Origin of the sequence: Paenibacillus dokdonensis, assembly GCF_004916975.1 — a bacterium.
In the GTDB taxonomy this organism is placed as follows: Bacteria; Bacillota; Bacilli; order Paenibacillales; family Paenibacillaceae; genus Paenibacillus_AQ; species Paenibacillus_AQ dokdonensis.
In genome coordinates this window covers 1838420-1896090 of the sequence record NZ_STGQ01000001.1, presented here as the reverse complement: position 1 = coordinate 1896090, position 57671 = coordinate 1838420, and the positions used below count along the sequence as shown (strand labels likewise).

General features: G+C 46.7%; 51 protein-coding genes and 3 pseudogenes (2 of these 54 running past the window's edge). 4 read left to right on the top strand and 50 right to left on the bottom strand.

The features are described 5' to 3' along the window. Nucleotides 1-469 carry the 5' portion of an LTA synthase family protein gene (locus E6W40_RS08840; RefSeq protein WP_136605145.1) on the bottom strand. It extends 1340 nt beyond the left edge of the window, so 469 of the gene's 1809 nt are visible here — the first part of the coding sequence; its start codon is at nucleotides 467-469; its stop codon lies beyond the left edge, outside the window. Between the two features lie 199 nt (nucleotides 470-668). Here E6W40_RS08840 and E6W40_RS08835 point away from each other — a divergent pair, with 199 nt between their 5' ends. Further along, nucleotides 669-2432: a methyl-accepting chemotaxis protein gene (locus E6W40_RS08835; RefSeq protein ID WP_136605144.1), complete on the top strand. Its 1764-nt coding sequence runs from the start codon at nucleotides 669-671 to the stop codon at nucleotides 2430-2432. Between the two features lie 355 nt (nucleotides 2433-2787). Here E6W40_RS08835 and E6W40_RS08830 read toward each other — a convergent pair whose 3' ends face one another. The 14 genes from E6W40_RS08830 to E6W40_RS08765 all read right to left on the bottom strand — a co-directional run bounded on the left by E6W40_RS08830 (nucleotide 2788) and on the right by E6W40_RS08765 (nucleotide 20846). Further along, entirely contained in the window at nucleotides 2788-5097 is a 2310-nt protein-coding gene (locus tag E6W40_RS08830; RefSeq protein WP_136605143.1) for an AraC family transcriptional regulator, read from the bottom strand. A gap of 147 nt (nucleotides 5098-5244) precedes the next feature. Beyond that, complete coding sequence (locus tag E6W40_RS08825) at nucleotides 5245-10830, bottom strand: discoidin domain-containing protein (RefSeq protein ID WP_136605142.1); 5586 nt, start codon at nucleotides 10828-10830, stop codon at nucleotides 5245-5247. Between the two features lie 61 nt (nucleotides 10831-10891). Beyond that, nucleotides 10892-12436, bottom strand: coding sequence for an ABC transporter substrate-binding protein (locus tag E6W40_RS08820; protein WP_136605141.1), 1545 nt, complete (start codon nucleotides 12434-12436; stop codon nucleotides 10892-10894). Nucleotides 12437-12498: 62 nt separating this feature from the next. Further along, a complete protein-coding gene (locus E6W40_RS08815) occupies nucleotides 12499-13377 on the bottom strand; it encodes a carbohydrate ABC transporter permease (protein ID WP_136605140.1) in 879 nt (292 codons plus the stop codon). Between the two features lie 15 nt (nucleotides 13378-13392). Next, nucleotides 13393-14307, bottom strand: a complete 915-nt coding sequence (locus E6W40_RS08810) for an ABC transporter permease (RefSeq protein WP_136605139.1) — start codon at nucleotides 14305-14307, stop codon at nucleotides 13393-13395. A gap of 327 nt (nucleotides 14308-14634) precedes the next feature. Beyond that, on the bottom strand, nucleotides 14635-15309 hold the full coding sequence (locus E6W40_RS08805) for an S-layer homology domain-containing protein (RefSeq protein ID WP_136605138.1): 675 nt from the start codon (nucleotides 15307-15309) through the stop codon (nucleotides 14635-14637). A gap of 128 nt (nucleotides 15310-15437) precedes the next feature. Continuing rightward, the gene (locus E6W40_RS08800; RefSeq protein WP_136605137.1) at nucleotides 15438-16121 is read right to left on the bottom strand and encodes a DNA alkylation repair protein; all 684 of its coding nucleotides are present in this window, start codon (nucleotides 16119-16121) and stop codon (nucleotides 15438-15440) included. A gap of 41 nt (nucleotides 16122-16162) precedes the next feature. Then, complete coding sequence (locus E6W40_RS08795; protein WP_136605136.1) at nucleotides 16163-16777, bottom strand: DNA-3-methyladenine glycosylase family protein; 615 nt, start codon at nucleotides 16775-16777, stop codon at nucleotides 16163-16165. 40 nt (nucleotides 16778-16817) lie between these two features. Continuing rightward, nucleotides 16818-17636 (bottom strand): SPL family radical SAM protein, encoded by an 819-nt coding sequence (locus E6W40_RS08790; protein WP_136605135.1) that lies wholly within the window; start codon nucleotides 17634-17636, stop codon nucleotides 16818-16820. A 32-nt stretch (nucleotides 17637-17668) separates the two neighbouring features. Further along, nucleotides 17669-18382 (bottom strand): 2OG-Fe(II) oxygenase, encoded by a 714-nt coding sequence (locus E6W40_RS08785; RefSeq protein WP_136605134.1) that lies wholly within the window; start codon nucleotides 18380-18382, stop codon nucleotides 17669-17671. Beyond that, entirely contained in the window at nucleotides 18375-18923 is a 549-nt protein-coding gene (locus E6W40_RS08780; protein ID WP_136605133.1) for a methylated-DNA--[protein]-cysteine S-methyltransferase, read from the bottom strand. The genes E6W40_RS08785 and E6W40_RS08780 overlap by 8 nt, the downstream gene beginning before the upstream one ends. A 34-nt stretch (nucleotides 18924-18957) precedes the next feature. Next, on the bottom strand, nucleotides 18958-19524 hold the full coding sequence (locus E6W40_RS08775; protein ID WP_136605132.1) for a bifunctional transcriptional activator/DNA repair enzyme AdaA: 567 nt from the start codon (nucleotides 19522-19524) through the stop codon (nucleotides 18958-18960). A gap of 191 nt (nucleotides 19525-19715) precedes the next feature. Next, nucleotides 19716-20231: a DinB family protein gene (locus E6W40_RS08770; RefSeq protein WP_136605131.1), complete on the bottom strand. Its 516-nt coding sequence runs from the start codon at nucleotides 20229-20231 to the stop codon at nucleotides 19716-19718. 75 nt (nucleotides 20232-20306) lie between these two features. After that, entirely contained in the window at nucleotides 20307-20846 is a 540-nt protein-coding gene (locus E6W40_RS08765; RefSeq protein ID WP_136605130.1) for a cysteine hydrolase family protein, read from the bottom strand. Between the two features lie 180 nt (nucleotides 20847-21026). Here E6W40_RS08765 and E6W40_RS08760 point away from each other — a divergent pair, with 180 nt between their 5' ends. Together E6W40_RS08760 and E6W40_RS08755 are read left to right on the top strand one after the other, a co-directional pair. Beyond that, a complete protein-coding gene (locus E6W40_RS08760) occupies nucleotides 21027-21305 on the top strand; it encodes a hypothetical protein (RefSeq protein WP_136605129.1) in 279 nt (92 codons plus the stop codon). Between the two features lie 15 nt (nucleotides 21306-21320). After that, the gene (locus E6W40_RS08755; RefSeq protein ID WP_168928861.1) at nucleotides 21321-21560 is read left to right on the top strand and encodes a hypothetical protein; all 240 of its coding nucleotides are present in this window, start codon (nucleotides 21321-21323) and stop codon (nucleotides 21558-21560) included. Between the two features lie 144 nt (nucleotides 21561-21704). Here the strand turns inward: E6W40_RS08755 and E6W40_RS29415 are convergent, their stop codons facing one another. The 17 genes and pseudogenes from E6W40_RS29415 to E6W40_RS08680 form a co-directional block, all read right to left on the bottom strand. Further along, nucleotides 21705-21881: a hypothetical protein gene (locus E6W40_RS29415; RefSeq protein WP_168928860.1), complete on the bottom strand. Its 177-nt coding sequence runs from the start codon at nucleotides 21879-21881 to the stop codon at nucleotides 21705-21707. A gap of 27 nt (nucleotides 21882-21908) precedes the next feature. Then, entirely contained in the window at nucleotides 21909-22847 is a 939-nt protein-coding gene (locus E6W40_RS08750) for an alkaline phosphatase family protein (protein WP_136605127.1), read from the bottom strand. 4 nt (nucleotides 22848-22851) lie between these two features. Beyond that, nucleotides 22852-23478: an undecaprenyl-diphosphatase gene (locus tag E6W40_RS08745; protein WP_136605126.1), complete on the bottom strand. Its 627-nt coding sequence runs from the start codon at nucleotides 23476-23478 to the stop codon at nucleotides 22852-22854. A gap of 105 nt (nucleotides 23479-23583) precedes the next feature. Then, nucleotides 23584-24996, bottom strand: a complete 1413-nt coding sequence (locus E6W40_RS08740) for a HAMP domain-containing sensor histidine kinase (RefSeq protein WP_136605125.1) — start codon at nucleotides 24994-24996, stop codon at nucleotides 23584-23586. Next, a complete protein-coding gene (locus E6W40_RS08735) occupies nucleotides 24993-25667 on the bottom strand; it encodes a response regulator transcription factor (RefSeq protein ID WP_136605124.1) in 675 nt (224 codons plus the stop codon). The genes E6W40_RS08740 and E6W40_RS08735 overlap by 4 nt, the downstream gene beginning before the upstream one ends. Before the next feature lie 247 nt (nucleotides 25668-25914). Continuing rightward, nucleotides 25915-26805 carry a DMT family transporter gene (locus E6W40_RS08730; RefSeq protein WP_136605123.1) on the bottom strand — a complete coding sequence of 297 codons (891 nt, stop codon included), beginning with the start codon at nucleotides 26803-26805 and terminating at the stop codon, nucleotides 25915-25917. Nucleotides 26806-26910: 105 nt separating this feature from the next. After that, nucleotides 26911-27729 (bottom strand): carbohydrate ABC transporter permease, encoded by an 819-nt coding sequence (locus E6W40_RS08725; RefSeq protein ID WP_136606908.1) that lies wholly within the window; start codon nucleotides 27727-27729, stop codon nucleotides 26911-26913. Between the two features lie 118 nt (nucleotides 27730-27847). After that, entirely contained in the window at nucleotides 27848-28720 is an 873-nt protein-coding gene (locus E6W40_RS08720) for a carbohydrate ABC transporter permease (protein WP_136605122.1), read from the bottom strand. Continuing rightward, nucleotides 28717-29790 (bottom strand): annotated as a pseudogene (locus tag E6W40_RS08715) (ABC transporter ATP-binding protein). The gene E6W40_RS08720 and the pseudogene E6W40_RS08715 overlap by 4 nt, the downstream one beginning before the upstream one ends. After that, nucleotides 29750-30646: an HAD family hydrolase gene (locus tag E6W40_RS08710; RefSeq protein ID WP_136605121.1), complete on the bottom strand. Its 897-nt coding sequence runs from the start codon at nucleotides 30644-30646 to the stop codon at nucleotides 29750-29752. Before E6W40_RS08710 ends, E6W40_RS08715 begins: the two are co-directional and overlap by 41 nt. A 14-nt stretch (nucleotides 30647-30660) precedes the next feature. After that, nucleotides 30661-31713, bottom strand: a pseudogene (locus E6W40_RS08705) (ABC transporter substrate-binding protein); the annotation flags it as partial. A 15-nt stretch (nucleotides 31714-31728) separates the two neighbouring features. Next, the gene (locus E6W40_RS29960; RefSeq protein ID WP_246072925.1) at nucleotides 31729-31977 is read right to left on the bottom strand and encodes a hypothetical protein; all 249 of its coding nucleotides are present in this window, start codon (nucleotides 31975-31977) and stop codon (nucleotides 31729-31731) included. A 190-nt stretch (nucleotides 31978-32167) separates the two neighbouring features. Next, on the bottom strand, nucleotides 32168-32773 hold the full coding sequence (locus E6W40_RS08700; protein WP_136605120.1) for a glycerol-3-phosphate responsive antiterminator: 606 nt from the start codon (nucleotides 32771-32773) through the stop codon (nucleotides 32168-32170). Nucleotides 32774-32802: 29 nt separating this feature from the next. Further along, nucleotides 32803-33642, bottom strand: a complete 840-nt coding sequence (locus E6W40_RS08695; RefSeq protein ID WP_136605119.1) for a metallophosphoesterase family protein — start codon at nucleotides 33640-33642, stop codon at nucleotides 32803-32805. 163 nt (nucleotides 33643-33805) lie between these two features. Next, nucleotides 33806-34852, bottom strand: a complete 1047-nt coding sequence (locus tag E6W40_RS08690) for an acyl-CoA dehydrogenase family protein (protein WP_136605118.1) — start codon at nucleotides 34850-34852, stop codon at nucleotides 33806-33808. Between the two features lie 79 nt (nucleotides 34853-34931). Beyond that, nucleotides 34932-35588 carry a nitrite/sulfite reductase domain-containing protein gene (locus tag E6W40_RS08685; RefSeq protein WP_136605117.1) on the bottom strand — a complete coding sequence of 219 codons (657 nt, stop codon included), beginning with the start codon at nucleotides 35586-35588 and terminating at the stop codon, nucleotides 34932-34934. 63 nt (nucleotides 35589-35651) lie between these two features. After that, nucleotides 35652-38087 carry a heavy metal translocating P-type ATPase gene (locus E6W40_RS08680; RefSeq protein ID WP_281281444.1) on the bottom strand — a complete coding sequence of 812 codons (2436 nt, stop codon included), beginning with the start codon at nucleotides 38085-38087 and terminating at the stop codon, nucleotides 35652-35654. Between the two features lie 285 nt (nucleotides 38088-38372). On the opposite strand from E6W40_RS08680, the gene E6W40_RS08675 reads away from it, so the two are divergent. Continuing rightward, complete coding sequence (locus E6W40_RS08675) at nucleotides 38373-39224, top strand: class I SAM-dependent methyltransferase (RefSeq protein ID WP_136605116.1); 852 nt, start codon at nucleotides 38373-38375, stop codon at nucleotides 39222-39224. Between the two features lie 49 nt (nucleotides 39225-39273). Here the strand turns inward: E6W40_RS08675 and E6W40_RS08670 are convergent, their stop codons facing one another. The 18 genes and pseudogenes from E6W40_RS08670 to E6W40_RS08585 form a co-directional block, all read right to left on the bottom strand. After that, the gene (locus tag E6W40_RS08670) at nucleotides 39274-39603 is read right to left on the bottom strand and encodes a metal-sensitive transcriptional regulator (RefSeq protein ID WP_136606906.1); all 330 of its coding nucleotides are present in this window, start codon (nucleotides 39601-39603) and stop codon (nucleotides 39274-39276) included. Between the two features lie 108 nt (nucleotides 39604-39711). Beyond that, complete coding sequence (locus tag E6W40_RS08665) at nucleotides 39712-40545, bottom strand: sugar phosphate isomerase/epimerase family protein (RefSeq protein ID WP_246072924.1); 834 nt, start codon at nucleotides 40543-40545, stop codon at nucleotides 39712-39714. Nucleotides 40546-40578: 33 nt separating this feature from the next. Further along, the gene (locus E6W40_RS08660; RefSeq protein ID WP_246073062.1) at nucleotides 40579-41616 is read right to left on the bottom strand and encodes a Gfo/Idh/MocA family protein; all 1038 of its coding nucleotides are present in this window, start codon (nucleotides 41614-41616) and stop codon (nucleotides 40579-40581) included. 146 nt (nucleotides 41617-41762) lie between these two features. Then, a pseudogene (locus E6W40_RS08655) lies at nucleotides 41763-42577 on the bottom strand (VanW family protein). A gap of 245 nt (nucleotides 42578-42822) precedes the next feature. Further along, nucleotides 42823-43671 carry a YitT family protein gene (locus E6W40_RS08650; protein ID WP_246072923.1) on the bottom strand — a complete coding sequence of 283 codons (849 nt, stop codon included), beginning with the start codon at nucleotides 43669-43671 and terminating at the stop codon, nucleotides 42823-42825. Nucleotides 43672-43780: 109 nt separating this feature from the next. Further along, nucleotides 43781-45001 (bottom strand): cation:proton antiporter, encoded by a 1221-nt coding sequence (locus E6W40_RS08645; RefSeq protein WP_136605114.1) that lies wholly within the window; start codon nucleotides 44999-45001, stop codon nucleotides 43781-43783. 4 nt (nucleotides 45002-45005) lie between these two features. After that, nucleotides 45006-45500 (bottom strand): cation:proton antiporter regulatory subunit, encoded by a 495-nt coding sequence (locus E6W40_RS08640; RefSeq protein WP_136605113.1) that lies wholly within the window; start codon nucleotides 45498-45500, stop codon nucleotides 45006-45008. Between the two features lie 168 nt (nucleotides 45501-45668). Continuing rightward, nucleotides 45669-46022, bottom strand: a complete 354-nt coding sequence (locus E6W40_RS08635; RefSeq protein WP_136605112.1) for a hypothetical protein — start codon at nucleotides 46020-46022, stop codon at nucleotides 45669-45671. Nucleotides 46023-46163: 141 nt separating this feature from the next. Next, nucleotides 46164-47888 carry an assimilatory sulfite reductase (NADPH) hemoprotein subunit gene (gene cysI / locus E6W40_RS08630; protein ID WP_136605111.1) on the bottom strand — a complete coding sequence of 575 codons (1725 nt, stop codon included), beginning with the start codon at nucleotides 47886-47888 and terminating at the stop codon, nucleotides 46164-46166. Nucleotides 47889-47927: 39 nt separating this feature from the next. Continuing rightward, entirely contained in the window at nucleotides 47928-49751 is a 1824-nt protein-coding gene (locus E6W40_RS08625) for an assimilatory sulfite reductase (NADPH) flavoprotein subunit (protein WP_136605110.1), read from the bottom strand. 372 nt (nucleotides 49752-50123) lie between these two features. Beyond that, nucleotides 50124-50663 (bottom strand): superoxide dismutase family protein, encoded by a 540-nt coding sequence (locus E6W40_RS08620; RefSeq protein WP_136605109.1) that lies wholly within the window; start codon nucleotides 50661-50663, stop codon nucleotides 50124-50126. A 108-nt stretch (nucleotides 50664-50771) separates the two neighbouring features. Then, nucleotides 50772-52037, bottom strand: coding sequence for an MDR family MFS transporter (locus tag E6W40_RS08615; protein WP_136605108.1), 1266 nt, complete (start codon nucleotides 52035-52037; stop codon nucleotides 50772-50774). 205 nt (nucleotides 52038-52242) lie between these two features. Beyond that, entirely contained in the window at nucleotides 52243-52728 is a 486-nt protein-coding gene (locus E6W40_RS08610; protein WP_136605107.1) for a GNAT family N-acetyltransferase, read from the bottom strand. Between the two features lie 220 nt (nucleotides 52729-52948). Next, nucleotides 52949-54037 (bottom strand): Gfo/Idh/MocA family protein, encoded by a 1089-nt coding sequence (locus E6W40_RS08605; RefSeq protein ID WP_136605106.1) that lies wholly within the window; start codon nucleotides 54035-54037, stop codon nucleotides 52949-52951. 15 nt (nucleotides 54038-54052) lie between these two features. Further along, on the bottom strand, nucleotides 54053-55000 hold the full coding sequence (locus tag E6W40_RS08600; RefSeq protein WP_136605105.1) for a helix-turn-helix transcriptional regulator: 948 nt from the start codon (nucleotides 54998-55000) through the stop codon (nucleotides 54053-54055). A gap of 43 nt (nucleotides 55001-55043) precedes the next feature. Continuing rightward, nucleotides 55044-56045, bottom strand: a complete 1002-nt coding sequence (locus E6W40_RS08595) for a Gfo/Idh/MocA family protein (RefSeq protein ID WP_136605104.1) — start codon at nucleotides 56043-56045, stop codon at nucleotides 55044-55046. Nucleotides 56046-56226: 181 nt separating this feature from the next. Then, complete coding sequence (locus tag E6W40_RS08590; RefSeq protein WP_136605103.1) at nucleotides 56227-57321, bottom strand: Gfo/Idh/MocA family protein; 1095 nt, start codon at nucleotides 57319-57321, stop codon at nucleotides 56227-56229. A 28-nt stretch (nucleotides 57322-57349) separates the two neighbouring features. Next, nucleotides 57350-57671, bottom strand: partial view of a sugar phosphate isomerase/epimerase family protein gene (locus E6W40_RS08585; protein ID WP_168928859.1) — the 3' portion only. Its footprint extends 425 nt past the window's final position; the window shows 322 of its 747 coding nt (coding positions 426-747); its start codon lies beyond the right edge, outside the window; it ends in the stop codon at nucleotides 57350-57352.

The window sequence follows — 57671 nt, the reverse complement described above, 5'->3', positions numbered from 1 at the left end:
ATCTTAGCGGCAGTTGAATTTTGACTTTGGGCAGCTTAAAAATCAGATACACGAGTAGGGCTATCAGAACAATAGCCGCGATCACCGCATACGGCGAGATCATTCCTTTCGTAATTTTGCTCATCTCCTGGGCATTTTTGATCTGATTCAAGTCCCATGGAAAAAGCGGCTCACCTGTCGTTCCCAATTTCTTATAATTGGCAACAGCAATAATAAAACAGACCACGAATGCAATCAATGCACCCGAATAAACATTGGGAAGAATTACACTAAAAACAAGCAAAACGAAAAAGAAAAAAAGACTTCCGGATATATAAAGCCAGTAATATTGTGAAATCCAGTTAAGCGCACTCCCCATATTCCTCAACGAAGCGGCTTGCATGATGAAATTAAGAGTAAATCCGCCCAGCAGCAGCAAGAACAGCACGGCTCCCATCCGCTTTGAAGGCAAAAAAAACTTACGCACCATTATCCTCCCCCATCTCTTCTAGGCGAATAGTATACGACAATTATCTTAAAAACAAATTAAAAATTCAATAATACTTTCACTTAACCAGCAAGTTTTGAACCTTTAAATCATGAAAAGAAGGAATTATGTGAATATTGTCGAAAAATATGATCTTACATATTGACAGCTATATATTGGCAAAAGGAGCTCGATTCTACAGATGAAGTGGTTAATGCGAATTCAAACAAAGCTGGCATTACGGATTGCTATTGTGGTTATGGTAATCATACTTTTATTGTCAGCAGGCTACATCCAGCTACAAATCAGAAATACAAAAACTGCGGCGAATGATGCGATTACAAGCTATGGCATCCGGATTGCCGAAAGTTATACCAAACTGCTGAACACAGCCACGCTGGAACAATTTTTAAGTCAACCGAAAGAAAATGATCATTATTGGGCGATCCGGGAAGAATTGAACCAATTCCGTACAGGTATTGGAGCCCTTTATGTATACATTGTAAGGATTGACGACAAACAGCAACCTCTGATTATGATCGACGGACAGCCCAAGGGTTCTGACATGGCTTCACCCATCAATGAAGTAACCGATATTCCTGCAGATGCTATTTCAGATCTGATGAATGGGCAATCGGCAAGCTCTAAGCTTATTGATAACCCACAGTATGGTAAATACATATCCTCCTATGCTCCCATAAAACGACCCGATGGTTCCATCATTGGCGTGTTGGGCATTGATACACAGGCCGATGTAACGGACAGTATCTCCGCAAGTATGATACAGAAGAGCATCCCATTTTACATCCTGATGGTCATCTTCACTTTAGCTGCGATTACACTTATTTTTTGGCTGTTAATCCGCGCGATCCGTCCGCTGAAGTGGATTGCTGCAGGCGCTGAAAATGTTGCTTCGGGTGAGTTCGCTTCTGCAAACAGGCTTCTTCTATCGCATCCCGTTAAATCCAAGGATGAGGTTGGATCAATGTACCGTGCCATGGTAACCATGTCCAGTAGTTTGAATGCCATCGTCGGCGGAATTGTCTCGGACATTGCAGGTATGTCCGAGCAGCTTGTCGCTTCGTCCGATCGTTTTGCCTATGAATCAAAAGAGCTGCTTGATATGAATACCCGTGTAAGTGAGACAGCACATCATGTGGCCGGTGGTGCGAGAACACAACGCATCAGTTCCGAAGAAGGAGCACGTTCAATGGAAGAGATCTCAGATACACTTCAGCGTATTTCCGAAGCTTCCGTAAGCGTATCGAATGCATCCGTCAGAGCACTTGAGAATGCAGATCTCGGCAGAGACAAAATTGGACTTATGAATCGACAGATCATGTCCATCTCATCTGCGACCGAAGAAACGGTGAGAAGAGTAGCTATTCTGCAGAAGTATTCCTTGCAGATTGAAGGTGCTCTTACCGCAATCTCTGGTGTTGCCAATCAGACCAAGCTCCTTGCGCTTAATGCTTCGATTGAAGCTGCACATGCCGGTGAACACGGCACTGGTTTTGCTGTTGTTGCAAGCGAAGTCAGAAAACTGGCGGAAGAAGCTGCATATTCAACGCAAGAAATTGCATCCCTTCTGCGAAATATCCAGAATGAGACGGTATTGATTAGTGAGGCGATGGAGAAGGGTTCACTTGAGGTCATCACAGGCACTGGTTTATCAGAAGAAGCAAATGCTTCATTTTCCGATGTAGTTCACTTGTTTAGCGTGGTGAATGAACAAATTCATGATATCTCGGTTTCCACTGAGCAAATGACTGCGAGATCTGAGGAAGTCTCTGCCACTGTCATTGAGATGGCTGGAATAGCAAACAGCACTTCCGAGCAAATATCCCATATTGGCCATCTAACCGGCAAACAGCTAGATATTGTTCGATACTTCGCGGATTCCGCGGGGGAACTGAGTGAGATGACTCACCGATTACGAGAATCCATTAAACAAATCAGGATTTAACTTCTATTGGAAACATACAAAAAGGCTGATCTTCAATATTGAAGAATCAGCCTTTTTACACTGCAATCCGAATTTCAACCTACATGTAGCGTTACTAAACTAGTATACTCCCCGACCAAAGCATCCAGCAGCAAGAATGATAACCAGCAAAATAAAAAGTACCAAGATCCCGCCAGGATTATGAAAAGCTCCACCTACCTCAGACATCGCCATGCACCTCCTATCAACGATCTCAAGTTATTCTATGAGAGCATTCAATAAGATGCTTGGTCAAATATACTCGGTTAATCATCCAAATTACGCAGATTCATATAACATGCATTTGCCTCTACAGTCCATTTGTCTAATCCGAAGATCATTCGGCCTTTTTCAATTGACGGAACTGGTTCGGCGAAGCTCCGCATTTCTTCTTGAATACCGTAATAAAATAGGAGCTGTTCTGGAAGCCAATACGTTCTCCGATTTCTTTCACATTCAACGTTGTCGCCAGCAGCAGGTTCTCAGCTTCATTCAACCGTAACTCGGTAACGTATTGGGTAAACGAGACACCCATGGCTTCATTGAACAGTTTACTGAAATAAGGTACAGATATGTTTAGCACTGCAGCTACAGAATCGGCAGAGAGACCACTGTTCTTGTAATGCGACTGGATATATTCACAAGCTTGGTTCACGATAACGCCACTCTCTCTGTGCCGCTTCATTTTCAATTGTTCGATTGTAAAATCCGCAAGCTCCGAATAAAACGCCTCTATCCGTTCCAGTGTTGGGAGAGCGCTTACAACACCTTCAAGCGAATGTCTGTCATAAACCGAAATGAGCCGAGTGAAATCCACCATGGTGCCAAGCTCGCTCTCGATTGTGATGGCTGACTGGCGTAAAGCAGCACGTATGTCGGATACCGTATACCCTCTAAGCTCATTGAACCATTCGTCAACGATCCGCTTAGCCCCTCGCTTGTCGTTCAGCTTCAGGGACTCAAACAAAGTTCTTTCAAGTTTGACTGGGTAGCGAAACGGTGTCTTTAACTGAGCCTGGATGGTATCGTAATCATAGATGATCCGGCGGCTATCCACAAACCTGTAAGCGAGCGCTTCCCTTGCCGTTCCGAGAGATTGTGACAGCTCCGGTATGGTCTCCCCGCGGCTTCCGACACCTACCATAAGTCGAAGACCCGTTACTTTTTCAACCTGATGTATAAAAACATTTAATCTTTCTATTAGGCCATGATCCGGCGGTTCATTCATGATAAGAACGAAAGAATGGTGACCCATATCCACCTTTTCCATCTCGTCTCGTTCGTGGAATACGTGAAGCGCCAGTTCAAATACCGTATCCTTAACCAGATTTATCCCATTGTCCTGGGAAGCTTCTTCCCTTTGCTCGATGCCCTCCAGAATGACTGCTAACACTCTCATGGGCTCGCGGTTAAACTTCAGGCCATGATGCTCGAACAGGTGGTCATAATCTATATCTCTGGCATTCCCTTCACTCAGGAGGATATCTTTCAACAGACTTTCTTTCAGTTTCTTCCTATCTCTGACCGCTGAATCTTCCAATGAAGTGACTCTACCGATTAAATTTTTGAACACATCGCTCAAGTACGCGGCTTCATCGCCAGCTCCTCCGGAGGCCTGCAGCGGATCATTTCCTCTGACCATCCGAATCACATTTCCCATCGGTCCATAGATTCTTCGATTCATCAAGATGGTTGCGATTAAACAGATCAGCAGGATCAGCAGCGAGACAATGATAATATTACGCTGAAGGATGAAGCTTTCCTTGGTCAAATAGGCATAGCGGGTCGTATTTACCAGATACCACTCGAGCTTGTCGTTGTAAACATACGTGACCAGTGATTTCGAACCGTTCATTGTATCGACGAAGCTATCCGATTTACGGTCGGATTTAATCACCTTATCCATAAATTCAAACCGCGACGCGGCATCCAGAAACGAATCCGGCCGGTCGCTGCGAGTAATCAGAATGCCATTCTTGTTCGTGATCAAGAAGGTAGAATCCGGGGGATTTCCCATTTTATCAATTAATTCCTGCAAGGAAGACAATTTCAAATTAATGAAAATGGCATACTCCGATCTCGCATCCGACGGGTTGAAAATAAGAGAGAGGATGGGGTTATCGTACTTCTTGTTTGAATATACATATTGCTGTTTATGAGGCAGAAAAATCATTTTGGCCAGACCGTTTCGGACCTGAACCAAATGACGGGCCTCCGGATCAATATCCACGATATTGACATCTTGCGGAATCGAATGGATGAACCTCCCCGTCGCTCCATTGTACAGATAAACGGAATTAATGAAATCGTTAGCGTTTACAATATCATGCAGCTTCCGGTCCAATACAAGTGAATCGACCGGATCGATGCGGGTGGAATACAGACTCTTGATCACATCCTTGTCGTTTAGAAGCTGTTCTCCGATCTGGAACACTCTTTCGTACAACGTTTCAATATTGGCATCGGTTTGATTTAGCAGCTTCCGGTGCGTCTCCGATATTTGCTTCTCGCTGATCATATTGGTAAACGTGTAATTGACGATCGAGAGAATAAGCAGGCTGAGCACGAAAACCACCGTATTCGCTGCGATCAACCTAAACAAAAAGCTGCCTGTCGGTAAAGGCAGCTTCAATTTAAATGGGTTCATCGCACGATCACATCCCTGTCACACATTGATTCCTACTATATTTGATATCAAACGGCATAATTCCTTCTTATCCCACGGCAGCAAAGAATGAAGCATGCCAGGCCCTCCTCTATACAGAAGAAGGCCTACATGCTTGCCAAGTTATCCTTATTTGCGCGAATTCAGCAGTTTGGCATCTGCCCAATCAGCATGATCGTTCGTATTTCCATCTCCGGCATCCATAACTACGAGCTTCAGCTCCCTCTTGCCGGAAATGTTGACATCCACCGGAATGGAAGGTGTCTTGTTGTTCATTGTTCCGCTGTCGAACAGCTTGGTGCCATCGGCCCAAACTTGAAATAAGACGCTTCCGCCTCCACTTTCTTGATCAATCCCAACAGTTGCAGTGAATCGCTTATACCCTTTGCTTCCTATGGCATAGCGGATTTCCGATGAGGCTTGTGTCCCGATTCCTTTGCCATAGGAGCGGCTTCCCTTTCCGTCATACAGCGTTAGCACATTTCCTCCGACGCTCCAGTCCTTCTTCACCTTACCCCAGCCGGTCGTCGCGTCAATCCATTCCATGTCACTCAAATACTGAGCTCCATCTTCGTATTCAAAGTCGAAGGAGTCTTGATCTGTCAGCTTCATGCGCACCGTCCCCGTATACCCCGAACTTACCACGATCGGTTTCTGAACGGGATTAGCTTCCACCCAGCCCGGAAATCCTGCGGGGTGGGACCAATTATTGCGGATATGGAAACGTATCGATCCATCCGAATTCACAGAAGCTTTAACCGATCCCGTGCCGTCGCCCTGCGCAGTAATACGGCTCCCTGTCTTGCCGACAATGAGCGAAGCATAGTTGAAGTTCGCCTTCGAGGCACGGAAGTCGGCTGTTCCCAAGCCATCTTTCTCGTCTTCCATCCAAGGCCAAGCAGGCTTGATGCCGTATTTCTCCTCGCCTTCAGCCCGATTCTTGTAAGCCGTTCCCGAATTTCTACCTACTTGATCATCCGGGTAGTAGGACCATGATCCCTCCCTGTCCCAAGTCATTTGGTCAGCTCCTGCGGTAACATCGAAGGAAACGCCAACAGCATCATATTCGGCTGGAGGGTCCGTTATTGAGTATGTCGTGGAGATTAAGCCTTTGCCGTCCACGTGAACCAGAAACTCAACGCCTGTATTGCCGTATTTACCGGATATGCGAATGACCGCTTCTTTTCCCGACATGCTTCTGGAAATACTGGATATTACCCATGAATCCAGCTTCGAAGTGTATCCCATATCCAGATACGGACCACCAGTAATCAACGTCTTCCCTTTATATTCGCCTTTCTGGATCATGCCTGTAGCCTTGTTGAAGACGAGACTGAAATTCTTCCCGGATACTGTCATTGTGTTGCTGTTCTCTTTTACTTCAGGAGCCTTCCCTTGCGGTTCCCAAGCTTCCACCGTTTTTTGGCCGACAGTCAGCGCATATTCGTCGACTAGCGGACTGGCCGCTGTACCGTCCTCACGGTAGATTTTCAATTGAATGGAATCGCCGTTTTCCCACTTTCTTGCCGGTAGCGTGAATTGACCTTTGCTCATCGGCTCAACGGCAGGACCTTTCAACTTCCCTTTATTCTTGCCGACACTCCATTCAATCGTAACCTCATTTAGATTTGTATGATTATAGCGATTTTCGATCGGAATGGTTAAAGTCTTGCCAGATCCAGGATTTGAGAGGGCATCCACAGTGATCCGGACAGGCGAATATGCTTTCTTTACGTTCCAGTATTCCGGCTTCTCCCGGTTCCACTCATCGAGCAAACCCCAACTTACCAGAAAACCCTGCCAAATGCCGTTTGGACCGTAGAAGCGTAGATCGCGTGAATGCCAAATCGCCCCGCCCAACACTCCAGGTGTCTCGTATAGATCGTCCCACAGACGATGAATCGCAACGCCGTAAAAATCCCTATACGCGGGATCGTCATCACTCCAATCCCCGTAATATACATAATCATGTGCATACTCATCATAAATTTCAGGTTTATCATGCGTACCGAACGTATGGCCATAAGGTGTGTAATGTATGCTGTAGAGGTCGGTGTAGCCTGCTGGCGCATTGAATCCCCAGCTGAACTTGACCGGTCTAGTCGGGTCGACTGCTTTGACGTAGTCGTTGGTTGCCGCCAAGTTGCTGCCCCAGGAGCTCTCATTGCCAATCGACCAGATGACGATGCTCGGATGGCTGCGGTCCTTCTCGATTGTCTCGGAAAACTGTCCCATATAATTGTTCAGATACTTCGGATCACTCTCTCGTCCGTCATTTACGAACATAACGGAGTTCTCCTGTTCAACGTAGAATCCCAGTTCATCTGCGATATCCAGCACATACTCATATTGAGGCCAGTGGGAAGCGCGTATGTAATTAACGTTAGCCTCTTTGAGCTTGATCAACGATTCCCGGTCGTGCTGCGGATCAGCGGCTACTCCAATCAGCGGGGACGATTGATGCCAATCTACGCCGCGCAGCTTCACTTCTTTGCCGTTGACGAGCATCTTGTTACCGTCGAGCTTGATTGACCGGAATCCGACTTTGCGGACGACAGTCTGAACGGCTTCCCCGCCTGCTATAGTGACTGCCTCCAGCGTGTACAGCCGCGGATGCTCTGCATCCCATTTCACAGGATTAGTCACAGGGATCTGAGCTGCTGCTTCCGGCTCTCCCTCCGACAAGGAGATGACGGATGGCTGGATCGGTACCGGCTTACCATCAGGATCAGTCAGTTTTAGCTTAACATCGGCTTGCTTCGCTTCACCAAACGCCATTCCAACGGTTACGCTTAATGTCGCATCCGTATAAGCTGCATCGAATGCGGTATCCGTCTGCAAACGGGTCACATGATCGTTAGGCAGCGCGAACAGCTTCACCTGACCAACCAATCCGCGAACATGCTGATACTCGATAAATCCCTTCTCAGCAGTAAGCCCCACCGTTATTATTGCTGTCTCTCCAGGGGTTACATAGTTCGTAATATCAGCATCAAAAGTCGTGAAGCCTCCCCGGTGTTGACGGACCAGATGACCATTCACCCAGACCCGCGAATAATTGAAAGCCGCTTCGAACCGGAGCATGACCTTATTCCCGCCATATGATTCCGGAATGAGAACCGATTTCTGATACGCATTCTCAATATTGCGATCCGGAAACCAGTCGCCGCCCTGCTGGCCGCGGATGTCAAACCCAAGCACTTCAACATTGGCAGGAACCTGGACATCCTTCCAGTCCGAAGTATCCGCTGTGCTTCTCCAGAACCCCTGACCCGGACTTTGCTTGAATTTCCATATTCCATCCAGGCTGACAATCGGTTCATTAACACCTTTCACCGATGCTGGAAGAGGAACGATGACAGGTCTCGGCCAGCCGTTCGTTTCAGGACCGACAGGTACCTCAGGCATCTGCTCATTTGGCGCACCCCAGACGGCGAACTCCCGAATGCCGGCTTTCGTTCCTGCCTCAAGTCCCGTAACGGTTATGCGAACATAACGTCTTGCAGTTTCGAGGAAACGGTCTTTCCTTATCTGCTCACGGCCAGAGGCATCAGTTTGATCCGCCGCCATATACCAATGAACACTATCTGCGGAAACTTCAATTTTGTATTTGTAATTCTTCGCTTCATTCCATGTAACCTGGGTTCCCGTCAGCTCGTAATCGCCGCCCAGGTCAATTTGCAGCCAACTGTTTAATTCCGTGCTAGCGGCAATCCATGCGGAGGAATCCTCTCCGTCCACTGCATTTGCTGGTTTACCGGAACCATCCGACGAAGATGCGGTTACCCCTTTGTTCAGCGCTACGTTTGTCTCATGCCGGAGGATGTTAAAGGGGATCGTTGCTGCGATACTCTTCTGCGTTCCATCCGACACATAGGCGCGGATCATTACATCATCCTCAATGATGAGTGGATCCACATATTGGCGCTTTGTTGCTGAAGTTAGCGGATCGGTACCATCGAGTGTGTAATAGATGATGCCACCTTGTATTTTGCTGGTCAATGCGACTTCGGTTCCCGGTTCGACGTCTCCGGCAGGAGGCGTTGCCGACAGTGGAATGACCTGGTATTCAAAAGCTTTCACTTCGCTGTTCTCTTTCCCTTCCAGTGCCGCATACGCCTGAAGCTTGATCACCTTGCCAATCGCATCACTATGCAGGATAACGGGCTCCTTATAGGCGATCTTCGTCTCCGACGTTATCGGATCAGTGCCGTCGGTCGTATAATAGATCGTTGCACCCGACTGCCCGCCGAACAGCTCGACAGAAGTCCCGTCAATTGCTGGCCCCGGCTTCACACTGGCCTCTACCGGCAGCACAACCGCGGTGTTGTACAGCTCGAACTCCCAGATCGCCGCAGCAATACCGACCTTCTCCAGCTGATGAAGTCTCACGTACCGAGCTTTGACTGGTGTGAAGCCGTACACCTGATCCTTCAGGTCGTCATTCCCTGTCTCCTCGGCAACCGTCGTCCAATGCTCGGCATCATCCGAAACGTCGATGGTAAACCGAGTTACATAATTGACGTGATCCGGATTTTTTCGAAGAACGGCGTAGTTGACAGGTTGGCTGCTGCCCAGATCGATGTTTAAATCCCACAGTACATTTTGCTCCGGCTGGGCATATGTCCCCTTAATGCCGTCGATGGCGCGGCCGGCAACATTGCCCCAACCCGCGGGTGAAGACATAGTTGCTGTAGCTTTAAGTGCAAGGTTCGGATATTGTGAAAAATTCTCCTGGGGTATCCGGTAAACGAAATTCTCGACCTCACTCATGCCCCCTTCGCGTTCATCGATTGCTACTGCCTTGATGAACATGTCGGATTCGACGGTAATCGGGCCGGAATACTTATGCCTGCTCTCAGAAGTCACAGGATCCGTATCATCTGTCGTGTAATAGATCACAGACGTGCCGGGTGAACTGCTTAAGGTCACTTTCGTGCCTGCTAGCACGGTCCCAGAGCCCGGTACGGCAGTCAATACGGGAACCACCGCCGCTTGTGAGAACAACTCGAGTTCGCTAATCCGTACAGCTGGCCAATCTACCCCTTCGGCCGTCTTCTTCGTGACATGAAGACGAACATATCTGGCCTGAACAGCATCCGTTAAAATTCGTTCGGTAACGGCATCCATGTTGCTTACAACCGAATCCGCCGTTTGCCACGGACCATCCTTGTCACCAGTGCTGTATTCCAATTGGAAATCTTTCGTTGCCCACGTCCCTGATGCGCCATGGTAAACCGTCCATCGCTTAATTTCCTGGACGGTACCAAGATCAACTACGGCCCACTCGTCAGCAAGGGGGCTGCTCTGCCAACCGGTATCGCTTGTCGACCACATCCGATCCAACTGACCGTCTGTCAAATTGGCTGCTGGATGCTGCGAAAGTGAGCTACTGGCCGTTACCGGCTTGTTAAGCGCCAAATTCGACGTTGCTGTGAGATCTGCTTCTTCTTCACTAGTTGACTCATCATTTCCCGGGCTTGTCTCCGGCTTTGGCGTTGTCGTTTCTTCCGTGGGCATATTCGCGGCAGGCGATTCTTCCGTTTCAGGCGGCATCTCCGGTTCTGGTTGTCCCTCCGAAGGCAGAGCCTCTCCTTCCAATTGGACCACATTGTCGGCAAAAACCGTTTGGGCCGTCAACGGTGTGTAAGCAAACTGTCCGAACATAATAACCGTACACAATACGGTAATAAGGAATGTTTTGACCTTGCCCATACTTAATATCCCTCCCTAATGTCTCAATTTTGTACTTTACTTCGTTTATCTCCTCTTCAATTTACTTTTTGGCGGCCGTAAATTCATCTAGTTGCCGCTGCATCTCCACGATGACCTTTTCGATTCCCGCTGACTTCAGTTTACTTTGGAATTTTGGGAAAAACTGATCATAGTCGGAAAATCCGGCATATGCTGCATCCACATACTCTTTTTCAACTGCATTAATTTGAGCCATTTCAGCTTTTACGGGGTCAGCATTGAATCGGAACCCTAGCGTCGGCGCTTCGACAGCACTTTCATCCCACTGTTGCAGCTTTTGGACAAGCTCTGGACTGACATCCTTGCTGAAATGCTTCATTCGAATATCGTCCCAAGCCCAATAAACCTGGTTGTACGATTGCTTTTCATTGATACCCTCAACCGAAATGGCATTACCATCCATCTTATAATTGACGTCTTTGACTCCATAGGAGAAGAGATCATAATTGTCTTGATTGCTGCGGAACCAGTTGACAAAAGCAATTGCACCTTCCGGATTTTTGCTTGTCGAGAAGATGGACAGCAGGTTCGACGCGGCATCAAATACGTATTTCGGCTTGTCGGGATTCAGGAATACATCCTCAAGCTCACTTTGAGGAAGCGTTTTCTTAAAAGCGTCGATCCGTTCCGTCGTCTTTAACACATTGGACCATATTGCACTGAGTTTGCCGTTGTTTAAAGCAGATTCAGGATCTTTGATTTCCTGGGCATCCTTCGGCATCCAGCCATTCTGATACCATTTCCTCTTCGTATTGACGATGTTCTTGAAGATTTCGGAATCGTAGAAATTTTGGACCTTCAGCTCTGGATCAGTCGGATCCACATACCCCGGCCCGGCACCCACGTCACCTACAGGAAGGTAGACGTTTCCGAATTCTCTCAATAGTCCCCGGCTGCCATCATTTGCGATCGGCATCATACCGGGTTCGTTTTTCTTAATCGTGTCCAAGTATTTTTCGAAATCCGATAGCGTCTGGATCTCAGGAAGATTATACTTTTTCCGCAAATCCCCACGAATAGCGAAGAAATTGTTATTCTCCGCAGTAGGAACGAGCGTCGGAATGCCATAGATTTTGTTATCAATGGAAGCGCTCGACCAATTCGCGGAAGGAATACTATCCTTCAGTTCCTTGCCATTCTTGTCAAGCCATTCGTCAAGTGGCGAAACGACATGCTTCGAGACGATTTGCGAGAGCCAGCTGACATGTGTCCAAGCCAGATCATAATTCTCTCCAGAGGCTGCGATCAGATTGAGCTTGTTGGTATACTGATCCCATGGAAAATACGTGAATTCAAGCTTTAAAGCCAAACCATCTGCCTTCATCTTGTCTTCGATCGCTTTCTGGACGTTCGCCAGATCTTTCGGAGCATCCCCTGGAAGCACGATTTTGACGGTTCCGCTAACCTTTGCTTCTGCCGGACTACCTGAATCCGGTACATTTGTTTTTTCCCCTGAGCTTTCTTCTTTTGCCGGTGTTGTGCCGCCCGAACCCGAACAGGCCGTGAGCATGCCACTCAGCATAACAAACATGATTAGGATGGATGCCAATACTTTCTTTCTTGTCACCGATTTGAACCTCCCTAGTTTTAATTGCTTACTATGTTGAACCGTCACTTGACGTGCGCAACCTATCCTTTTACCGCTCCGATCATGATTCCCTTCACGAAATATCGTTGAATAAAAGGGTAAACCAGAATAATTGGACCGATGGTGACAAGCACCATAGCCATCTGCGCTGTCTCCGTCGGCAGAGCCTGATTGCCGGAAACCAGATTTCCTTGTGTACTCATGTAATTGATCATGGACTGGATTTTGAACAGAATGAATTGAAGAGGGTATAGCTCCCTGTTATCAATAAGCCATAATGCCAATCCCCAGTCATTCCAATACGCCAGAGAGTAGAACAAAGCCACCGTTGCTATAATAGGCGTAGAGAGCGGAAGCATTATTTTCATAAAGACGTAGAACGGTCCGGCTCCCTCCATCTCGGCTGATTCTATTAAAGCTTGCGGCAATGATTTGAAATAATTCCGAATGAGAAACACATGAAACGGATTGATGAGCATCGGAAGTATTAATGCAGCAAGTGTGTCTTTTAGATGCAAATATTTGGTGACAAATATATACCAGGGGACAAGCCCCGCGCTAAAAATCATCGTAATGAAAATGAATAAGGCAATGCCGTTTCGGTATTTAACCTTCTGCCGGGCCATCGTATTCGCCAGCATGGCGCTTAATAGCAGGCCAAGTCCCGTTCCGATTGCTGTAACGGTAATGGAGACCATATATCCCTTCCATATCTCATCACCGGAGAAAATAAGGCGATAAGCATTTAGGGAGAAGTTTTCGGGAAAAATCGAATATCCATTTTTGATCACCGAGGATTCTCCGGATATGGACACCATAATGGTGAGAACAAACGGAATGGTCGTAAAGGCACAAAAGGCGATCGCAACGGCATGTAATATCGCTTGTGAAATGGAGTATCGGGGCTTTCTTATGCTCATACGGTCTTACCTCCGTTAGAACAACGCATTATCGTTGTTGATTTTTTTGACCGCCCAATTACATCCGAGCACGAAGAGGAATCCACATACCGATTGGTATAGGCCAACAGCTGCCGGCATGCTGATGTCCCCGACATTTTTGACCGCACGGAATACATAAGTGTCAATAACATCGGTCGTTTCATACAATAAGCCGTTATCTCCTACAATCGAATAGATCGTCTGAAAATCCCCGTAGAAAATTTTACCGACGGCCAGCAGCGTCACAATCGTGATGGTTGGTACAAGCAGCGGTAGTGTGATATAGCGGATATTTTGCCAGCGGTTTGCACCGTCAAGTGCCGCCGCCTCGTATAATTCGTTGTCAATGCCGATAATCGTGGCCAAATAAAGAATGACAGCGTAGCCTGTATTCTTCCATATGTAAACACCTACAAGAATGCTCACCCAGTAACCGGGGGCGGAATACCAGTCTATCGGCGCCTGGTCGATAAGACTCCGCAGCTGATTAAACAAGCCGAATTTGGAGCTGAACATTAAGTAGACAAAGTTTCCGACAACAATCGCCGAAAAAAAATAGGGTAAAAACATGAGGCTTTGGTACATCCGGCGAAAGAAGCTTTTCCTGATCTCATTCAATAAAATAGCGAAGGCGACGGCTATGATCGTACCGAAAATAATATAGTTCGCATTAATAAATAATGTGTTGAATGTCGTCCGCCACGCGTAATCGCCTTGAAAATAAAATGCGAAGTTTTGCAGTCCCACCCATCTGCTCCCGAATATACCGTCTTTGAAGTTGTAGTCTTTAAATGCGATCAGAATACCCGGCAGCGGCAAATAACAGAATACGAGAAAATATAACAGTCCTGGCAGCGCCATGAGATAATACCATTTGTTCCTGCTCAGTTCATTGAACATACCCTTCATACCATCGAATCGCTCCCTAATATAAATTCCGCCTTGTAAGCGTTGTCATATCTGATCATAGAAGCTTTTCCCCCTGAAAGAAATGTAAGATTGTTATGATCATATTAAAAAATTACGAAATGACCTTTAAAATTTTTAATATTCTCCCGTTTTTACAATCTTTTCAGAGGATGAACTTCGTCAAGCTAAGTTTTACTTCATTGCTTTCTGGTGTGAATATGAGTTATTTATTGAGATTTCACATATAAACAAAATAAAAAAATGACGTTACAGAAACAATCTCCTGCGACGCCATTTCTTCATTTAATTGATCATAGATATTTATTCTTAATTATTTAATGTTTTAACATCCGGATCCTGGTGATTTTCAACAAATTTAACAGCTTCAAATCCCATTCCTGCTGCTTGATCCCTTTTCATTACCTGTTTAGGGTTAAAATTCTGCTGATCATCCAAAGTCGTAAGTTTGTAAATCAGGGATCGTTGAATGGTACCTTGGTACGGTGGCGTGATATCCTGCTCATCATGGATTTGTATGAATATTTTAATCAGCGGATATTCACCTGTTTTTTCGATAGCCTGAACCAAATAATGCGTAAATTGCTCCTTGGTCATCGGCTGCTGCGGATCAATATCAGCCGGGATATCCAGTCCGTTATAATGCCCGTTGATAAATGCCTGGGCATACCATGAATCGTTGCTGATCTTGCTGAAAAGACCTTCTGCTTCGGGAGCTTTGTTAAAATCTATACTCGCGAGGCTGAGTTGCATGGAATCCACAATGAGCTTGATCCCCTGTGCATTTGTCAGCTCCGCCTGAGGCTTGAATTCCTGATCGCTCACTCCATGCAAAAATCCCTTTTCCTTCAGAGCTTCAATCTGCACCTTATAATTTGTTTGATCCATATCCTTGAATGTATCAGCTGCAAATATGTGCTGCGGCTGCAGCAGCGTCATTGTCAACAGTGCGCCAAATACTGCAATTCCTGCTCTCTTTTTCATGAACCCGCCTCCAGTTGGATGATTTTTCATATATTTTTCTGACGGGCCTGTTATAAAAAAGGTTGCATAGTCATAACCCATATAAAATTGATACATCGTATATAGGCTACAGTCAGGAAATCGGTATCCTACTTTCGCTTCATGCTCCGAATCAGCTTTTTGGTCTCCGGATCGACCCGGAGAGACTCTGTGATTTTTTGCAGTGACTTGTTAAATGTGAAATGTTCAATGGAACAGCTATGTAAGTACGCCATCGTTGGCGTCGGCAGCTTCACATAACATATGGACAATGCCCAGGCCACAGCCATTTTGACATAATATCCTTCATGACGTATCGAATCCAACATTTGCAGCACCCGATCGATGTAGATCTCATCAATAAAATAATTCAGAAGCATCACAATGCCGAACCGAATTTCGTACTCCATCTCTGACTTCAAGTAGGGCTGAAGAAAATTCCAGACGGTCTCCTGATTGGTTTTCGTGAATTTAAGACCCGTACAAAAGCTATCGCATACCGACCAATTATCGATTTTCGGAACAAACGAGGCCGTGTGTTGCAGCTTTTCTTCCACATCAATTTTCGCATATTCAATTAACATGCCCTGAAGCATGATCTCTTCAAAATATTCGCCATCCACTTCCTTCAGATAGGTACGCCAGTCTTCTTTTGCCATTTGCTTGGCGAGCTTTCGCAGTACTGGCAGCCTGACACCGAGTACATTCGAAATATTCGGAATCAGTGCGGCCGAAAACTTTTGATATTCAGAATCTGCTAGTTCGAATAATTTCTCTCGTACGGTTAATTCCACTTGTATGCTCCTAACCTGTTCACAATCTTGAAAACACAAGTTTACTCATAAGAAATCTTCCATATATAAAAAGACGCGACTGATCCATGAGGCTTATAACGAAGACGGTACTGGTCAAATTGCTGTTTATTAATCGTACTAAGACCATACAGCTTCATCATCCCCCTCCGGATCGCAATATCACCCCAACTAACGATATCCGGCCGCTCCAGTGCATGAATCAGCAGCATTTCAGCTGTCCATCGGCCAATTCCTTCAAATGCTGTCAATTCAGAGATAACCTCTTCATCAGTCAAATGGGCCAATCTATCCAAATCCACCTCATGATTTACGATGCGACAAGCAATTTGATGAATGCATATAGCCTTTTTCATCGTAAGTCCACAAGTTTGAAGTCTTTCCGGACTAGAGACTGATATCGCATGCGGTGTTATCCCATCGAGAAGCTCATGCATCCTGTTCCAAGCCGACTGCGCGGACTTCACAGATATGAGCTGTCCGACAACCGCATAGATTAATGCAGTGAACAGATCCGGCATGATGGTCCGTTCAACCTTCCCCATTCGAGTTATGGCAGCGCCAAGCACTGCATCTGCTTGTTTCAGGAAATCCAATTCCGCTTCGCCATATTTAAAATAGGAAGTCTCAGTTGTCATATCGAAGCCCTCTTTCCATACATCAGGTAAGGGTTGGTGATCAAGGTTCAAAACCCTTTTGACTGATCCAAACCTTCTCAACCGGAAAAACCTGTACCATCCGCTCATAGACCCTTCGATAGGCCTGTGGGTGATACCACTCCTCTAAACCGAGTGCTTGATACTTCGACATAATTCCCAAGCTTCGCGTCCGTTTCCCCCCACTTCCATCACCCATGAAATAATCATCAATGCAAACACGGTCAACGATTGGAAGCAGCTTGGCCGGAAATGCCTCACTGCTTGGGAGTACAGGCGCGATGGTCGCTTGTACAGGAACGCCAGCCTCCCTCAAGAGCTTTAGCGTTCTAAGCCTGGCTTCTATGGAAGGCGTGCCCGGCGTAAAATGTTTGCGGATATCTTCGAGATCCGTTTCCACCGTCATACTGACCCGCACCCGGTCACCCAACTGAAGGAGCAAGTCTATGTCACGTTTGACGAGTGGACTTCTCGTTTGTACCAACAAAAAATCAGGAGGATTGCTTGTCATGACTTCGAGCAAGGAACGGGTAATACCTTCCTTTGCCTCCGCTGGCTGATATGGATCTGTACTAGAAGACATGAAGATCGTAACCGGTCCTTTGCTCTTAGCCCGATAGAGCTCTTTAAGAAACACATCAGCAGCATTCTGTTTGACATCCACCCACGTCCCCCAAGGCTGCTGACGAAAAACAGAAACAGGCATCTGCCGTACATAACAATAAGAGCAGCCAAACGAGCAGCCTGTATATGGATTCAAGGAATGACTGTAACCGGACAGGAAACCTGTGCCTTTATTCAGCAAGGATTTGGGGGTTTTGTATTCAAGCGTGTATACCATAGAACCTCCTTACGTTGAAAACAGGATGACGCTTAGGTAGCATCATGAAAAATGATTCCCAAACTGTACCTCTTGCCTGCGGTAACCGTGCCCACCCCATGACGTAGTGTTGCCCGGTAATATCCTCTGGTTCCCTGTACCGGACGAAACTGGGTAGGGAAAATGACACCTGCACCGCGCTCAAGCCGGATCACATGTCCTCTGCTTTGCGCTCTTGGTCGCTGTTCCACAAGCAAAAATTCTCCGCCTTTATAATCTTCCTCCTCTTGGTTTAAGGTCAGTAATACCTGAAAGGGGAAGAAAACTTCGCCATATAAATCCTGATGGAGACAGTTATACCCTCCGGCTTCGTATTTAAGAATCAATGGTGTTGAACGCTCTTGTCCCGCTTCATGACATTCCTTTAGAAATTCTTGTAGAGAGACAGGATAACGGCTTTCCTTGCCAAGCTGTCTGAGCCAGCGGTTAGCTGTTAACGCCAGCTCGGGATAGAAACCTTCACGGAGCTGCTGAAGAATAGAAGGTAGCGGTGACTGAAAATATTTGTATTCTCCGGCACCGAATCGGTATCTCTTCATATCTATGGTCTTTCGGTACAACGACTCTTCCCCATACGAGGCCATGATTTCGGAACACTGTTCCGGATCCAATATGGCTGGGAAGGTAGCGAATCCCTGTTCATCCAAATTTCGCTGAAGCAGCGTCCAATCCAGCGCAGCCATCCGTTCAGATAATCCTTTATCCATGCTGGATAACCTCATGGGTACCTGCTGCTTCTTTTTCCAATGCGAGGAGTCGTGTCTTCATCTCCATACCGCCTCTGTACCCGGTGAGTGCCCCATTTTTTCCGATGACCCGGTGACATGGGACCGATATCAATACCGGATTCGCGCCGATCGCAGTACCAACTGCTCGAACAGAAGCCGGTTTTCCAATATGATTGGCTATCTCTGAATATGAGCGTGTTTCACCATATGGAATCAAACATAGCGCATCCCATACGGATCGCTGGAACGGAGTGCCTACCAAGTCGAATGGAATCGTAAAACGAACAAGTCCTCCTTCCATATACGCGGTCAGCTCATCGGCATATGGTTCCATGATGGCGTCATTACGTTCAAGGACACTTGACTGATGGTGCTTTCGGATCCACTCTGACATTTCCTCATAAGGTTTATTTGCCGAACCAACGTAACAAAGGCCTTCTGCTGAAGCAGCAATATACATACTCCAGTCAGCATATTCAAGCAGTGACCAATATATCGTGCGGCTTTGATTGGTTTTCATCCATAACACCTCCAAAAACTCAAAATTTTGTTCCTCAAATTTCTTGCTTCCTGTAATCTGCTGGCGTAAGGCCGGTTTTCTTCTTGAATAGCGCGATAAAGTAAGATGTATGAGGAAAACCAACTCTCGTGGCAATCTCTGCAACAGACAGGCTGGAAGTCAACAAATACGCTTGGGCCTTACCGATCCGAATGTTCTGTAAATATTCAGTCGGTGTCATGCTCATGATCTTTTTGAAGGTTCTGTGTAAATGATATGGACTGCCGTGACAGACATCAGCCAGAACTTCAAGTGTTAGTGCTTCAGCGAAGTTTTTATCCATATATTCCGTCATGACCGCAACCCACTCTCTATCCGGCAGCCGTTCGCCCGTTGGTCTGCAACGTTTACACGGTCGGAATTCCTCTCTTATCGCCTGCTCTGCGTTTTGAAATATTCGTACATTCCCGCGATTTGGCAATTTAGATTTGCAGGATGGTCTGCAAAATATCCCGGTAGATTTGACTGCATAAAAAAATTTGAAATCATAAGATTCATCATTTTCTGCAATCGCCTGCCACTTCTCATCTGTCAAATGTTCAGCCCCATATGTCTCCTTCATTTCTGATCACCTCTTCATGGACAGTATACCCTTATTTCCGCTTGGAAGAAGGGTTTTGGGAATAGGAAAGCAAGATTGTGTTATTCAGACGCATCGATTTTCTCGTAAATAAAAACGGGATTCACTCGAAAAGAGCATCCCGTTTTTCTGATCTATCATTCCCACTCAGGCCTTTATTTGGCAAATCTGAGTTAAACCTGATATTTATCCCGAATCACTTTCAAATGATGAAGCTCATGTCCAGCTATGATATATGCCCAAGCTCTTGCGGAAGACTCATGTCCGTCAACAATACACATTCTTGACCAAGCTTCTTTAGGCAGTCCCCGAAGCAAGGCAAGTGTCGATCGGCGAACAAGCTTGTACTCCTCCAGCAGATCCGAAAGACGACAAGCATCAAATGCCGCTCCATTCATCAGATCATCCTGATCATAACCGGACAATGGAGTTTGGTCACCTCTGGCAATCCGAAGCAGACGGTAGCTCATAATCCGTTCATTGTCCGAAATATGACCCAATACTTCCTTAAGGCTCCATTTCCCAGGTGCATAGCGGAAATCCCCCTGTTCATCCGTTATCTTTGAAAAGAGTTCGCTTGTACAATGAAGGGATTGATCCAAAATATCCGCGATGTCTCCCTCTGGAACCAAGCTGATATATCTTTCAAAATAAGTATTATACTCATCGCTTGCAGGCCTGAATGACATGGAATCACTCCCCTCAATAAGTTTTCCATTGTATATCATTTTGGGTTATCAGTGAGTATGTAAATTGTTCGTGTCTTAATCATTCAACACTGGGCGGAATATAATATCAGATGCCGCCGCTAGTCTGGCGTATGACTGGAAATGTTCATTATATTGACCAATGATGTCCTCAGCGCTTAATCCACCCTGGCTCCAAGTGCTATGAGCATCCTGGACAACGGTTACTTCATACCCTAACTCGCTGGCGCGCTTTGTGGTGGCTTCTACACACATATCCGTTTGAATGCCTGCGATGATAAGGCTCTTGATCCCTCTTTGCCCCAATACTTCCTGCAAATCCGTTTCATGAAAAGAATCCGGCTTGTACTTCTGAATAATGGTCTCACCGCTTTCCGGTGCTATCGCAGGATGAATCTCCCAAGCAGCCGTACCCGATTCCAGTTGCTCCCCAGGCCCTTCATTGTGCTGAACATACAGCACCGGGACATTGCAGGCTCGAGCTTGATCTATTAAAGATTGGATCTTCTCTAAAAGAAGCTCACCTTGATATACCGGATCTGCTTCCGGAAACATGCCCTCCTGTACGTCTATAACCAGCAATGCAGTGTTATTCATGGTCCACTCATCTCCTATAAAAATAAGATTACTTGCTGTTTCCGATTGATATGATGTCGCTTGTATCTGAATTATAACAGGAACATGCGTTCCTTTCAATTTCAATATAGAAACACGCCTCTATTCCAAAAGATGCATATCCAGTTATGCTCTGGGAAGAATATCCTCGAGGTGTTGATCATGGGATTCATTCAAAACATAAAAGAATTTATGTTCACGCAAGGTCACGAAGAAGAGAAAACGACGGTTAAGCCAGAAGAAGAAAAAAAAGGGCCTTCATTAGATCATACTCTGCAAGAATTTAAGGATTGCATGGATTTGGTGCAGCGCACCTATCCGGAATGCAAGATGAATATTGTCTACCTCACCTATCTTACGGGCATCGACGAGTTAACACAGGAAATTGTACGTCCTTTCTCCAGTGCATCTGAGGAAGAGGCCGAACAAATCTTGTTGTGAATGGTCAGCTGCGGCATGTCATCGTCGCTGAAGCTGACCCGCAAAACCTGCTGCAACGCAATGATTACCCACAAGGTCCCACAGCCGGTGAATATTGACACGCTTATACGCACTGAGACTAAATCCGGCGAGGTTGTCGAAACGAATTTATATACCATTTCAAGAGATTATTACGATGAAGGTATCGATCCGGTAGCCAACATTCTCAAGGAACAAAAGACTAGCCTGATCATCAATGGCAGACGTATGGCATAAAATGGACTGGAGGCGAGTCTATTCTGATGCCGACATTTCAGTCCGTGTCAACGTAAGAATCAAGGATTACGGCAAGTTATTGCATTAATGATCATGATTTAAAAAAGACCAGGGATGCTCAGCATCCCTGGTCTTCTCTGCTTCTTATTTCTGCTCCCATTCAAGGGGTAAATCTTTGCCGGGGATCACCAAAATGTGGTTCAGAATAAATTGCTTCTGCTGTTCGGAAAGGTCTGAGCTTCGGATCAACTCGTTGATCCGGTTTTCCAGTATATGCATCGTACGCAGAAACACATCCATATCTTGAAGCTGTTCATTCATCCGGCTCATCTCCCTTCGATAGCGTTATTATTCCCAAAGGTTCGCGATGGGTTCTGCCGTAGAACTATTGCCGAGATACGGCAAATGGTATAATTCTTCCAGCATGCGGAGCACATTTAAATGCGTAATCTTTTGGTTGAGACTTGCTTGGCGAACATGTTCTCCCACCATTATCGTTGGAATATGATTTTTACTCCCATAATCATCTTCATCCCAAGTGAGGATAAACAGGCTGTTATGCGTTTTAGCCCATTCCAGATAAGGAGCAAGATTCTTTTTTAACCAGTCATCAGCAGCTTTGATCGTGCCGTCGTGCATATCATGATCCAGATTAGGAATCACAAACGAAACTGTCGGAAGCTTGTTGTAATCCGATGGAAAGCTTGCCATTGTCATATTGGCCGATGTTGGAACATTGGTAAAGTTCACCCAAGGACTGTGCTTTCTTCCATACTGTTTATGAGTACAAACGGTTGAACCGGTGGAAGGCAAATCCTCTGAAAATCCGCCAAATGTATATTTGGCTTTAATCAGCTCGCTCGCCAAATTGGGCGTCTTCAATATATGACCGCATGAGTCGCTGCGTATTCCCTGGTTCGAACCTGAAAAGAGTACAAGGTAGTTAGGCTGGCTTGGATGATCCGTGGCGTACGACTGCGTGAAATATGCGCCTTGATTGACCAATCCGTTTATATATGGAGCGGTAGGATTACCGATAATTTTTTGCTCGGAATGGTTCTCTTCCACTACAATGACCACATGATCCGGAGAAGCTGCCCCCTGTTTCTTCACTTGAACAGATTGGCTGTCGGACTTGGATGCTATAGTCTCTCGCTGTGAAGAACCTTTCGAAGGCTGCTCGCTCTGTCTTGGGTTTTGTTCATCCTTTGATCTCTCACCCTGCAGGCTTGTACAAGAACAAAGTAAAAGAAGCAACAATAATACCAGCGGTAGTTTTCGAAACATACCATCACTTCCCATGTGCAGTCGTTTGTTGGTCCTTGTTCGTATGCCGCGGCCAGATTTTCGTTTCATATTTTTCATAAAACACGATACAAGCATTTAATGAGCGGGAAACAAATCCATTATGTTTCATCACGAGATGTACGCCTGAGGCTACCAGAATGCCAATCAGCGCTCCGCCTAGAACATCCGTTGGATAATGCACGCCCGTCCACACTCTAGAGAACGCGATAAGAGCCGCCAATATCAACCAGACGATGCCGTCCTTCTTGCGGTACATGCCAATGGCCGCTGCTATAACAAAGGCACCCAGCGCGTGGTCACTCGGAAAGGACGCATTAGCCGCGTGGTCAATCAGCTGCAGAACTGTATGCGTCACGAAAGGACGATCCCGGTAAAAAAGATGCCCAATAATCCAGCTGATTGCGAGTCCAGCGCATGCTGCTATAACAGATTCCCCTACCATTCTGCGGTTTTTCTCATTTCTTATAAACCAATAAACCAATAATCCAATGAAAAACAGGTAAAATGCATCTTTGGCTAAAAATTGCATGACCGGATTTAAAAAAGAAACCGATTTTCCCCATTCATTGATTGCATGAAACAACTGATAGTCTATCTGACCGATACTCATCCTCATTCTCCTTCTGTAGGTTCTCATCTGCCTCTGAAACCGGCTGTTCTCACCTTACAGCAGAAAAATGAAAAAATAATGAGAATTTCTTTGAGTTTTTTCAACTTAGTCTTTTACTATGGCCGGAAACGTCAACGTCACCCGAGTACCTTCATCCTCTATACTGGTCATGTTGATCTCGCCCTGATAATGCTGCACCAGGTTTCTGGCGATCGACAAACCCAATCCTGTTCCCCCGATTTCCCGGTTGCGGGCTTTATCAACCCGATAGAAACGGTCAAATACATACTGGAGCTCTTCCGATGGAATGCCGATTCCATGATCCTGAACCGATATGGTCATCTTGCCGTTATTCATGCGGGAGTCGATGTGTACATGTTTGTCATTGCCTGAATATTTGACGGCATTTTCAATCAAAATGAGCATGATTTGCTCCAAATGCAGCGGATTTATTTTCACCATAAAGACCCGCTGGCTCAATGTCATGACAAAATTAAATTCGGGGTGAAGGGTCTCCATCCGCTTTACGGATTGAACCAGAAACGGCTCGATCTGAATATAATCCAGATGATCCGGTAATGATTGGGTTTCGGTTCTTGTCAGTGTTAGCAGCTCCTGCACAAGGCTTTTTAAACGGCGGACTTCATGCAAGGAAGCAGTAAGCGATTCATCAAGCACGACAGGATCTTCTTTTCCCCAGCGGTTCAATAAATTCAAATGGCCTTCCAGGATCGTAAGCGGGGTGCGAAGTTCATGTGAGGCATCATCCACGAATTGCTTTTGCTGCCGGAACGACATTTCCAGCTGGTCCATCAGCTCATTAAACAAACGGGCAAGCTCGGAGAACTCATCACCGTTTTCGATATTGACGACGCGTTCCTGTAGTCCATTTTCTTTTACATTTTGAATCGTTCCTGCAAGTGCCTTGACCGGACGTAAAAACTGCTTGGCAATAGCCCAGCCGCTAATCACGCTTACACATACTGCCAGAACCCCTCCAATAACCATGACCCACAATAACGTAGTGTTGAAATGGTCAAAGGTCTCCAAATTACTCGCAATTTCTAGTGTGCCATGTTCAGACGCCGTGCTGAATGGACTTCGGTATACCAGAATATGATCTTCTTCATGCCGTACAGTCTGCAGCTGCTTCTCTATCACTTGCTCCGGTTTGATCCATTCGGGCTTAAAGTGGTTAGTGACTGACAACAGCTCCGTACCGTTTAGGTCTACAATGCGTATCATCTGATTCTTTCCCAGCATATTTCGCATATAGGATTTCGTTTCAGGCAGCTGAAAGGATTCCGCGGAGTCCGTTTTATCCTGTACATATTCCTGGACCTGAGACATCATGGTATGAACGGCATCCTGTTCCTGTTTCATCATCCAATGCTTCAGCACCAGATACTGAGCAAAATTATACGTTGCAAACACCAGAAAAATAAGAAGCGCCGCTCCTATCATCAGCTTCCAAATCACAGGCAGTCTCTTCAGCATTCTAATGATTCTGTTCATCATCGCATCACATATCCCATGCCGCGTACCGTCTGGATAATGCTCTCTTCTCCCGGCGCATCAAGCTTATTTCTCAAATATCTCACATAAACATCAACCACATTGGTCTCCACGGTTGAGTCATAACCCCAAACCAGATCCAGCAGCATATCTCTGGTCTGCACCAGGTTCGGATGCTTGATGAATACTGCCAGAAGATCAAACTCACGTTTGGTAAGCTCAACGGGTATACCACTGCGTGTCACTATTCTTGCATCCATATCGATCGTAACCTCCCGGAACGTTAGTATCGAATGGCTTTGACGGTCCGCCATTTCGATCCGGCGGAACAGTGCGCGCATACGGGCCAGAAGTTCCTCGATATCGAAGGGTTTAGCTATATAATCATCCGCCCCACTGTCCAGACCTGATACCCGATCCTCCAGCCGGTCTCTCGCCGTGAGCATGATCACCGGTGTTCTCTTCATGGTACGAATTCTGCGGCATACCTCAACTCCATTCAACCCAGGAAGCATAATATCCAGTAATATTAAATCCCAATCTTCAGACAAGGCCAGCTGCAGCCCGCTATTACCGTCATAAGCTCCTCTTACATAAAAATGTTCATGTTCCAGCTCTAATTGAATAAAGCGGACCAGACTCTTTTCATCTTCTATAATTAATATCCGTTTCATCATAATTCTCCTTTGCAGCAGTACTACGGTCCCATTATATAAGAAAAATATGAAAAATCGATGAGAAACCTTTCGAGCTGCGTTTGAGATCACAATAGCTCAAAACCCAAAACGAAGCTCACATTGTATATTAGTCTTGGCAAACAAGTGTTGTCTAAACAAAAAAACAACCCTCCTTAGAAAAGAGAATTGCCTTTGGAAAATTGTTATTATTCTATGTGTCTTCATTGGGAAGCAGGCTTACTGTTTAGACAGCCTCCGTATCCTTCACTCCCCCGAAACGTACATTCACGAGAAGAATGCTGGCGAGAATCAACAGGAGTCCAATCAGCAGGTTCAGCGATACTTGTTCATTCAGGAACAACACACTTGTAAAAATGGAGACCAGTGGAATCAGAAACGTATAGGATCCCACCTTGCTCGCTTCTCCCTCGTGGATCAGTTTGAAATAAACGAACCAGCCGAGTGCGATGACGAATATAGCGATAAACACCGTGTCCGCAATAAAAGAAGTATTCCAGACAATGGCTGACCAATCTTCCATCCCTGTACCCACAGCCAGCAGGATAATGCCGCCAATTGTAATTTGCATCGCGGTGAGCCAAAGCGAATCTACTTGATGCCCAATCTTCTTAACATAGACGGTTCCGAGTGCCCATGTAACAGCGGTAATGATCGCTAGAACAATGCCGACCGGGGATATATTGCCGGTAAGTCCGCCTGCACTCATCGTAGCCACCCCCACAAAACCAATCACCAGACCAAGCATTTTCTGCCTTGTCATGCTCTCCCCCAGCCACAACCAGGAAAAGAGCCCCAGCAGCACCGGCTGCATAAAGACGATGGCCGAGAATAACCCGGCTGGCGTATATTGCAGACCGATGGTTTGAACGCCATAGTACAGCACGATGCTAAGCAATGCAGACAAGAGATATACCGGCCAGTTCCGGCGGAACTGCAGCTTTTTATATCTCGGAAGAGCTACGATTACAAGCAGTAACCCGCCGATTAAGGCGCGAAGTCCGGCAAATAGCACGGGTGGTGTATATTGTAACGCGAACTTGGACAAGGGCCAGTTAATTCCCCATACCAAAATAAGAAACACAAGAAGAAATATAGTTTTATTTTGCTGACGCATCTGACTTCACTCCCTGTAACGATCATAGACATGGAGAAAATTATACGCTCATATGTCAGATGCGTCATGTGTTTTTTCTGAAAACGCTATTTACAAACACTCATTTCACTTCACCCCGTTGTACACAAAAGCCTTGATAATATGGCGCTGCGACAGGAAAAACGCGACCAGAATCGGTGTCACAAGGATAAGATTACCCGCCATTAAAATATTCCAGGTTCCCACGCCCTCCACCTCGCGTATCTTGGCGATACCGATAGGCAATGTCCTTGCAGCTTCATTGGTAGTCATGACAAGCGGCCAGAAGTAATCATTCCAATGCGCAATAAAACTGAATAATGCGAAAGTAACGAGTACGGGCTTCACCATAGGAACCATGATCCGGACAATGATTTTCCACTCTGCCGCCTGATCCAGTCTAGCCGCTTCGAGCAGTTCATCCGAAATCTGCCGGAACGCCTGCCTCAGCAGAAAGATCCCGAAAGCGCTCGAAGCAAAAGGCAAAATGAGTCCCCAATGTGTATTCAGCAGCTTGAAGGCACTAAGCTCCAAATAAACAGGCAGGAAAATAAGCTGATTGGGTATCATGAGTGTGACCATGACAACGCCGAATAGAAAGCCTGATCCGATAAACTTATACCTTGCAAACGCGTATGAAGCCGGGATGATCGTCAGCATCTGCAGGATCAGTATACTTACGGAAATAATAACGCTGTTCGTTAAATAATGCAGGAACGGCCCCGTATTCCAGGCTTCAATGTAGTTGCTCCATACGGGATGCTGCGGGATCCATACCGGTGGAAAAATCATCGTCTCCGGCAGCGTCTTCAGCGATGTAGAGAGCATCCAGACAAAGGGCATCGCAAAAATTAACACCAGAAGCAAAAGCCCTGCAGAATTAAGCAGCCTTAGTATAAAAGTCATCAGTTTTCGCAAAAAAGCTTGCTTGGATCTGAACCCGATCAAAGGATTGCCTGCGGCAGATCCGATGGGGTGCCCTTCCATTGCACGGTTTGCTGCTTTCAATTCGCCTCACCTCTTTCTAACGGTAATGAACCCGGTTCGATAGCAGTTTAAAATAGATCATAGTCAGAATCCCGACAATGCATAGCAGGATAACACCCGCTGCGGATGCATACCCGATTTTGAAAAACCGGAAGCCGTACTCATAAATGTAATACACCAGTGTATTGGTCGAATTCACCGGACCGCCTTGGGTCATGATCGCGATCGTTTCAAATACCTGAAAGGATCCAATCATGTTAATAATGACAAGAAAAAAGATCGTCGGCGACAACATGGGCATAATCAGCCTGGTAAACGTTGTCCAGGGTCTGGAGCGGTCGAGGGAAGCTGCCTCATAGATATCTGCCGGAATACTCTGCAAACCGGCAATAAAAACCAGCGTGTTATACCCGAGACCTTTCCATACGGCAACCATAACTAACGAGATCAGCGATGTACTCGGGTGTGACAGCCACTGCAGCTTACCGAAACCGAATAGACCGATAACCCAGTTCAGCAGGCCATATTCAGGGTCCATCAGCCAGCTCCACAGCAGCGATATGGATACGAGTGAAATAATATGCGGGCTAAATATCGCACCCTGCACGATTCCATAAAAGAAATTCCCTCTGTTAAGCCACAGCGCCAGCAGCAGGGATAATCCCGTCGTTAACGTGACTGTCAAAATGGTATATAAGGTCGTATTCGTAAGCACCTGACGAAATTCCGGCTCGGTTAAAAGATCCACAAAGTTTTGAATGCCTACGAATGCTTTCGTGGGGCTGACAAAGTTCCAGTCGAACATACTCAAATAAATCATGTAGAATATCGGGTAAATGAAAAACAGTGAAAAGATAATGATGGCTGGGGCAACCATACTGTAAGGACGAAGCTTATGCCACACGGTCATACCAGAACGCCTCCAGCGGCCAAATCCCTGGCGGGAATGACGACATCATACACTCGGTCTCCATCCGAACCGAAATAGAACAGCTGGTCATAGGGAACCACTACTTTCACATGATTCGCTCCTTCCAGAGGCTTAAGGAACGTTTTGACGAAAAACAAGCCCGCCTTCGACCGGATCTGATAAATATTCTCTGCTCCCAAGCTTTCGCGGATAAGAATCTCACCTTGCAGAACAAGACCCTCTTCTTGATGGTCAGGATTTAAGAGTCCTTGCTCCGGGCGAAAACCTATGTATTCGACGGGACTTTCCGATCGTACATCCATCCCCTTCAAATCCTGAAGCTTTATCGTATTCATAGCCGGAGTGCCAATAAATTGGGCGGTGAATAGATTCTGAGGATTCTGATATAGCCTCATGGGAGAATCTGCTTGCTGAATGACCCCCTTGTTCATCACGACGATTTCATCCCCCATCGACATGGCTTCCACCTGGTCATGTGTAACGTAGATAAAGGTGGTGCCTAGTCTTTTGTGGAGCTGAATCAGCTCCGTTCTCATCTGATTGCGCAGCTTGGCATCCAGATTGGATAACGGTTCATCGAGAATAAACACCTTCGGTTTCTTGACCATTGCTCTTGCGAGCGCTACACGCTGGGGCTGCCCTCCGGAGAGGCTCTGCGGCTTCTTATCCAGGTAAGGAGCAAGTCCAACAATCTCCGAAATATCCTTTACCAGCTTTTCACGCTCACTTCTTGAAACTCGTTTGTTCTTAAGACCAAACTCAATATTTCCACGTACTGTCATGGTAGGATATAGGGCATAATTTTGAAAAACCATGGCAACATCTCGCAACCCAGGAGGTGTGTCATTGACGCATAGATCATCAATCCAGATTTCACCGCTTGTTTGCTACTCAAGGCCAGCCACCATACGCAATGTGGTTGACTTTCCGCAGCCCGATGGCCCGACCAGAACAGTGAACGAACCGTCCTTGATATCCAGATTCAAGTTTTCAATGATCATTTCATCCTTAAACTTCTTGCTGATCTGCTTCAGTTGGATTTGTGCCATCCGTTGCTCTCCTCCTTAGTTTGCTATCATGAACTGCCCGAATGAGCTGCTCTAATTCATCGAGCGTTGTCAGCCGTATATCCCAGGTTTCCTTATCATGGCTCACATAAGGGGATATGAAGCAGGTCCGGCCGCCCATTCTCTTGACTGGGTACAGATCATTCCACGGATTGTCTCCGATCGATAAAATTTCATGAGCACCATACCCTTCCTTCAGCAGGGAGGACAGATAATTCTCCATCCCCGCCGGCTTCTCCGCCCCGCAAAGCACTTCCTCAAACAGATGATGAATCTGCATGTGATTCAGAAATTCGATCCCCGATTCCAAGTGCGTATTCGTCATTAGCACTCTTTTGCTCAGATCCAGCTCACCGATTGCTTGAAACAATCCTCTGTGAGCTCTAAACTGATGCGGGGCACGAAGCATCTCCCTGCGTACCCGGTTGAAAGCATGCTTCAGCTTGTCATCCGGCAGGTTATAGCGCTGAGAGATCACAGCTGCAATGCCCCACGGGTCACCAAGATGGACCAAATCCCCAGCGGGGACGGAATCAGATTTCTTACCCAGATATTGAGTGGCTTCCCCTTCCCAGGTATAGCCTTTAAAAGAGCCGTCCTCTAACCGACTCAGTATCATGTGATCCCTGGAATGATAGAAATGACCGAAGCCAAAGGGATGTTCTCCAGTTAAAATAGCGTTCCCCGTCTTCACCTCTGACTCCGTATTTGCTTCATGCTCCGTTCCTTCCAGCAAATAACGGAAATACCGCTCCATAAACGTATCGTCCTGGTACAACGTCCCGTCCAAGTCGAAAATAATGACTTTAATCTCTGCGAGCCAGCTGCTGTTTTTCATATCTCGTATCCTTTCTATTTGCCCAGAAGCTTGTTCGCTTTCTCTGCCGCTTGATTCAGAGCATCCTGCGGAGTGGTCTTCGGATCAATGATTGCCTTTTGTATCGCATCGGACAGAACTTTTGCAATCTCCGGATAAGCATTCTCCATTGGACGTGGTCTTGCATATGCCAATTGATCCACGGCAACTTTATATTGCGGATACTGCTTAAAATGTTCCTGCAGCTCTTCACTCTCAACGGCTGAGGTGCGCGTTGGTAGGTAGCCGACATGTTTGTGCTGGTAAATCGTATTTTCTTGGGAGGTCATCCATTTGATAAATGCCCAAGCTGCTTCCTTCTCTTCGGCCGTGCTCTTCGATGTCATCACGAGCTGACAGCCGCCTGTAGGAACCCCATAATCCTTGTTTGCAGGCATGAATGCGGTTTGCAGTTCAAACCCGTTGCCTTTGGCTATTTCCAGACTTTCCGATACGCCCGCAGTCGAACCGAACTTGAAGGCGGATATTTGATTCGCCCAGTCCTTGTTCGCTGTAGCTCCTGCTTCATCGCCTACCGGCATTTTAATCAGCCCTTCGCTGGAGAGCTTCTTCCAGAGCTCCACCGGAGCTACACCTGCTGCGTCGTTAAAAGCAGCCTTTTGGCCGTCATCGCTCAGCATCTGGCCACCGCTTTGAGCTACCAATGCTTCGTAATACCAGATGTCTACCGGTACAGTCATTCCAACCTTGCCTTGATCCTTCAGTACACGGGAATATTGCTCCAGCTCTTCCCATGTCTTGGGTCCGGCAGGATCAAGGCCAGCATTTTTAAGCATGGTCACATTTTTATACATAATCGGAGTACTTCGCATAAAAGGCAGACCGTACAGCTTGCCGTCCACGTAAGCATTGCCCATCAGACCAGGGATGAAATCATCCAGCTTCAGCTGCTCTTTGTCTTTCTCTGCATAGGCCGTCAGTTCTTCCAGCATGCCGGAGTGGGCGAATACCCCCGTCGAGGCAATCTCCAGATCGGATACGGCAGGAGCGTTTCCTGCGGCAAATGCAGCCTGGACTTTAGCATGGAGATCATCATAGCTGCCCTAGTGCTCGGCCACGACTTCATATTTGTCCTGGGATTCGTTGAATGTCTTGACCATATGCTGCTTGGCTTCCTCAATTTTGTCTCCATAAGCGTACCAATACCTGATAACGATTTTTTTGGATGACGCAGCTGCCTCAGCCTTGGCTTCGCTATTGGCGCTGTCTGTACCTTCACCTGAACCACAGCCTGCCAAAGCCCCCACCATCATAGCTGTAAGCGTAAGAGCCGTTAACTTTTTCTTTAACATAACCATTCCTCCACCCTATCTTTTGTGTGAACCCATTCTGGCAGGAAGCAGCAAAAAGAAACCTTAAAACTACCGGGAACGAAAGCGTCCGCAGCAGATAAGGTTTCTCCAAGGCTCCAACCAATTTATTTACTTGTCATTTAAAATGATAATGGACAAATGTTAATTCTGATCCTGCAAAATATAAAAGCTATATCAATTTTTGTTCTAATTTCCCCCATAATTCAGGTCTTGAGGAAGAAATTGCGGTTGCACCGTGACTTAGACACTCCTCTGCATGGCAATGCTCGTACAATAAGCCTCCTGTAATAATAGGGACCGATGTGAATGACTTTACCTTGCGGATCATGTCCGGAATACGGGCAGGCATAAGTTCAATGATATCTGGCTCTGTTTGTGACAGGCTCTTGGCGATGTTTTCCAATCCCTCGCTGTCAACAAGGAAGAAACGCTGCACCGTAAGCAGTCCCATCTTCTTCGCGTTCTTCACCACATTGGTTTTGGTTGATATCACGCCAAACGGCTTGATGCTTTTTGCCAAGTAGTCAAGACCGTAATGGTCTGTACTCAGACCGCCAATTTTCTCCAAATGCATAAAAACGGGCAGATTATGTTCCTTGAACACGTCGACATATCCTTTTACCACACCAATATGACCCATCAGCAAAAAGATTCCGCTCAACTGTTCGCGGTGTTTTAGTGCCAGCTCGATATGCCTTGGATCTTTAACGGAGGCAATTCGCTTATGCCTGGCCAGACCCGCGAAAAAATCATCGGTTGTCATCATGTTACTCATCTGCCTCCCCTCCGTTTTCTGAGCCCGTATTAAACGATCGGCGCTTTTAACAACTGCACTATCAGTTCGCGGTCTTCGTCTTTCCCCCGGGCGTTCAGCGTAGGTGAAAAATGATTCATATGTTTGTGCAGAATCGGTGCGCTCTCAAGAACGATCGCATCTGTGATGTCTACTGCCGAAATACGAATAGATTCTTCCCCGATGTCCACTAAACGGAAGCCTGGCTGATCAAGACATGCAGATAGCTGTACGAACGACCATTCTTGCTGCTGAACAATGGAGTCCATATGCGTATGACCATTGAAATAGATGCCAATTCCTTTATTCTGGTTCAGAATATTCCACATATGAATACTTGGATGAATGGAACCTTTGTCTCTCTCGGAACCAGCTGTTGTGCGGTAGACCGGATGATGTCCGAAAACGAGCAGCGGTTTCTCTTTGGATTCTATGACCCTGTGTTCCAGCCACTCCAGCTGTTCTAAATCCAGCCAGCCTCCCCAATCCTTGAAATCCATTTCCTTGGCCGTATCAAGAAAAACCAAGACGGCTTGCTCCGTATCCAGCACTTGGTACCTCTGTTGTCCCGTTAACTCCAGTACTTCCTGTCTTGACTGTCCATATAGATCATGGTTGCCCAGCACGTGGATGAACTGCTTGTCATGACGCTGCAGCAGCTCATAAACTTCCTGAAGCTCTGATGTTAGACCATAGTTGGTGAGATCTCCGAGGGAAATATACATATCCGCATCCAGATTCAGAAACTGCTCCAGCACATTTTGATAGAATGCTGCCTTGGCCTCAGGCAGCCCTGGAATCGTCGTATCAATCTCGTGATAATGCAAATCTCCTAATAATGCTAATTTCATCAATCTCTCTCCTCCCGGTTATATGAAATATTTTCCTGCCTCCATTCATCATATAGACCGAGTATTATTTATCCGTTAATTACACAGTTGTGTTTTGTAAAAGAATAAGCAAATCTTCCATGCTCTATAAAAAAAAAGAAAACGGCACAAAGCCGTTTCCATTTTATCCACGCAAAAGCGAGTGCTGACATGCCGTTTGCAAATCTCTCCAAATCCGGTTCACATCCGTGTCTTCCATACATGCTGACAATCCCAGCATTGGGAACAGCCGCACACCACAACCAAGCGAGGCTTTAGCTGCTGTGACACATTCACTTGAGATACGCAGCTCCATTTCCGGTGATAACCTACCCTTGTGTTCCAGCTCTTCCCAGGACTTGTCCAATACCATATAGAACGCATCCTGTTGATGGACGAACTCCTTCTTCTGCTCATCCAGCTCGGCAAGCACGCGCTCATTCCCCCGCGCCCGAAGCAGTTCTTCAGCAGCTTCGAGAAAATGATCTGCAAGCCCCATAGCTACACCGGCAAATGAGGTCTGTGCAAATGGTAAAAACGGATATCTATACAGCTGCTCATCTTCATGGGAACGGAATTCAGTGAATGAAAAAGTCATTTCATCCGGTATAAAAGCATCGGTCACCACCATACTGTGACTTGCTGTAGCTTTAAGACCAAAGGTATTCCAATCCTTTTCGATGCGAACCTGATCAGGCTGCATGATTAATGTGACAAGCTCTGGTGTCTCTCCGGAATCCAGACGGGTTTCTCCCTGATCGAGCACCGCGTTCGCTGTAAATGTCGTGGCGTGGGTCGAGCCGCTGCAGTACTTCCAGCGCCCGCTGACCCTATATCCCCCCTCAACTTTACGTGCCGCCCCCGTTGGTGCTCCGCTGCCCGCGATAACCGCATCCGACCTTGAAAATACTCTACGCCCGATCTCCATGGTCATAAAAGGAGCAAAGTATCCGCCTCCTGCACCAATCGTTACGATCCAGCCGAAGCTGCCGTCAATACGGGAACATTCATGAAAGATGCGGATTGCTTCAGGCAGCGGCGTCATATTCCCATCCAGATCATCAGCTACAAACAAATGAAACAGTTTTTTATCATATATGTACTGCAGAGCTTCCGGTGTGATCACACCATCACGCTCCATCCGTCCCGACTGCTCACGGATACGGATGATCTCCTGCTGTGTAAATCCCATGCTTCCACCGCTTTCCTCGATAGTATGTTTTCTTTATTTTAACATGAACGGGTTCGCAGGCGGCTTCAAAAGTTACAAATTAATATACAATCAGTTCATTATCTCCCAATGTGGTTAAACCCGCAATGTCCCGCATTCTGTCAACTGTCATCCGGCGCATAAATTTGCTGAACTTTTCTTTTCCTTTTGCGTTCGATTTATAGAAATCAATGATTCGTAAAATAATGGGGATGATTTGGCTTTCTTCCAGCTCGGCAATCAGGAGCTCGGCAATAGCAGTCTTGATTCCTTTCGGTTCTCCTCCGGCATAAATGCTGAACCTGTCTTTCATTTTCACCACACTTATATCTTTAAGCAGCGGTTCACTTGTCCCAAGGGCGCATCCGGCATAGCCGATTTTGAGAGGAGCCGGTGTTTCTATGCCCGCGACAGCAAGGTTAAGGGCTCTCGCTGTATTTAATCCGGCTGCCTCTGCCCCGTTGCAAAACTGGCAGGCGATCAAGCCTTTAATGACAGCGCCTGCCGGATAAACCTCCATTCCGCCCTTAACCAATTGCTCCTCAACATGTTTTTGATCCGCAAGAGGCACTTCAACATAAATCTGTCGAAACGGCGTGACTTCAACGCTTCCTTCCGGGCCTGCAGCCATGGCAATGATTGCAAGCTGTTCAGAAGTAAGAATGTTTCCGCCCACTTGAACGGGTGATGATACGGCAAGCTTGATAGTTTCTGTCATTATGATTCTCCCTTGTTTAATCTCGTTTTTTATTGGCTTTCAACCCAAGGCACTCTTCATCCGTTATTGGCGTATCTTAACCCTCTGCAGCCGCAGGGCATTCAGTACAACCGAAACCGAGCTAAGTGCCATCGCGGCACCTGCGATCCATGGAGCGAGCAGCCCAAGTGCCGCAATAGGGATACCCAGTGTGTTGTATCCAAGAGCCCAGAACAGATTCTGCTTGATATTTCCCATCGTTTTACGGCTCATATAAATCGCATCCGGAATGCTCGAAAGGTCCCCGCGCATTAGCGTAACATCTGCGGCTTCCATCGCAACATCCGTACCTGTACCGATGGCCATTCCGATATCGGCTGTAGCAAGAGCAGGCGCATCATTGATGCCGTCACCGACCATAGCAACCTTTTTGCCTAATGCCTGAAGTTTCTTCACTTCTTCGGCCTTTCCTTCCGGAAGCACCTCGGCAAGGACATGATCTATACCAACTTGTGCGGCAATTGCTTTTGCCGTGCGTTCATTATCACCGGTGATCATAATGACCTGGATCCCCATGTCTTTTAACCGGTCAACCGCTTCCTTAGATGTTTCTTTAATCGTGTCCGCAACGGCTACCATGCCGGCGTACTCATTATTGATTGCGGCCAACATGGCAGTCTTCCCGCTTTCCTCCATGTGAGCCATTACTTCGTATGCATGGGCAGCGTTTACTCCATATTTTTCCATTAATCTGCGTGTACCAACCAGCAGTTCCTTGCCTTCCACGACTGCTTTTATGCCGTACCCTGGGATGGCTGTGAACAATTCGGTTCCCGGAAGAGAGATATTACGAGCGAGAATTCCCTCTACAATAGCCTCGGCAAGTGGATGCTCCGAGTTTTTCTCTGCGGCTCCAACTAGTCTGAGGAATTCTTGTGTATCCCCTTCCGTGATGATATCTGTCAATTCCGGTTTTCCTTTTGTAACTGTTCCTGTTTTATCAAGGATGATCGCATCAATTTTATGCGTTTGCTCCAAATGCTCGCCGCCCTTGAAGAGAATGCCAAGCTCCGCTGCACGTCCGGAACCGGCCATGATCGAGGTAGGTGTAGCGAGACCCAGCGCACAAGGACATGCGATGACCAGGATAGCAATGGCCTTCTCCAATGCTTCAGCAAAATCCCCTGGTGTGACAAAGAAATACCATACAAGGAAAGCAGCTACTGCAATACCGACAACAATGGGAACGAATATACCGGAGATCACATCCGCTACCCGCTGAATCGGTGCTTTGGAGCCTTGTGCTTCCTCCACGACTTTTATGATCTGAGCAAGTGCTGTTTCTTTACCAACCTTGGTTGCCTTAATTCGCAAAACACCGTTTTTATTCAGAGTAGCTCCGATGACTGTATCCCCGGCTTTCTTCTCCACCGGTAGGCTTTCACCGGTCAGCATAGATTCATCGATGGCCGAAACGCCCTCCAGTACATCGCCATCCACGGGTACCTTTTCACCGGGGCGAATCATCACAATATCACCGGCGATTACCTCTTCAACGGGTAATGTCAGCTCCTGACCCTCACGAATGACGCGTGCTGTTTTCGCTTGAAGTCCCATGAGCGATTTAATGGCCTCCGATGTCCGGCCTTTAGCAAGCGACTCAAACAGCTTACCCATGATCACTAGCGAAATCAGAATGGCGCTGGTCTCATAGTACATGGAAGGTCCGTGATGCATTCCGCCTCCCTTAGCATACCAGTCAACCGTGAGGTACAAACTGTACAAGTATGCGGCCGAGGTTCCAAGTGATACCAGCACATCCATATTCGCGCTTCCGTTCCGAAGTGCCTTATAAGCTCCCACGTAGAACGGTTTTCCGATATAGAACTGTACCGGAGTTGCCAGAATCAGTTGAAACCATGGATTCATAAAAAGATCAGGCAGATAAATCCATGAAGTAAAGGAGAAATGTGCTACCATAGCCCACAATAAAGGGAAGGAGAGAATCGCCGAAATGAGCAGCTTTCGTTTCTGCTTTCTTATTCCCTGATCCCGGCTGTCCTTCAGGTCCTTTTTCTCCTCTGCAGTGAGTGCTTTATAACCAAGCTGCTTCACTTTATTTTGCATATCCGCTACCGAGACCTCACCTGGAGTATATTCTACAGTCGCGGTTTCCATCGCGAAATTGACAGAAGCATTGGATACGCCCGGCAGCTTGCTCAGGCCTTTTTCAATCCGGTTTGCGCAGGCCGCGCAGGTCATGCCTTCAAGCTTAAAATGGGTTACTTCCTTGGTGGTATCATAGCCGAGCTTCTTAATTGTTGCTTCGAGGTCACCAGCTTTCACCTTATCCGAATCATAGGATACACTGGCTCTTTCCAAGGCAAAATTCACGTTGGCGGAATAAACGCCCTCCATTTTATTCAAGCCTTTTTCAATCCGGTTCGCGCAAGCCGCGCAGGTCATACCGGTGATTTGCAATGTCGTTTGCTTTTTATCTTTTGCAATTGTTGTATCCACAGCTCATACACTCCTTGAATTCCTCAAGTTTTTTGTTACCGTTTATTGGCACTGCTTTACAAACTATTCCTTTGCTTTCCATGTTCGTAGTATACCCCCTCACCCTATATTAAGTCAACATAATTTTACAATACCCCTGTATCCTATATAAATATAAAGTAAAGAACTCAAATTATCTTCTATCCACCTGGGGCGTATTAATCTTTGAATTGCATTAAACAGTTCTCAACTTCATGTATAATAAGATTCATATCAAAGGTTGTTACCGCTCTTAGGAGGGATTCGATGACGAACGATATCATTCATTTCATCGTGGATTGTATGGCTGCAGGTAAGGAAATGTCCGATATTCAGAAGATTCAAACGGCCCACCGGATCATGCTCGCGGATTTCTGGGGGATTCATGAAGGAGCCAAAGTGCTTGAAATCGGATGTGGTCAAGGTGATACGACGGCTGTCTTGGCCTATTTTGCCGGTGAATCCGGCTTTGTTCATGGTATAGATATCGGTCCTCCCGATTACGGCGCTCCGATCACACTCGGCGATTCTGCCAAGCACTTGATGCAATCAGCTTTAGGCAAACGCATTCAAATGGAGTTCGAAGTGGACGTATTGTCGCCAGATATCGATTTTCCCGAGCATTCTTTTGATTTTGTGGTCTTCTCCCACTGCTCATGGTACCTTCGCTCTTCCGATGAGCTTATGGATATCCTAAGGAGAGTTAAGAACTGGGGCAGACAATTATGCTTCGCAGAATGGGATACGCGGATTGAGCGGATTGAACAATATCCTCATTTATTGTCGATACTTATCCAAGCGCAGTATGAAGCTTTTAAAAGAGTCAGTGATTCGAATGTACGTACGCTGTTCACATCAAGTGATATACAGCACTGTGTCAGACAAGCGGGCTGGACAACCCTCAAAGAGCAGTCTCTGATGGCAGGAGACCTTCAGGATGGCGAATGGGAAGTGAAAAAGGTTCTGCTCGATGCCGAAGTGGAATTGGAACTGGGTGCACTACATCATATGCCAGCCAAAAACAAAGATCTCATTCGTTCTCAAATCATGATGCTGAAGCAATCCATTGAAATGCATCCAATTAAGCCGCTTTCTGTTTATACCTTCACCGCCATTTGAGGAAGCTGCGGTTCCAAAGAAAAAAGCCGCCCATGGCGGCTTTTCTGTTTTACTTGATCAATTTGTTCATCGTGGTCATGAGTTCCGTCAGCACTTCCTGATCGCCTTCCTGAATCCGTTGCACCACACAGCTTTTCATATGATGCTCCAGCAGCAATTTTCCGACACCGTTCAATGCGGATTGTACGGAGGCAATTTGGTTGAGCACATCATCACAATACGTATCCTTCTCGATCAATCCCTTAATGCCGCGCACCTGTCCTTCAATGCGGTTCAAACGGCTGACCAGGCTGTTTTTAACCTTATCTGAATGATGGCTCTTCCGTTCCGAGTGGTCACCAGAGCATGTGTCTGCATTCTGTTCCGTATTCTGATCCATCGTATCCGGTATCGTATTCATACGACTCGCCTCCTTTTCCTATATAACTATTATACTCGGCATTCGGGGGTATACAAACCATTCCCTAAATAACTTCAATAAGATCAATCACATTTTATTTTTTTTGCGGATAAATTGCAAGCTTTGAGCCACCTGGGTTTCATGAAGTCCGTGAAGAATCAATGGTCCTTCATAGGAATGCTTGCGCAGTAATGAAAGGTACATATCATAATTCAGCATCCCCGTTCCTGCTGCCAGAAACTCGACTTCATCACCTTCCGCAAAATCCTTCGCATGAGCAATCACGATATGCTCCCCAAGCAGGCCGAAGGCTTCCTCGAGTACTTCCTTCATCCTGTCCGACTCTCCAGATCCGAATAAGTTGGCTCCATCCATTACAACTTTAAGCCGAGGAGACTCCAATGTATCGATAAGCCGCTTTCCTTTTGCCGCACAATCAATCACATTGGATTTTTCCGGTTCGAAAGCCAGCACAATGTCATAAGCTTCCGCGATGATTAGCGCTTCCTTCATACTTCGGATCAAATCCCGCCATGCCTCATCAGAATCATTATCCGGGTGGGCCTTCCACATATCTTCCAGATTCCTGGTGCCGCTGCACAGCGTGATCGTAGATGTCCCCATCTCATGGCTCATGGCCGCAAGGTAACCCAGACGCTTCAAACCTTCCTCCCGGACACGAACATCAGGATGAATCATATTAAAGGTTCCAGAGACAGCGGCGATGCTGATTCCCCGCTCATGGGAAGCCAACCGGATTCGGCAAGCCGCTTCCAAATCGATATGTTCCGGCATGGGGGTAAGCCCCGCGCATACAAGATTAAATTGTATGTTATCCAGTCCATAAGATTTCACGGTATCCAGCGTTAGTTCAAGAGAAGGACGTAAAAAGGTTTTGGAAAAGATGCCCGGTGTAATCATAATCCGCCGCTCGCATCATCTATCCTTACAGATTTACCGCTTTCTACGGATCTGGCAATGGCCACCATCGTTTCGCATTGCAGCAATTCCGTCATCCAAACCGGCCCCCTGCATGGGTGCTTTATGTAAAATCGTATCCGCAAAGCCTTCTACCTGCAGCTTATAAAAATGGGCATCCTCCCCCAATGGACGGTGATAACAGCCATCCCGCGTTGAAAATACTTCTACATCCGTTGCTTTAAACAACCATGGATTATAGGTTTTGGCAACAACGCTTCCATGTTCCCCATAGATCTGAAAGCCCTCATGCCAGTCCATCCGTACCGCTACGGTCAGATCCAGATGCCCGATTGCGCCGCTGGCAAATTCCGCCGTTACAAACCAGCAGTACGCACCGAACTTTTGAGTATTCCATGCCTTCACACTTACTATTTCTCCGCCAAGAAATCTTGCCGTATCCACCAAATGACTTCCGTGAGTCAGCATATAGTAACGCTGTTTATCCAGCTTCGGGTTTCCTTCAGGTCTCATGGCATTCGAACTTAGAACTACAAGCGGCTGTACATTATCAGTGACGCTATACCTATAGGTCGAATCGCAATACCATGCTTTCAGTGCCAGCATTTCACCCATCTCATCCGTCACAAAGCGCTTCGCATAAGCAATGCCTGGATCAAATCTTTTCATGTTTCCGATCTGGACTGTTAAGCCCGTTCGATTCGCCACCGCATGAAGCTCTTCACATTCCTCAACCGTGATACCAAGCGGCTTCTCGACCAGCACATGCTTACCTGCTGCTGTTGCCTTCAAGGCAGCCTGCACATGAAACTGATCGGCAATTCCTATAATGACCGCATCAACATCCGGATCTCCCAGCATCAGATCATAATCGTTATAGGACTTGGTCGGCTGGTGAATAGCTGACATTCGTTCGAGCAGATCTTCGGCTACATCACAAATAGCGTACAGATCAGCATTTTTTGCTCGTCTACAAGCTTCAAAATGAGCGGACTGCGAAATCGGTCCGCAGCCGAGCACGCCTACTCTCAGTCGTTTTCCCACATTATTCATCACGACTGCACCCCCTTTTTCATGGATGGCTACAACATTTGACCATAAATTATCATGATACATGAAGAAGTGTCAATCACTGAGGAGATTGCTCATATTGGATTCCGACATGAATTAAAATAGCTACCTCGAAAGCAACTATGGTATTAACTTCCGGATTCGAGGAATGGCTGATACATCATCAGTGCCCGATTCTCCGTGATGAATTCGTCCGAGACCAGCTCGCCTTCCTGATTATAAACTTTACGGTAAATACTATTGTAACGCTCATATCCACCCCAATGATGCTGGGAAATACGATGTTCCTTTTCATAAATTTCGTAGTTATGTATGGCCTGCTTGGTTGTTCTCCACTCACCGGATAAATTGCCATCTTCCATACTGAGTACCAGTTGATAGGGTTCATCCGTATTATTTTTGATTCTTAAATCCAGATAGTTATAGGCGCAGGTTGCCCCGCTTCCAAATGGCTGTGTCCGATTGGCATCAGGGAATACATCATAGCTGTGGCGATGTCTTTCAGCTACTTCAAGCGGTGTATGCAGCGTGATCCAGTACAAGAGATTTGACAGCTGACATAACCCTCCCCCTACACCCGCCTTGAACCCTCCATAAAACAGCACCATGCCTTCTACATAGCCTTTTCTGCGGTTCGGCTTGCCGATTAACCTCCAGTAGGAGAAGGTTTCACCTGGCATAATCGTTTACCTTGAATTCTCTCCACCGCGATCTTCAGGTTGGTAATCTTGTTATGCTGCAGCCACATGTCCACATCCTTCAGCTGCCGGAGCATCGGTGTTTGATGCTTCGATATTCGGTAGGGCAAATGCTCCTGGCTCTTCGTCCTCGCGAAACATACTGAACCGAACATCCATTCCATATAGCGCCTGCCCCTGTAAAATGCAGTACCAAGCAGCAGCCTCCATTTGGATCTGTGTATTGGTTTACGGATTACTGCCATTCCCCCACACTCCCTACCGTTTCTTAAGTATCAGGGTATGCAAAAGGGAACCTTAAACAAGGTTCCCTTTTGCATGTTCATGATGTTCTAATTATGATACCATAATCTTCATTTGTGGGAAGGTGAATATAAATATTTCTAGACTTCATTCGTAATCCCTCGCTTATCCTAGTTCATTTCACAGTTGATAGCCCTAATCCACGTGAACAAGGAACCCTGATTAATCAGGATTCCTTGTTCTTCAGTCATTCACGCTCATCGTTCTTATGATTGCTCATATCAGATGTAGGGCGATAGATAATTATGACCTCTGCATGTGGATCAATTTGCCGAATGATTGCTTTAAAACGCGGGATATCCAGGATATGAATCCTATAGTGCAAATCACTTTGTATCCTATTCATATCCGCATGGCTTCCAGCTGCAATACCTGCGTCCAGACATATTCTCCGTTTTATTTCATACCGGACTTCTTCGGGATTAGAAGCGGTTACCCATACCGTTCTGCGCAATCCATATAACACCAAAGCCGATGTTTCGTATGCTGCCAAACAAGCTAAAGCTGAGTACAAAGTTCTCTCCCATCCCATCAAGACACCCGCAGAAACGAGAACCGCCCCATGACATATCAGCAGCAGATATTCCATCGGAATAAGCTGGCTGGAAAGCATGATGGCTGGTGGCCGTACATGATCATGCTTTTCCAATCCCAGTGAATCCAGGAATCCGCCTGATTTAACGGCCAATCCTGCGCCGACACCCAAGCATAGGCCGCCTGCCAAGGCCGCAATGACGGGTTCGCCACTAACTGCAGGCAGCGGGGTAAGCAGAAATGCTGATCCCGAGAAGGATAGCAGTCCAGGCAATACTTTCATTACTACAGGTCTGTACCCAAGAAATGCATAGAGCAGCAGCAGTGGAAGATTAAATAGAAGCAGGAGAACCCCAAAGTGCTTTTCAGTGTAAAAGGACACCATCGCCGAGATTCCTGTTATGCCTCCTGCAATGAGCTCATGCGGATGCAAAAACAATTCCAAACCAATGGAAGCCGCAATCCCTCCCATTATGGACTGAAGAGCTGTTATTTTTCTCATGATGTGATTCGGATTACGTCCTTTCATTGGCAAACGGTATACATTTTCATATGGTTCATAACCTTCCCTCCTTCTAATTTCTGAATGGAAGTATCATGAGTGAATAGAATCAAAGCATCTCTTCTTTGTGCACACGCCTGTCTTTAAATTTGAACACCCTATTCAACAGCGAAAATACCGACTTGGATTGCTTCGTCAGAAGCGGCCCGAGTATGGCCAAAATCAGCACGTAGATCGCCGAGAAAGGCTGAAGAATATCCAGCAAACCGCCATCCTTCCCCAAATTGGCCATAATGATGGAAAACTCTCCTCTCGACACAATCGTCAGTCCTATATTTGCCGAAGCTTTCGGAGACAGGGATGCCGTTCGTCCGGCAAGCATACCTGCGCTAAAATTACCGATTAAGGTGACGATAACCGCTGCCAAGACCAGCCAAATTGCACTGCCGCCAAGTGACATGGGATCAATGGATAAACCGAAGCTGAAGAAAAAGACGGCTCCAAAGAAATCACGGAACGGCATGATCAAATGTTCGATCCGTTTGGCATGCTCTGTCTCCGCCAGCACCAGTCCGACAAGCAGTGCACCAATCGCTTCAGCAACATGGATAGTCTCAGAGAATCCCGCAATCAGAAATAATGATCCGAAAATAACAAGTGCAAACAGCTCATTGGATCTGATGCGTAGCCATTTGTTCAGCAAAGGAACGGCTTTCCGTCCGATAATAATGACAGCCAGCATGAATCCGAGTGACACGAGTGCCGATAACAGCACGCCGCCAATCGAACTGGAATCGCTCAGCACAAAGCCGGACAGAATGGATATATAAACTGCAAGGAAGACATCCTCGAACATGATAATTCCGAGTATCATCTCGGTCTCCGCGTTCGCCGTCCGTTTCAAATCCACCAGAACCTTTGCCACAATTGCGCTTGAGGAAATGGTTGTAATGCCCGCGATGATCAATGCTTCCGCAACCGGAAAGCCGCTGAGAAATCCGAGCAGCAGACCGAGCGTAAAATTAATCCCTATATAGATCGACCCGCCGACCGCAATATTTCGCCCTGACTTGATCAGCCTTCCTACCGAGAATTCCAGCCCCAGATAGAACAGCAAGAACAAGACGCCAATTCTGCCCATAAAGTCGATGAATGGGGCACTGTCGATAAACCGGAAATCAAAATGCCATAGCTCCATCGCATGAGGCCCTACAGCCATCCCGATTAATATATAAAATGGTATCACCGAGAACCGCAGTTTCGCCGAGATCAATCCGCCTAGTGCAATGAGTCCGAGCGCCAAACCAATTTCAAATACCAGATGCTCCATCCTTTCACCCGCTTCCGTTCATTAAAATTTGTTTGAAACGTTTTTGCTGATCCCTCTCGCCCACTGCCACAACCGTCGCTTCCGCGTTCAGAATACAGGCAGAGCCGGGGTTTACTTGTTTTCCATTCTTTTTATCCATAAGCGCAATAACCGACGCTCCTGAATTTTGACGGATATTGAGCTCGCCGATGGATTTTCCTATGCATGCATAATGCGGATCAATCCTATACCACTCAATCGTAAGTTCGTCAAAAGCCATCTCCACGCTTTCCAGCTGCTTCGGCTTATAAACCATACCTCCGACCAGCGCTGCAAGTTGCCTTGCTTCCTGATCCTCCAATGTCACCATGGATATGCTCTGTTCATCATCTTCATGGGAAAAATGATAGAGCTCACGTCTACCGTCATCATGTATGACAATAACAATCCGGTCGCCACTTGCTGCATCAATCTGATATTTCATACCGATCCCAGGTAAAATAGATTCACGAATGTTCATGAAAAATAGCTCCTGAATGTTTCAATTTTTATATTAGTGAATTTAATCACATATGGTTGGGTTGTTATAAAAATGCTGATGTGATTATTTTTTTTGGACTTAAATAAGCATTTTGGGGTATGAGAAATAAACCATTCCTGCAACGGGAATCGTTTTTTGAAGGGCAGATTAAACTAAATAACTCGAGGTGAATTTGATCGGCAAAAGAAGCAGATATTTTTTACGGATGAGTATGATAGGAATAAACGGTAACCGGGGTTTAGGCAGGCGCAGCAACAGCAGTAGCGGCATCACGAAGAGAAGCGGCAGCGCCGAAGCCAGCATGATCAGTCTTTGCAGAAAAGACGGGGTTTTACGAGCGAGCGGTTTACTTTGCGGGTCCATCCGGCTGTGCACCGTCTCGGTTTCACTGCTGTAGGGAGAGGTTACTTCCTCTTCAAAGGAAATGGGAAAGGATAGCATCTGGATACATCCGAGCACAACAATAAGCAGCATACGCAATCTTTTTGTCAGTGTCGTCATCCCATCCCTCCCTCTTGTGAAAATTTCATATATATTGATTTTAACATAAATAGCATAACGGTTTCAAACTGTTTAGTGCATATAAAAATAAAAATAACCCTGGGACCAGGGTTATTTTTATTTATGAGATTTCACTTCAATTTAAGCATGGAATTCCTGTCCGTCCCGAACCTCCTGCACGTAGCCTGCCCGGATGACGAAATCACCAAAATGCTCTCCCGTCTCCCGTTCAGTACCATATCGTGCAATGATGGGCCCAAGAGAATCCAATATCTCGGCTTCACCAATATTTTCTTTGAACAGTCTATTCAGCCGGTTGCCTGCAAATCCCCCGCCCAAATACATGTTATACTTGCCCGGCGCTTTACCGATAAACGCAAGCTCAGCCAGCATAGGACGGGCGCAGCCGTTCGGACAGCCTGTCATACGGATGACGATGTCCTTCTCTTGCAGCCCTGCTTTTTCGAGCATCGGCTCGATTTTATCCAGCAGAGAAGGCAAATAACGTTCTGACTCAGCCATGGCAAGTCCGCAGGTTGGAAGGGACACACAAGCCATCGAATTACGTCTTAAGGAAGAATAATGTGCTCCATCGGTCAAATGATATTGTTCAATCAGGGATTCGATCTTTTTCTTTTTCTGCGGGCTGATATTGGCGATGATCAGGTTCTGGTTAGGCGTCAAGCGGAAGTCACCTGTATGTTCTTTCGCAATTTCACGAAGCCCCGTCATCAGCTCATATCCCTCTTCGTCCTTCACACGGCCGCTTTGGATAAACAAAGTAAAATGCCACTTTCCATTGCTGCCCTTCACCCAGCCGTAACGGTCACCATTATCATGAAATTGGAAAGGTCTGGGTTCTTCAAGTTTCCACCCGAGACGCAGGGTAAGCTCATCGGTGAACCAGCCGATTCCACGATCATCGATCGTGTATTTAAAGCGGGCATGCTTGCGGACAGCACGGTCCCCGTAATCACGCTGAATCGTAACGGTTTTCTCGGCAACATCAATCATCTGCTCCGGTGTACAAAAACCGATTACTTTTGAAACCTGAGGATAGGTTTTCGGGTCTCCGTGTGTCATCCCCATTCCGCCTCCGACGGAAATATTGAATCCTGCCAGACGTCCATTTTCCACAATCGCGATGAAGCCGAGATCTTGGGAATACACATCGACATCATTGGAGGGGGGAACGGCAATACCGATTTTAAATTTGCGGGGCAGGTAGACGCGACCGTAGATCGGTTCCTGCTCTTCCCCGTCATTTTCACTTGATGCTACCTTTTCCCCATCCAGCCAAATCTCATGATAAGCGGTAGTCTTGGGGTCGAGATGTTCACTCACATGGCAAGCCCAATCATACACCTCGGTATGAATTTCCGATTGATGCGGGTTGGGATTACACATGACATTACGGTTCACGTCTCCGCAGGCGGCGAGCGTAGTTAACAAAGCTTCATTTACTTCACGGATCGTATTTTTGAGATTCCATTTGAGTACACCATGCAGTTGGAAAGATTGCCGTGTCGTCAATCGGATTGTACCATTGGCATAATGATGGGCTATACGGTCCATCATCAGCCATTGCTCCGGCGTAACCACACCTCCGGATGCACGGACTCTGAGCATAAACTGGTACGCAGGCTCCAGCTTTTGCTTTTGACGCTCATTGCGAAGATCACGGTCATCCTGCATATAGCTGCCATGATGCTTCATCAGGCGGTTATCATCTTCCGGAATCGAGCCGGTTATTGGATCTTTTAATGTATCCGTCAGGCTTCCGCGCAAATAATTGCTTCGGATCTTTATCTCCTCAACATCGCTATGCGGGGCACTGTTTTTCGACAACAGATTATTCTCAGACATTTCGTACTTCTCCTCTCGCTACCTAAGGATTCCGCAGGCTCAATAAACATCCCGCTGATAACGCTTCTCCTGCTGCATTTGAAGTAAATACTCCGCCGCTGCTTCCGGACTCAAGCCGCCCTCCTGCTCAAGAATGGCTGCAAGTGTGGCATGAACGTCATGGGCCATTTTCTTCTCATCGCCGCATACGTAGACACAAGCACCTTCCTGAAGCCATTCATAGAGCTCACGGCTCTGTTCAAGCATCCGGTGCTGCACATATACTTTTTTGTCCGTATCTCTGGAGAATGCGACATCCATGCGGGAGAGTACCCCATCTTTAAGCCAGCGCTGCCACTCGGTCTGATACAGGAAATCCGTAGAGAAATGCTGGTCACCATAGAAAAGCCATGTTTTCCCTTCGGCTCCGCTCTCTTCTCTATCACCCAAAAAAGCTCTGAACGGTGCAACACCTGTGCCTGGTCCGATCATGATAATCGGTGTGTCCGGGTTAACCGGAAGCTTGAAGTTTGGATTATGCTGTATGTACACCGGCAGGGAGTCACCCGATTGCAGTCTCTCTGCCAGCTGTACGGAGCAAACGCCATAACGGTCTCTTCCATAGGCATCGTAACGTACTGAACGAACAGTGACATGGACTTCATCCGGAAAAGCCTTCGAGCTGCTGGCGATGGAGTACAGCCGGGCTGGAAGCTTACGCAGAATATCGGCAAAACTTTGTGCTGGTATGCCTTTCAGCGAATAGTCCTGCACAAGATCGAGCAGATCTCTTTCTTCGATATATCCTCTGAGCTCCTGCTCATGTCCGGCTTCGAGAAGCTCATTGAGCTGCGGGTTAGAAGATATTTCGGCAGCCTTCAAGAGAAGCGGCTTGGTCAGAACGGAAATTTCATAATGCTTCAGAAGCGCTTCCCTGAGCAGCAACATATCTCCATGCTTATTAACCGTAATGGACTCATCCGGATTCCAATCCATCGCTCTGATCAGATCATCCACCAAATTCGGGTGGTTCTCAGGATAGATCCCCAGGCTGTCACCCGGTTCATATTGCAATCCTGAGCCTTCCAATGATATTTCAACATGACGGGTTTCACGATCGGAGCCGCGTCCGTTCAAATTCAAATTCTCCAAAATTTCCGCTTGAAAAGGATTGGTTCTTGAATAATCGGATTCTCCTTCACTTGGAGAAATGACTGCAGCCTGGGAACCGGAATTGCCCGCGGAATTCCCTTCATTAAGTGCTTGCAGCACGCTGTTCATCCACTCGGCAGCCGGTTCATCAAAATCCACATCGCAATCCATACGCGGAACGAGCCTTTTGCCACCCAGCTCTTCCAGACGCTTATCAAAATCTTTGCCTGTTTGGCAGAAGAATTCATAAGATGTGTCACCCAGTGCCAATACGGAGAAAGACATCCCCTCCAGCTGGGGAGCGCGTTTGCCATGCAGGAATTCAAAGAAGGAAATGGCATTATCAGGTGGTTCACCTTCACCGTGCGTACTCACAATAATCAGAAGATTTTGAACCTTTTTCAGGCTGTTAGGCTTAAAATCACTCATTGAGGAAACCGTAACCTGTGCTCCCTGATCCATCAGTTTTTTGGATATCTTCTTGGCGAGCCCGCTGCAGTTACCTGTCTGCGAACCAAAAAGAATGGTAACTTCCCTGGATCCAGTGGCTTCTGATACAGCAGCATTCCCTGCGTTTGCCTGTACCGGTATTGCCGTTCCTGCAGTACTGTGCAGAGCAGCCAAGTATCCGCTGAGCCAGCTTGCTTGCACTCCGGTAAGTGTCGGCAGCAGACGATTCAACACTTCTGCCTGCTCTTGATTAAAAGGACTGTTTGTTACTTGAAGCTCCAACCCCATCCACCTCACGTTGACATGCTTTTTTTATAATTCCGACTAAAACTATCCACTTAATATTATACTTTCTTGAATCTATCACAGCATGCGTATGAGGTCAACGAAGAATTTTCAGCATTTTACCAGAAATTCAGGTCTATGGAATAACAAAAAACCGCGCTACTGCGCGGTTTACCGGTTGTTTTATTACATTAAAGTGCTATTCCTGTGATGCGTTAGATTCCATTTTAAAAAACTTACCGCAGGCGGCTATCCGGATCCTGAGACATCAACCATTTTGAACCTTTTCTTCATTAAAAATAAACATAACAAAAAAAGCAGCCAAAACCCATGTTTTGACTGCTTCTATCCCATTTCATTAATATCCGTTTATCGGATCACCGAGCAGGCAATCCGGGCGCCTGAATTACCGGATGGATCTGTAACGTAGTCGTCGGCTTTTTCATGAATCATAAGCGAGGTACCGCCAGATTTCAGCAATGAATTGGCTGCATCCTTTTGAAGCGTAACTGATTTGCTCTCCAAATCTGCGATTACCGTTCCATCTGCTTTCACATGAATGTTGAGCAGATCACCAGCATGATAACCCTTCGGATTCTTGAATCCATGCTGTTTGCCTTGCGGGTTAAAATGAGCTCCTGCGGACGTGAAATCCGGTGGATCACATTTGCCGGTTTCATGGAAGTGAATGCCATGCTCACCCGGAGGCAGGTTCTTTGCTTCGATATGAATTTGGACGGCGTCGGTCTTTTGCGTCAATACTGCAGTGCCCACCTCAACTCCTTTAGAGTCGATAATGGTTGTTTTTACTTGCTGTTCCTCTGACTTCGCCCATACGGATGGACTCATTGGTGCAGCCCCGAATACCAAAGTGCTGAGCACGCTCAGGCAGATCGCTTGTTTTTTCATTATGCTGATTCTTCCTCCTGTAGATGTTTTCGGTTCCTCTACACAGGGTTGCCCTATTTGCGGAAAAAGATAACATTAAGCATCAGCAAAAATGTTGTTATACCAGATTCACGCCTTTGCGTTCTCTTGCTTGTTCACTTGCTCCTGCGGAAGGATGCGAAACAGCAATATGTACAAAGCCGCACTGAGCAGCGTGCATAAAAATATAATTCCGAATACGAAAGTCGGCGCAAGCCAGGAAGATAATAGCACGGTCATCGGAGCCAGAAAACGTCCCAAGGAATATTGTAGGTTGGATGCCCCCATGTACTGACCTCTGGCATGCACCGGAGCGTATTTGCTGACAAAGCTTTCCGTGACCGGAGAACGTGAAATCTCGCCGATCGTCATGATGATGATGAACAGGAACAGCAGCCATACATGGGTCGTCAAGCCGATCAAAAACATCCCGAGACCGAACAATACCGAGGAAATTATGAACACGTTGCGGTCGCTCGTATGCTCGAACAGCTTCGTAACCGGAAGTACGCCGACGACGAACAAAAGACCGTTAATGCCAAGCATCCATCCAAAGATATCCGTGCTGCTGAGCGAATAGGTCCAGTGCGCGAATGCCAGCAGGGATTGTGCCGGTACGTATTCCTTCACATAGGTGGCAAGATACATGTCCAGCTGCATAAAGGCAATCGTAACCAAAATCCCCGCAGCAATATATATGGCAAAAGCCTTGTCCTTGAAAATGACGCCATAGTTGGTAAATTGCTCTTTAACAAGTTGGGATATTGTCCCCGGCTTGCTCAGCTCTTGTGGACGATGCGGAAGCGTTTCCCGGATCTTCCACAGAATGATCAGAAAATACAGCAGCGTGACGACCGTGCAGGTCCACAGCAGCTCTGGTCGGTGGTGAATGAAAAAAATGGAGCCCAGAGCCGGTCCGAAAACAGCGCCGATATTTCGGCCAGTCACAAACGTCGCGAATACGAGTCTGCGATCCTTCTCGGCCGTCACATCCGCTACCATCGCCGAGCTTGCTGGAGAAAAGATGGAGCCGCCGAGTCCGATTCCGATATACGCGAAGTAATCGAGCCAATGATTCGAAGACATAGCGAACAGTCCGAACATCAGGGATTGAATCAGGTAGCCCGCGAGCATGGGTGGGCGCCTGCCGTAACGGTCGGACAGAAAGCCTCCAAGCAGATTGGCGAAAATGCCGACAAGAGGCGGAACGGCCATGAGCATGCTGGCCACGGATTTCCCGAATACCCCGCTGAAATACAGTGTCATAAAGGGAAAGTACATCCAGAACAGCATGTTGAACAGTGAATCCCCGATCAGCCTAATTTTGAGATTGAGATCCCATTTCAACCAGTACATGAAAAATAGTCCTCCTGATTAAATTTGCAAACCATCTTTGCAACGCGCGAGATGTTGGGAAAAAAGGAAGGATTTCTAATATACCATATATTTTCAAATTCACAAGAAATATTTAGCGAAAGTTTACCCAAATAAAAAGACCCGGCTCTTTGGATGGAGCCCGGTCTGCTGCGATATCTTCGGCATGCATTTTCCCAAAAATGACTTACAGCGTTTTGCATAGAATTTCTCCAGGCAACCCACCGATTTCGCAAACTTTTTCTGATATGAAACCCTGGCTGATTAGTATACTTCGTGAAGGGATATTCGCGGGATCAATAATAGCCGTAAGTCGGGTAACATCTGATTGTTCGGCACGATGCAAGAGTCTTCCCGCGATTATCTTGCCGTACCCTTTGCCCCATTGCTCCGGAAGCAGCATATAACCGATTTCCGCTTCATCATTTTGGTCTTCGTTCCTGGTCAAGCTCCCAAGCCCAATAAACTCACCGGTTGACTGGACAAGCACTTTGAACGTTCCAAAGTCCTCGAATTTCTCATTGCGTCTTAAAATTTTCTCGAAATTCTCTCTGGCCTCGTGAAGCGGTATGGCTCGTTCCGTTATCATGGCCATGACCTTCTCATTCGAAACAAGACGAAAATAATCATCAAAATCATTGGAACCGAACTTAATGAACTCCAGCTGATCCATCTGAAACCTCCAAATTAAGCGATGTTGTCCGAGCATGTTTGAACCGGAACATTTATCACAGCAGATAGACGTAATTTCATTTATAATCAGTTCAACGCTGAATCGAAATAACCTTTCACCCGGATTTCCATGCCGAACACCATCTCATCATTTATCCATAAAAAACAGCCTGCAAAACCCGATTATCAGGCTGCAGACTGAATTTTGCACATATTATAGATTACCCGATTTCCGGAATGTGAATTTCGACTTCTTTCTTGGTTTGGGCTGAACGCAAAATGCCGTCCAGAATAGCCTGGTTACGGAGTATTTGCTCCCCTGGAATCGGCGCAGGACCTCCCTCGCGAAGCGCGCGGACAAAATCCTTGATTTTCTCTTCAAACACGCTGAGCTTATGGTCGATCAAAGGAATAATACTTTCCGTGTGATGCCCTTGAATGTCATGAAAAATGGATACGGAGCCGACGTTGCCGTCCCATACGCCGCTCCATGGGCCTTTCCCTGCCGGAACAACCTTCATGCCCGCATCCGTTCCGAGGAACATGGTTGATCCAAGCGTATCCATGTGCATCGCCCAGGAGGTTTTGAAGTTCAGCACGAGGTCGCCTTCAAAACGGATCATCGCAACACCGAAGTCCTCCACATCAAATTGATCCGCTTGCGGATGATATTTCGGATTGGTACCAAAGTGATTAGAAGTATAGGCCGAAACGGTCAGCGGCTTTGGATAACCCAGCGTATTCAAGGCCAGGTCCAACGAGTAGCAGCCAATGTCGGCCATCGCGCCTGCACCCGCGATATCCTGGCGGATAAAGGTTCCTCCCGGCATGCCGCGGCGGCGTCCTCCTCCTGTTTCCACATAATACACTTTTCCAAGCTGGCCTTTCTGAACCAGATCCTTGATGAGGCCCATATTCGGGTCATATCGAGGCTGAAAACCAATATTGAGAATTTTACCCGTCTGCTTCGAAATTTGCACCATATCAACAGCCTGCTCCAGTGTAACAGACATCGGCTTTTCCACCATCACGTTTTTGCCCGCAAGTAAAGAATCGATCGTCGTATGGTGATGCGCTACGTTTGGCGTACAGATGCTTACGCCATCCAGCTCCATTTCCAGCAGCTTGTTGTGATCGTCAAAACCTTTGGCCTGCTGCAAATCCCATCGCTCAATAAATTGGTCTGCCCGACCCGGAAAAATATCAGCAACACCGACGATTTCAACATCCTCTATATTCTTGTAAGCCCGGGCATGCTCGCCCGCAATTCCGCCACTTCCAATAATTCCGATTCGCAATGTCTTTCCCACGTGATTGCCATCCTCCTATATGTTTGCGTTCATATTCCGGTATTCGGTGGGTGTCATACCTATTCTTTTCCGGAACACGGTATGCAGGTAACTGCCGCTGGAGAACCCTTCCAGACTAGCAATTGTATCAATCGACTCTTTGCTTTCTAACAGCCTGCGGCGTACCGCCTTCAATCGAATATCCTCCAGAATCTCACTGAAAGACCGTCCGTCGCCAAGTTCTTTGATAATACGCTGCAGCTGTCTTGCACTGATATGCAGCTTATCCGCTACATCATCGAGGATCACTTCTCCAGCAGAGTTTGCCTGTATGTACTCCATAGCGAGCTGATAACGGTAGGCTTTCATATCCCGGGAAGGCAATAGCGCCTCCATTGGCTCCGATTCGTAAGCTCTGACAGCCCGTAGCAGTATTTGGATCACACTGTGCTTGATCGTTGTGTACAGCCCCGCGTATTTCATTTGGGAAGCCTGATAAGCTTCGAGAAAAAAAGGCATCGCCCGATGCATATCCATCACCGGCTTTAGGGGAAGCCGTTCCAGCTTCTCCATACAGTCATGCGCCTCGGCCAGCTCCCAAGGATCTGCTCCCTGACGGGGGGATCTGCCTTTATTCTCTTTGTCAGCCAGATTAACGATATCGATATGCAGGCATAGCTCATACATTGATTCCTGTGCATCGGCTTCCTGGTAATGCATCACATCCGGTCCGGTCAAATAGAACATGCCTTCTCTTAGAGAGAATGGATCGTCTTGCAGAATGACCATACCTTTGCCTCTTGGAATAAAATGAAATTCATACTCGGCATGCTTATGAAAAGTAACCATTTTCCCGGGAGGAAACATTACCAAATGAAACCTTAACACCCGAATCTCATAATTTCCCCAATACACCTTCAAATCGAGTCGTTCCAATACGTCTTGACGCTCCATCATCACTTCATACGGAAAGTTGTTCATCATGCAGCACATTCCTTGATTCCATATTTTAAGTTTATGTCAGGCTTTAAGCCTGCAGATCAGATAGGCGTACTCCGCGATGTTCACGCGCCGATTGATTGGCTGCTTCCATCAGTTTTGTCAGTTCTACAGCAAATGCCAAATTCTCGTCGGCATTCGTATCCTCTTGGATATGGCCAATCCACTGCTGAAATGCGCTTTCCCGAGCTTCTGCAACCGGAAGCTCAACCCAATCGTTCTTAAATTCTTCCTTGCGAGTGGTCCGGATCAGCAGCTTCTCATTCGGTGTACCGTATAAAATGGTGCCGTCTGTTCCATGAACTTCAATGCAGAATGGGGAGAAGTTGTTAACAAAGCCTGCTTCTACGATTCCGACGGCTCCGGATGGCGTTGAGAGCGTGGCTACTGCATTATCCTCAACCTCTTTGCCGGTAACATATCCGAATTCTGCGTTCACCTCTACAGGCTCCTGTTGCAGGAACAGCCTAGTAAGATACATTGGATGACAGCCAAGGTCAATAAGGGCTCCGCCCAGGCAATCCTCAAGACTGTAGAAATGCTCCGGCAGCCAGCCCGCAGTTGCCCCGTTATGAGACAAACGGACACGAACCAGGGTCACCTTTCCAAGAAGCTCCTGATCCAGAATATCCCGGATCGCAAGAGTATAGCCGTCATTCAGTCTTGGCAGTGATACGGTCAGCTTTACCTTATTTTCGTTTACAGCATTCAGAATTTCGTTCACTTCCTGCAGCGTTGGCGCAAGTACCTTCTCTGTAAAAATATGCTTGCCTGCAGCTGCTGCCTTCAGGATCACTTCACGATGCATCCGCGTTGGTGCATCCACAATGACCGCATCAATATCATCCTGCGCCAGCATCTCATCCAGTGATGCATAGAACGTTACACCTTGTTTATCGGCAGCTTCTTTTCCCCGTTCCGGATTTTCATCCCACACTGCAACGATTTCAGCTTCCGGATGCTCCTGTGCTTGTTTTGTATAATCCCATGCGTGAACATGCCAATAGCTAATTTTTCCGATTCTTATCATTTTCAGCCACCTCATTATTTAATATTAGGACATCACGCCATTAATCTATCACAGGAAAAGGCGTTAATACAGTATAACATTGCGACAAAAGAATATAATTTTACGACACTCCATAAAAAATCAATAAAGAGAAAAAACTCACTCTCTCTTTTAAAAAGGGTGAGCTTCTTCCTATTCATCTCTATTCAAAATATACGGTTTTTCCAGTCCGGGCGGATTCATAGATCGCTTCTAATACCTCGGTCACGACCAGCGCCTGTTCAGGCAGTACCATCGGTTCAGTATCATTCAAGATGCTATTGATCCATAGTCTGCATTCTCTGGCTGCCTGGCCCTCCGATTTCCCGTCAAAATAAGCAACCCCACCTGTGTTCAGCTCTGGCTGCTTCGTATACAAATGGCCCAGCTCTTCGCCGTTAATCCGCAGCCCGTCACGCATATCTGCACCCGCTTCGGTTCCGCACAGCGTCGCCTTCGCCTCTCCCACATCGAGCGTATTAAGCGCCCAGCTGGATTCCAGCGTCACGGTTGCACCATTTTCCATTGTAATGAAGCCAAATGCTGAATCTTCGACTTTGAACTCCTCTGGATCCCAAGGTCCAAATGCATTTGCGGCATCTTTTTTACTGCCCAGCTTGTGATAAACAGTACCTACAACGCTCTTCACTTTGTAGTTGTTCATCAGCCACAGGGTCAAGTCCAAAGCGTGAGTACCAATATCAATCAGAGGTCCGCCACCCTGCTCTTCTTCGTTCAAAAACACGCCCCAAGTCGGTACAGCACGTCTGCGGATGGCGTGAGCCTTAGCGAAATAGATATCGCCAAGATCACCACGCTCACAAATTTTCTTAAGCAGCAGAGAATCCGGACGATAGCGGTTATCATAGCCAATGGTCAGTTTTTTTCCGGTCCGTTTGGCAGCTTCCAGCATGGCTCTTGCTTCCTCGGAAGTTTTGGCCATCGGTTTCTCACACATGACATGTTTACCAGCTTCCAGAGCGGCAATGGTAATGAAGGAATGGGATTTATTTGGTGTGCATACATGAATCACATCGATGCTTTTATCCTTCAGCAGCTCCTGATAATCTGTATAAATAGCAATGTCTTCCTTACCGATTTTCTTGGCGGACTCAATCGCCCGTTCTTCAATAATGTCGCAGAATGCTACCAGTTCGACGTTTTTCTGCGCATTCAAATTCGGTATATGCTTGCCGTTTGCGATTCCGCCGCAGCCGATAATACCTACACGCAATGTTTTTTGAACTTGTTCAGCCATTTTAAGTCATCTCCCTGATATTCATTATTTATAATATTTGTCGAAGGTATTTGAGACTGGCACCGATGCTTTCCAGCTGGGGAATCTCGTATTCCTCCTGCTCTACCGTGTACCACTCCACCCCGTAACGCTTGCCAGCCGCAGTAATCGATTGGAAATCCATGATACCTGAACCGATCTCTGTGTTCCGTTTATCCTGTTCACTCTTCATGTCCTTGATGTGCAGAATACGACAGCGTTCTTTCAATGTCTCAATCCAGTCCACAGAGCGGAAGCCGGCATGTTCTGCCCAATATGTATCCAATTCCAGAAATAGATGATCGGGCTGCGTATGGTTCGCAAGCAGTTCC

What these genes read in the sequence shown, in the direction of transcription:
- E6W40_RS08835 (WP_136605144.1), top strand. Translation starts at nt 669, where the DNA reads ATGAAGTGGTTAATGCGAATTCAAACAAAGCTGGCATTACGGATTGCT.
- E6W40_RS08830 (WP_136605143.1), bottom strand. Translation starts at nt 5,097, where the DNA reads ATGAACCCATTTAAATTGAAGCTGCCTTTACCGACAGGCAGCTTTTTG.
- E6W40_RS08825 (WP_136605142.1), bottom strand. Translation starts at nt 10,830, where the DNA reads ATGGGCAAGGTCAAAACATTCCTTATTACCGTATTGTGTACGGTTATT.
- E6W40_RS08815 (WP_136605140.1), bottom strand. Translation starts at nt 13,377, where the DNA reads ATGAGCATAAGAAAGCCCCGATACTCCATTTCACAAGCGATATTACAT.
- E6W40_RS08810 (WP_136605139.1), bottom strand. Translation starts at nt 14,307, where the DNA reads ATGAAGGGTATGTTCAATGAACTGAGCAGGAACAAATGGTATTATCTC.
- E6W40_RS08805 (WP_136605138.1), bottom strand. Translation starts at nt 15,309, where the DNA reads ATGAAAAAGAGAGCAGGAATTGCAGTATTTGGCGCACTGTTGACAATG.
- E6W40_RS08795 (WP_136605136.1), bottom strand. Translation starts at nt 16,777, where the DNA reads ATGACAACTGAGACTTCCTATTTTAAATATGGCGAAGCGGAATTGGAT.
- E6W40_RS08790 (WP_136605135.1), bottom strand. Translation starts at nt 17,636, where the DNA reads ATGGTATACACGCTTGAATACAAAACCCCCAAATCCTTGCTGAATAAA.
- E6W40_RS08785 (WP_136605134.1), bottom strand. Translation starts at nt 18,382, where the DNA reads ATGGATAAAGGATTATCTGAACGGATGGCTGCGCTGGATTGGACGCTG.
- E6W40_RS08780 (WP_136605133.1), bottom strand. Translation starts at nt 18,923, where the DNA reads ATGAAAACCAATCAAAGCCGCACGATATATTGGTCACTGCTTGAATAT.
- E6W40_RS08775 (WP_136605132.1), bottom strand. Translation starts at nt 19,524, where the DNA reads ATGAAGGAGACATATGGGGCTGAACATTTGACAGATGAGAAGTGGCAG.
- E6W40_RS08770 (WP_136605131.1), bottom strand. Translation starts at nt 20,231, where the DNA reads ATGTCATTCAGGCCTGCAAGCGATGAGTATAATACTTATTTTGAAAGA.
- E6W40_RS08765 (WP_136605130.1), bottom strand. Translation starts at nt 20,846, where the DNA reads ATGAATAACACTGCATTGCTGGTTATAGACGTACAGGAGGGCATGTTT.
- E6W40_RS08760 (WP_136605129.1), top strand. Translation starts at nt 21,027, where the DNA reads ATGGGATTCATTCAAAACATAAAAGAATTTATGTTCACGCAAGGTCAC.
- E6W40_RS08755 (WP_168928861.1), top strand. Translation starts at nt 21,321, where the DNA reads ATGTCATCGTCGCTGAAGCTGACCCGCAAAACCTGCTGCAACGCAATG.
- E6W40_RS29415 (WP_168928860.1), bottom strand. Translation starts at nt 21,881, where the DNA reads ATGAATGAACAGCTTCAAGATATGGATGTGTTTCTGCGTACGATGCAT.
- E6W40_RS08750 (WP_136605127.1), bottom strand. Translation starts at nt 22,847, where the DNA reads ATGTTTCGAAAACTACCGCTGGTATTATTGTTGCTTCTTTTACTTTGT.
- E6W40_RS08745 (WP_136605126.1), bottom strand. Translation starts at nt 23,478, where the DNA reads ATGAGTATCGGTCAGATAGACTATCAGTTGTTTCATGCAATCAATGAA.
- E6W40_RS08740 (WP_136605125.1), bottom strand. Translation starts at nt 24,996, where the DNA reads ATGATGAACAGAATCATTAGAATGCTGAAGAGACTGCCTGTGATTTGG.
- E6W40_RS08735 (WP_136605124.1), bottom strand. Translation starts at nt 25,667, where the DNA reads ATGAAACGGATATTAATTATAGAAGATGAAAAGAGTCTGGTCCGCTTT.
- E6W40_RS08730 (WP_136605123.1), bottom strand. Translation starts at nt 26,805, where the DNA reads ATGCGTCAGCAAAATAAAACTATATTTCTTCTTGTGTTTCTTATTTTG.
- E6W40_RS08725 (WP_136606908.1), bottom strand. Translation starts at nt 27,729, where the DNA reads ATGACTTTTATACTAAGGCTGCTTAATTCTGCAGGGCTTTTGCTTCTG.
- E6W40_RS08720 (WP_136605122.1), bottom strand. Translation starts at nt 28,720, where the DNA reads ATGACCGTGTGGCATAAGCTTCGTCCTTACAGTATGGTTGCCCCAGCC.
- E6W40_RS08710 (WP_136605121.1), bottom strand. Translation starts at nt 30,646, where the DNA reads ATGAAAAACAGCAGCTGGCTCGCAGAGATTAAAGTCATTATTTTCGAC.
- E6W40_RS29960 (WP_246072925.1), bottom strand. Translation starts at nt 31,977, where the DNA reads ATGTTAAAGAAAAAGTTAACGGCTCTTACGCTTACAGCTATGATGGTG.
- E6W40_RS08700 (WP_136605120.1), bottom strand. Translation starts at nt 32,773, where the DNA reads ATGAGTAACATGATGACAACCGATGATTTTTTCGCGGGTCTGGCCAGG.
- E6W40_RS08695 (WP_136605119.1), bottom strand. Translation starts at nt 33,642, where the DNA reads ATGAAATTAGCATTATTAGGAGATTTGCATTATCACGAGATTGATACG.
- E6W40_RS08690 (WP_136605118.1), bottom strand. Translation starts at nt 34,852, where the DNA reads ATGGGATTTACACAGCAGGAGATCATCCGTATCCGTGAGCAGTCGGGA.
- E6W40_RS08685 (WP_136605117.1), bottom strand. Translation starts at nt 35,588, where the DNA reads ATGACAGAAACTATCAAGCTTGCCGTATCATCACCCGTTCAAGTGGGC.
- E6W40_RS08675 (WP_136605116.1), top strand. Translation starts at nt 38,373, where the DNA reads ATGACGAACGATATCATTCATTTCATCGTGGATTGTATGGCTGCAGGT.
- E6W40_RS08670 (WP_136606906.1), bottom strand. Translation starts at nt 39,603, where the DNA reads ATGGATCAGAATACGGAACAGAATGCAGACACATGCTCTGGTGACCAC.
- E6W40_RS08665 (WP_246072924.1), bottom strand. Translation starts at nt 40,545, where the DNA reads ATGATTACACCGGGCATCTTTTCCAAAACCTTTTTACGTCCTTCTCTT.
- E6W40_RS08660 (WP_246073062.1), bottom strand. Translation starts at nt 41,616, where the DNA reads ATGAATAATGTGGGAAAACGACTGAGAGTAGGCGTGCTCGGCTGCGGA.
- E6W40_RS08650 (WP_246072923.1), bottom strand. Translation starts at nt 43,671, where the DNA reads ATGAGAAAAATAACAGCTCTTCAGTCCATAATGGGAGGGATTGCGGCT.
- E6W40_RS08645 (WP_136605114.1), bottom strand. Translation starts at nt 45,001, where the DNA reads ATGGAGCATCTGGTATTTGAAATTGGTTTGGCGCTCGGACTCATTGCA.
- E6W40_RS08640 (WP_136605113.1), bottom strand. Translation starts at nt 45,500, where the DNA reads ATGAACATTCGTGAATCTATTTTACCTGGGATCGGTATGAAATATCAG.
- E6W40_RS08635 (WP_136605112.1), bottom strand. Translation starts at nt 46,022, where the DNA reads ATGACGACACTGACAAAAAGATTGCGTATGCTGCTTATTGTTGTGCTC.
- cysI (WP_136605111.1), bottom strand. Translation starts at nt 47,888, where the DNA reads ATGTCTGAGAATAATCTGTTGTCGAAAAACAGTGCCCCGCATAGCGAT.
- E6W40_RS08620 (WP_136605109.1), bottom strand. Translation starts at nt 50,663, where the DNA reads ATGAAAAAACAAGCGATCTGCCTGAGCGTGCTCAGCACTTTGGTATTC.
- E6W40_RS08615 (WP_136605108.1), bottom strand. Translation starts at nt 52,037, where the DNA reads ATGTACTGGTTGAAATGGGATCTCAATCTCAAAATTAGGCTGATCGGG.
- E6W40_RS08610 (WP_136605107.1), bottom strand. Translation starts at nt 52,728, where the DNA reads ATGGATCAGCTGGAGTTCATTAAGTTCGGTTCCAATGATTTTGATGAT.
- E6W40_RS08600 (WP_136605105.1), bottom strand. Translation starts at nt 55,000, where the DNA reads ATGATGAACAACTTTCCGTATGAAGTGATGATGGAGCGTCAAGACGTA.
- E6W40_RS08595 (WP_136605104.1), bottom strand. Translation starts at nt 56,045, where the DNA reads ATGATAAGAATCGGAAAAATTAGCTATTGGCATGTTCACGCATGGGAT.
- E6W40_RS08590 (WP_136605103.1), bottom strand. Translation starts at nt 57,321, where the DNA reads ATGGCTGAACAAGTTCAAAAAACATTGCGTGTAGGTATTATCGGCTGC.